57 protein-coding genes and 1 other RNA gene (1 of these 58 running past the window's edge) are annotated in these 57515 nt (G+C 44.7%); 23 read left to right on the top strand and 35 right to left on the bottom strand.

Annotation, left to right across the window (positions count from 1 at the left end; all coding sequences use genetic code 11):
- A protein-coding gene (locus OQJ75_RS12065) for a helix-turn-helix domain-containing protein (RefSeq protein WP_265973681.1) crosses the window boundary here: on the top strand, window positions 1-999 show its 3' portion. 21 nt of this gene lie to the left of the window's left edge; only the last 999 of its 1020 coding nucleotides appear in the window; its start codon lies off the left edge, out of view; it ends in the stop codon at window positions 997-999.
- Between the two features lie 634 nt (window positions 1000-1633).
- Window positions 1634-2485, top strand: a complete 852-nt coding sequence (locus OQJ75_RS12060; protein WP_265973682.1) for a hypothetical protein — start codon at window positions 1634-1636, stop codon at window positions 2483-2485.
- A 172-nt stretch (window positions 2486-2657) separates the two neighbouring features.
- Here the strand turns inward: OQJ75_RS12060 and OQJ75_RS12055 are convergent, their stop codons facing one another.
- The 4 genes from OQJ75_RS12055 to OQJ75_RS12040 form a co-directional block, all read right to left on the bottom strand.
- Window positions 2658-3671 carry a manganese-dependent inorganic pyrophosphatase gene (locus OQJ75_RS12055; RefSeq protein WP_265973683.1) on the bottom strand — a complete coding sequence of 338 codons (1014 nt, stop codon included), beginning with the start codon at window positions 3669-3671 and terminating at the stop codon, window positions 2658-2660.
- A 201-nt stretch (window positions 3672-3872) separates the two neighbouring features.
- Window positions 3873-4325 carry a septal ring lytic transglycosylase RlpA family protein gene (locus OQJ75_RS12050; RefSeq protein WP_265973684.1) on the bottom strand — a complete coding sequence of 151 codons (453 nt, stop codon included), beginning with the start codon at window positions 4323-4325 and terminating at the stop codon, window positions 3873-3875.
- A 309-nt stretch (window positions 4326-4634) separates the two neighbouring features.
- On the bottom strand, window positions 4635-5126 hold the full coding sequence (locus OQJ75_RS12045) for a VOC family protein (RefSeq protein ID WP_017629769.1): 492 nt from the start codon (window positions 5124-5126) through the stop codon (window positions 4635-4637).
- Window positions 5127-5363: 237 nt separating this feature from the next.
- The gene (locus OQJ75_RS12040; RefSeq protein ID WP_265973685.1) at window positions 5364-6740 is read right to left on the bottom strand and encodes a uracil-xanthine permease family protein; all 1377 of its coding nucleotides are present in this window, start codon (window positions 6738-6740) and stop codon (window positions 5364-5366) included.
- A 483-nt stretch (window positions 6741-7223) separates the two neighbouring features.
- Between OQJ75_RS12040 and OQJ75_RS12035 the strand changes: the two genes are divergently transcribed.
- Together OQJ75_RS12035 and OQJ75_RS12030 are read left to right on the top strand one after the other, a co-directional pair.
- Entirely contained in the window at window positions 7224-8114 is an 891-nt protein-coding gene (locus OQJ75_RS12035) for an AraC family transcriptional regulator (RefSeq protein WP_265973686.1), read from the top strand.
- Window positions 8115-8285: 171 nt separating this feature from the next.
- A complete protein-coding gene (locus OQJ75_RS12030; protein ID WP_265973687.1) occupies window positions 8286-8960 on the top strand; it encodes a fibrobacter succinogenes major paralogous domain-containing protein in 675 nt (224 codons plus the stop codon).
- A gap of 147 nt (window positions 8961-9107) precedes the next feature.
- On the opposite strand, the gene OQJ75_RS12025 is transcribed toward OQJ75_RS12030, so the two are convergent.
- Window positions 9108-9599: a VOC family protein gene (locus tag OQJ75_RS12025; protein ID WP_010439712.1), complete on the bottom strand. Its 492-nt coding sequence runs from the start codon at window positions 9597-9599 to the stop codon at window positions 9108-9110.
- Between the two features lie 489 nt (window positions 9600-10088).
- Here OQJ75_RS12025 and ahpC point away from each other — a divergent pair, with 489 nt between their 5' ends.
- Complete coding sequence (ahpC, locus tag OQJ75_RS12020; protein WP_004736364.1) at window positions 10089-10646, top strand: alkyl hydroperoxide reductase subunit C; 558 nt, start codon at window positions 10089-10091, stop codon at window positions 10644-10646.
- A gap of 199 nt (window positions 10647-10845) precedes the next feature.
- On the top strand, window positions 10846-12438 hold the full coding sequence (gene ahpF / locus OQJ75_RS12015) for an alkyl hydroperoxide reductase subunit F (protein WP_265973688.1): 1593 nt from the start codon (window positions 10846-10848) through the stop codon (window positions 12436-12438).
- A gap of 145 nt (window positions 12439-12583) precedes the next feature.
- Here the strand turns inward: ahpF and OQJ75_RS12010 are convergent, their stop codons facing one another.
- Entirely contained in the window at window positions 12584-13183 is a 600-nt protein-coding gene (locus OQJ75_RS12010; protein WP_017056995.1) for a LysE family translocator, read from the bottom strand.
- A gap of 122 nt (window positions 13184-13305) precedes the next feature.
- Here OQJ75_RS12010 and OQJ75_RS12005 point away from each other — a divergent pair, with 122 nt between their 5' ends.
- A complete protein-coding gene (locus OQJ75_RS12005) occupies window positions 13306-13791 on the top strand; it encodes an Lrp/AsnC family transcriptional regulator (RefSeq protein WP_017110015.1) in 486 nt (161 codons plus the stop codon).
- A 127-nt stretch (window positions 13792-13918) separates the two neighbouring features.
- On the opposite strand, the gene OQJ75_RS12000 is transcribed toward OQJ75_RS12005, so the two are convergent.
- Together OQJ75_RS12000 and OQJ75_RS11995 are read right to left on the bottom strand one after the other, a co-directional pair.
- The gene (locus OQJ75_RS12000; RefSeq protein ID WP_265973689.1) at window positions 13919-15289 is read right to left on the bottom strand and encodes an L-serine ammonia-lyase; all 1371 of its coding nucleotides are present in this window, start codon (window positions 15287-15289) and stop codon (window positions 13919-13921) included.
- A 44-nt stretch (window positions 15290-15333) separates the two neighbouring features.
- The gene (locus OQJ75_RS11995) at window positions 15334-16875 is read right to left on the bottom strand and encodes a sodium:solute symporter family transporter (protein ID WP_265973690.1); all 1542 of its coding nucleotides are present in this window, start codon (window positions 16873-16875) and stop codon (window positions 15334-15336) included.
- A 348-nt stretch (window positions 16876-17223) separates the two neighbouring features.
- Between OQJ75_RS11995 and OQJ75_RS11990 the strand changes: the two genes are divergently transcribed.
- From OQJ75_RS11990 to OQJ75_RS11975, 4 genes are all read left to right on the top strand, one after another.
- On the top strand, window positions 17224-18519 hold the full coding sequence (locus tag OQJ75_RS11990; RefSeq protein ID WP_017100285.1) for an MFS transporter: 1296 nt from the start codon (window positions 17224-17226) through the stop codon (window positions 18517-18519).
- Window positions 18520-18645: 126 nt separating this feature from the next.
- Window positions 18646-19662: a nuclear transport factor 2 family protein gene (locus tag OQJ75_RS11985; RefSeq protein WP_016788980.1), complete on the top strand. Its 1017-nt coding sequence runs from the start codon at window positions 18646-18648 to the stop codon at window positions 19660-19662.
- A 293-nt stretch (window positions 19663-19955) separates the two neighbouring features.
- Window positions 19956-21032 carry a porin gene (locus OQJ75_RS11980; protein WP_102344714.1) on the top strand — a complete coding sequence of 359 codons (1077 nt, stop codon included), beginning with the start codon at window positions 19956-19958 and terminating at the stop codon, window positions 21030-21032.
- 294 nt (window positions 21033-21326) lie between these two features.
- Window positions 21327-22352 (top strand): LacI family DNA-binding transcriptional regulator, encoded by a 1026-nt coding sequence (locus OQJ75_RS11975; protein ID WP_017105499.1) that lies wholly within the window; start codon window positions 21327-21329, stop codon window positions 22350-22352.
- 68 nt (window positions 22353-22420) lie between these two features.
- On the opposite strand, the gene OQJ75_RS11970 is transcribed toward OQJ75_RS11975, so the two are convergent.
- Window positions 22421-23923, bottom strand: a complete 1503-nt coding sequence (locus OQJ75_RS11970) for an arylsulfatase (protein ID WP_265973691.1) — start codon at window positions 23921-23923, stop codon at window positions 22421-22423.
- Window positions 23924-23932: 9 nt separating this feature from the next.
- Complete coding sequence (locus tag OQJ75_RS11965; protein WP_017110021.1) at window positions 23933-24322, bottom strand: DUF4345 domain-containing protein; 390 nt, start codon at window positions 24320-24322, stop codon at window positions 23933-23935.
- Between the two features lie 138 nt (window positions 24323-24460).
- Between OQJ75_RS11965 and OQJ75_RS11960 the strand changes: the two genes are divergently transcribed.
- Complete coding sequence (locus OQJ75_RS11960; RefSeq protein ID WP_265973692.1) at window positions 24461-25234, top strand: hypothetical protein; 774 nt, start codon at window positions 24461-24463, stop codon at window positions 25232-25234.
- A 96-nt stretch (window positions 25235-25330) separates the two neighbouring features.
- On the opposite strand, the gene OQJ75_RS11955 is transcribed toward OQJ75_RS11960, so the two are convergent.
- From OQJ75_RS11955 to OQJ75_RS11945, 3 genes are all read right to left on the bottom strand, one after another.
- Entirely contained in the window at window positions 25331-25750 is a 420-nt protein-coding gene (locus OQJ75_RS11955; RefSeq protein ID WP_029223433.1) for a globin, read from the bottom strand.
- A 103-nt stretch (window positions 25751-25853) separates the two neighbouring features.
- Window positions 25854-26234: a VOC family protein gene (locus OQJ75_RS11950; RefSeq protein WP_265973693.1), complete on the bottom strand. Its 381-nt coding sequence runs from the start codon at window positions 26232-26234 to the stop codon at window positions 25854-25856.
- A gap of 76 nt (window positions 26235-26310) precedes the next feature.
- On the bottom strand, window positions 26311-27195 hold the full coding sequence (locus tag OQJ75_RS11945) for a LysR substrate-binding domain-containing protein (protein WP_265973694.1): 885 nt from the start codon (window positions 27193-27195) through the stop codon (window positions 26311-26313).
- Between the two features lie 103 nt (window positions 27196-27298).
- On the opposite strand from OQJ75_RS11945, the gene OQJ75_RS11940 reads away from it, so the two are divergent.
- Together OQJ75_RS11940 and OQJ75_RS11935 are read left to right on the top strand one after the other, a co-directional pair.
- The gene (locus tag OQJ75_RS11940) at window positions 27299-28633 is read left to right on the top strand and encodes a 6-phospho-beta-glucosidase (protein WP_265973695.1); all 1335 of its coding nucleotides are present in this window, start codon (window positions 27299-27301) and stop codon (window positions 28631-28633) included.
- 102 nt (window positions 28634-28735) lie between these two features.
- Entirely contained in the window at window positions 28736-29500 is a 765-nt protein-coding gene (locus OQJ75_RS11935; RefSeq protein WP_265973696.1) for a carbohydrate deacetylase, read from the top strand.
- Window positions 29501-29517: 17 nt separating this feature from the next.
- Here the strand turns inward: OQJ75_RS11935 and soxR are convergent, their stop codons facing one another.
- The 4 genes from soxR to OQJ75_RS11915 all read right to left on the bottom strand — a co-directional run bounded on the left by soxR (window position 29518) and on the right by OQJ75_RS11915 (window position 33316).
- A complete protein-coding gene (gene soxR, locus OQJ75_RS11930) occupies window positions 29518-29958 on the bottom strand; it encodes a redox-sensitive transcriptional activator SoxR (protein WP_065103915.1) in 441 nt (146 codons plus the stop codon).
- A gap of 164 nt (window positions 29959-30122) precedes the next feature.
- Window positions 30123-30644, bottom strand: a complete 522-nt coding sequence (locus OQJ75_RS11925) for an NADPH-dependent FMN reductase (protein WP_265973697.1) — start codon at window positions 30642-30644, stop codon at window positions 30123-30125.
- Between the two features lie 325 nt (window positions 30645-30969).
- Entirely contained in the window at window positions 30970-32532 is a 1563-nt protein-coding gene (locus OQJ75_RS11920) for a glutamate synthase-related protein (protein ID WP_048614706.1), read from the bottom strand.
- 226 nt (window positions 32533-32758) lie between these two features.
- The gene (locus OQJ75_RS11915; RefSeq protein WP_265973698.1) at window positions 32759-33316 is read right to left on the bottom strand and encodes a DUF1439 domain-containing protein; all 558 of its coding nucleotides are present in this window, start codon (window positions 33314-33316) and stop codon (window positions 32759-32761) included.
- A gap of 162 nt (window positions 33317-33478) precedes the next feature.
- On the opposite strand from OQJ75_RS11915, the gene OQJ75_RS11910 reads away from it, so the two are divergent.
- From OQJ75_RS11910 to OQJ75_RS11895, 4 genes are all read left to right on the top strand, one after another.
- Complete coding sequence (locus tag OQJ75_RS11910; protein ID WP_265973699.1) at window positions 33479-33865, top strand: thiol-disulfide oxidoreductase DCC family protein; 387 nt, start codon at window positions 33479-33481, stop codon at window positions 33863-33865.
- Between the two features lie 222 nt (window positions 33866-34087).
- Window positions 34088-35407 carry an ABC1 kinase family protein gene (locus OQJ75_RS11905; RefSeq protein WP_265973700.1) on the top strand — a complete coding sequence of 440 codons (1320 nt, stop codon included), beginning with the start codon at window positions 34088-34090 and terminating at the stop codon, window positions 35405-35407.
- 104 nt (window positions 35408-35511) lie between these two features.
- The gene (locus tag OQJ75_RS11900) at window positions 35512-36057 is read left to right on the top strand and encodes a glutathione peroxidase (protein ID WP_265973701.1); all 546 of its coding nucleotides are present in this window, start codon (window positions 35512-35514) and stop codon (window positions 36055-36057) included.
- Entirely contained in the window at window positions 36054-36521 is a 468-nt protein-coding gene (locus OQJ75_RS11895) for a DUF3429 domain-containing protein (protein ID WP_265973702.1), read from the top strand. The genes OQJ75_RS11900 and OQJ75_RS11895 overlap by 4 nt, the downstream gene beginning before the upstream one ends.
- Before the next feature lie 42 nt (window positions 36522-36563).
- Here the strand turns inward: OQJ75_RS11895 and OQJ75_RS11890 are convergent, their stop codons facing one another.
- The 5 genes from OQJ75_RS11890 to OQJ75_RS11870 all read right to left on the bottom strand — a co-directional run bounded on the left by OQJ75_RS11890 (window position 36564) and on the right by OQJ75_RS11870 (window position 40619).
- The gene (locus OQJ75_RS11890; protein ID WP_265973703.1) at window positions 36564-36998 is read right to left on the bottom strand and encodes a GNAT family N-acetyltransferase; all 435 of its coding nucleotides are present in this window, start codon (window positions 36996-36998) and stop codon (window positions 36564-36566) included.
- A 47-nt stretch (window positions 36999-37045) separates the two neighbouring features.
- Window positions 37046-37660 carry a LysE family translocator gene (locus tag OQJ75_RS11885; protein ID WP_265973704.1) on the bottom strand — a complete coding sequence of 205 codons (615 nt, stop codon included), beginning with the start codon at window positions 37658-37660 and terminating at the stop codon, window positions 37046-37048.
- Window positions 37661-37769: 109 nt separating this feature from the next.
- Window positions 37770-38123 (bottom strand): hypothetical protein, encoded by a 354-nt coding sequence (locus tag OQJ75_RS11880; RefSeq protein WP_265973705.1) that lies wholly within the window; start codon window positions 38121-38123, stop codon window positions 37770-37772.
- A 116-nt stretch (window positions 38124-38239) separates the two neighbouring features.
- Entirely contained in the window at window positions 38240-39676 is a 1437-nt protein-coding gene (locus OQJ75_RS11875) for a lipopolysaccharide biosynthesis protein (RefSeq protein ID WP_265973706.1), read from the bottom strand.
- Between the two features lie 16 nt (window positions 39677-39692).
- Window positions 39693-40619 carry a glycosyltransferase family 2 protein gene (locus tag OQJ75_RS11870; protein WP_265973707.1) on the bottom strand — a complete coding sequence of 309 codons (927 nt, stop codon included), beginning with the start codon at window positions 40617-40619 and terminating at the stop codon, window positions 39693-39695.
- 315 nt (window positions 40620-40934) lie between these two features.
- On the opposite strand from OQJ75_RS11870, the gene OQJ75_RS11865 reads away from it, so the two are divergent.
- Entirely contained in the window at window positions 40935-42083 is a 1149-nt protein-coding gene (locus OQJ75_RS11865) for a glycosyltransferase family 4 protein (protein WP_265973708.1), read from the top strand.
- Between the two features lie 159 nt (window positions 42084-42242).
- Here the strand turns inward: OQJ75_RS11865 and OQJ75_RS11860 are convergent, their stop codons facing one another.
- The 5 genes from OQJ75_RS11860 to OQJ75_RS11840 all read right to left on the bottom strand — a co-directional run bounded on the left by OQJ75_RS11860 (window position 42243) and on the right by OQJ75_RS11840 (window position 46061).
- Window positions 42243-43016 (bottom strand): ribonuclease H family protein, encoded by a 774-nt coding sequence (locus OQJ75_RS11860; RefSeq protein ID WP_265973709.1) that lies wholly within the window; start codon window positions 43014-43016, stop codon window positions 42243-42245.
- Between the two features lie 192 nt (window positions 43017-43208).
- Window positions 43209-43700 (bottom strand): DUF2059 domain-containing protein, encoded by a 492-nt coding sequence (locus tag OQJ75_RS11855; protein ID WP_017065236.1) that lies wholly within the window; start codon window positions 43698-43700, stop codon window positions 43209-43211.
- Window positions 43701-44019: 319 nt separating this feature from the next.
- The gene (locus OQJ75_RS11850) at window positions 44020-44349 is read right to left on the bottom strand and encodes an AzlD domain-containing protein (protein ID WP_265973710.1); all 330 of its coding nucleotides are present in this window, start codon (window positions 44347-44349) and stop codon (window positions 44020-44022) included.
- Window positions 44350-44351: 2 nt separating this feature from the next.
- Window positions 44352-45080 (bottom strand): AzlC family ABC transporter permease, encoded by a 729-nt coding sequence (locus tag OQJ75_RS11845; RefSeq protein ID WP_265973711.1) that lies wholly within the window; start codon window positions 45078-45080, stop codon window positions 44352-44354.
- Between the two features lie 147 nt (window positions 45081-45227).
- Window positions 45228-46061: an AraC family transcriptional regulator gene (locus OQJ75_RS11840; RefSeq protein ID WP_265973712.1), complete on the bottom strand. Its 834-nt coding sequence runs from the start codon at window positions 46059-46061 to the stop codon at window positions 45228-45230.
- Window positions 46062-46311: 250 nt separating this feature from the next.
- Here OQJ75_RS11840 and OQJ75_RS11835 point away from each other — a divergent pair, with 250 nt between their 5' ends.
- The gene (locus tag OQJ75_RS11835) at window positions 46312-46650 is read left to right on the top strand and encodes a hypothetical protein (RefSeq protein ID WP_265973713.1); all 339 of its coding nucleotides are present in this window, start codon (window positions 46312-46314) and stop codon (window positions 46648-46650) included.
- 85 nt (window positions 46651-46735) lie between these two features.
- On the opposite strand, the gene ffs is transcribed toward OQJ75_RS11835, so the two are convergent.
- Together ffs and OQJ75_RS11825 are read right to left on the bottom strand one after the other, a co-directional pair.
- An RNA gene (gene ffs, locus OQJ75_RS11830) (signal recognition particle sRNA small type) lies at window positions 46736-46832 on the bottom strand.
- Between the two features lie 196 nt (window positions 46833-47028).
- Window positions 47029-47772, bottom strand: coding sequence for a hypothetical protein (locus tag OQJ75_RS11825; protein WP_248374371.1), 744 nt, complete (start codon window positions 47770-47772; stop codon window positions 47029-47031).
- 51 nt (window positions 47773-47823) lie between these two features.
- Here OQJ75_RS11825 and OQJ75_RS11820 point away from each other — a divergent pair, with 51 nt between their 5' ends.
- Window positions 47824-48126 (top strand): MGMT family protein, encoded by a 303-nt coding sequence (locus OQJ75_RS11820; RefSeq protein ID WP_265973714.1) that lies wholly within the window; start codon window positions 47824-47826, stop codon window positions 48124-48126.
- Between the two features lie 59 nt (window positions 48127-48185).
- Here the strand turns inward: OQJ75_RS11820 and OQJ75_RS11815 are convergent, their stop codons facing one another.
- A complete protein-coding gene (locus tag OQJ75_RS11815; protein ID WP_265973715.1) occupies window positions 48186-48626 on the bottom strand; it encodes a YbaY family lipoprotein in 441 nt (146 codons plus the stop codon).
- Window positions 48627-48794: 168 nt separating this feature from the next.
- On the opposite strand from OQJ75_RS11815, the gene tesB reads away from it, so the two are divergent.
- A complete protein-coding gene (gene tesB, locus OQJ75_RS11810; RefSeq protein ID WP_029405291.1) occupies window positions 48795-49655 on the top strand; it encodes an acyl-CoA thioesterase II in 861 nt (286 codons plus the stop codon).
- 124 nt (window positions 49656-49779) lie between these two features.
- Here tesB and OQJ75_RS11805 read toward each other — a convergent pair whose 3' ends face one another.
- Both OQJ75_RS11805 and OQJ75_RS11800 read right to left on the bottom strand, forming a co-directional pair.
- The gene (locus tag OQJ75_RS11805; protein ID WP_265973716.1) at window positions 49780-50445 is read right to left on the bottom strand and encodes a hypothetical protein; all 666 of its coding nucleotides are present in this window, start codon (window positions 50443-50445) and stop codon (window positions 49780-49782) included.
- Between the two features lie 72 nt (window positions 50446-50517).
- Window positions 50518-50973, bottom strand: coding sequence for an Lrp/AsnC family transcriptional regulator (locus OQJ75_RS11800; RefSeq protein ID WP_017056968.1), 456 nt, complete (start codon window positions 50971-50973; stop codon window positions 50518-50520).
- 147 nt (window positions 50974-51120) lie between these two features.
- Here OQJ75_RS11800 and OQJ75_RS11795 point away from each other — a divergent pair, with 147 nt between their 5' ends.
- Complete coding sequence (locus tag OQJ75_RS11795) at window positions 51121-52188, top strand: PLP-dependent cysteine synthase family protein (protein ID WP_265973717.1); 1068 nt, start codon at window positions 51121-51123, stop codon at window positions 52186-52188.
- A gap of 93 nt (window positions 52189-52281) precedes the next feature.
- On the opposite strand, the gene OQJ75_RS11790 is transcribed toward OQJ75_RS11795, so the two are convergent.
- From OQJ75_RS11790 to OQJ75_RS11780, 3 genes are all read right to left on the bottom strand, one after another.
- On the bottom strand, window positions 52282-52602 hold the full coding sequence (locus OQJ75_RS11790; protein WP_010439576.1) for a DUF1244 domain-containing protein: 321 nt from the start codon (window positions 52600-52602) through the stop codon (window positions 52282-52284).
- A gap of 124 nt (window positions 52603-52726) precedes the next feature.
- On the bottom strand, window positions 52727-55840 hold the full coding sequence (gene vexH / locus OQJ75_RS11785; RefSeq protein WP_265973718.1) for a vibriobactin export RND transporter permease subunit VexH: 3114 nt from the start codon (window positions 55838-55840) through the stop codon (window positions 52727-52729).
- Window positions 55840-56916, bottom strand: a complete 1077-nt coding sequence (locus tag OQJ75_RS11780) for an efflux RND transporter periplasmic adaptor subunit (RefSeq protein ID WP_265973719.1) — start codon at window positions 56914-56916, stop codon at window positions 55840-55842. Before OQJ75_RS11780 ends, vexH begins: the two co-directional genes overlap by 1 nt.
- Between the last annotated feature and the right edge of the window lie 599 nt (window positions 56917-57515).

The raw sequence follows: 57515 nt of genomic DNA, 5'->3' as shown, positions 1-57515 counted from the left end.
CAATTGCCCATATTCTGGTTTAAAACTTTAGACTCTGCTATTCAGGCTAGAATTGGAGACAGCAGCGATATCTGGTCGGGAGCAGAGGTCTATAAACAACTTTGCTCCGCCGAATCGATCTCGGCTTATCAGCTTCAAACCGCCATCACCAACATCTACCAACGCTTTGATCATGAACTGATCGACCTATTTGATGAATCCGCTCGCTACTTCGATGAGCTTGAAATGGGCGCGCCGGTAATGGCAATGCTCACCGCGCCAGATCTCACCAGCTTTTGCCAACTGCTGAGTCGCTACTCCATTCATATACATCCGCTACTGAAAATATTCAGCCGTGAAACAGAAAATGGTGAAGTCGAGCTTTGGGGCGTCACACCCGAGTACATTGATGAAACCACACTGATGACACACATCAGCTTGGGGCTCTATTTCAGTATTATGATCAAGCTCGTTCGCAAATACCTTAATGCGCCGAATCAAAAGCTCGCCATTCACATCAACAAGAACACCATCGGTGATGAGTTCTTGAGCATCTATGAGCGTGTCTTTAATGTTGAAATGAAGGAAGGCTTCCCCGCCCGCTATCTCCTTTTTCCTAACGATCTTGTCCAGGCGAAACCTCGCCAATACCAAGTCGACTTTCATACAGAGCTAGTAAGAATCGCCGACCAACAGATGGAAAAAACGTTAAAAACCAACTTAATCTACAAAGTGAATGAAACGTTCAAAGTGCTTGCGGTGAAAGATACTAACCTAGATAGCGTGGCGAACAATCTTCATATCAGCCCTCGAACCCTGAATCGTAAGCTTAAACAACAAGGTGTGAGTTTTCGTCGCTTGTTCGATAAATACCGACTTGAACTGAGCATGACGTTACTGAATCAGAACGACGGCAATATTACCTATGTAGCTCACGAACTTGGCTTTTCAGACTCGAGCGCATTCAGTCGAGCATTCAAAAATTGGACTGGGCACTCTCCTACCGGACTAAAGTCGTAGGCTTACAGTGCTGATGATGCCAATATCACTGATGGGTACGCTGGCCCTTACGCAAGAGAGCTAATGTGGGGACACCCAAGCGAGCAAGTTTAAGGTAAATCAGATACGAAAAATGGAACGCTCAGGCGTTCCATTTTTTTGGGTTAAGCGCAATGCTTTTCTGAATTGAGAGCGTTGATATCGCGTGCGTTCGGTCTGATTTCGAACACCCTCCCCCTCTAACTCCCCCTCATGTTAAGTTCATCACCCCCTCTTTAGATCTGCGACCGAGGGGGAGAATCTTCTTTGGCGCTGAACGTACAGCTGCATATGTCACGCTCGGTATTCTGTTCCTCCCTTTTCCACGAACCACAATGGATCGGAGATGCTGATTAAGGGGAGGTTAGGAGGGGATTTAGTTATGAGCTAACACGGGCTTGCCCCAGAATGTTTCTGAGCAACGTACAAGCCAATGCGGCATTTTGGTGATACCCCCTACTATAAGATTGTGGCTATGCTGTAACACAAACGCCCCATTTCGTGTTTACGCCGATTGAATGACCTTTAGTCATTAACAATATTTTTCTCATGCTTCTTCGTGATAGTGATTTTCAGGCGTATAATGCACTGATACTAAGAGCATAAAGAGTGGACTATGGCATTGAGTTGGCTAGATAAAATATTCATAAATAGACTAGCTAAGGCACTAGCAATACCGACTCCTCAGCTCATTCCCCGTAGTGGAGAAGAGGGCAAGGAGACTAATTGTTATAGTGTTTATGTAACCGATAGTGATGGGAGTTACCTTGCTGATGCCGTAATTGAGAATGGCTCCAAGCTCAAAGTAAAAGTGTGGGATGAAGCTAAGAGAACACATGAAAAAAGTAAGTTACTAAATCTACAGAATATAACGGAGCTGAACTTTACCATACATCATTATTATGGATTGATTACGCACACATATGAATCACCATTTGATTTCCTGATACATGAGTTAACTGGATTCTATAAGCTACAGTCCAAATATGCGCTCTGGAAATTCGCTGCTCCTAAGTTATTGTATTCAAAGAAGAAACATAAGAGACCTGATAGAAGCAAGGTTCTACGAGCGGTTATTGAATTATCTGAAAATAACCATACACAGACACTGGATGTGATGCGAATTCTAAGTCACATCTATGGGATGTACGCGATTTCGCATCCTCAATACCCGACGCTAAAGCAAGCAACGCTATTAATTATGAAATCATTGGCGGAATCAAAAGAGATTGAACTAGTTAATCAATATGAGTGTAGGATTAGAGGTAAAGCTCTGACAACAATGGAGCAGTTACAACTTGACGCTACTGAACGAAAAAGAACAAGCGTGATAATGTGGCTAACGATTGTATTAGCAATAACAGCGTTGTTCCAGTCTAAGTTGGTTATTACGGAGTTAGAACTGAATTTGGATAGCCTTATGAGAGGCGCATGGCTCTGGGTCAAAAGTATGGATGATTGGTTATAGAGGCTGAGTGAATTTTACCACTAAATTGAAAAGTTTCGATTCCCCGCAGTTATCCAATAATTGCTAGTTTCACAAACTCACTGACTCACTTTTATCCAACTCCAATTTAGACGCCCAAAAACAAAAAGGGATTGGTATCTCTACCAATCCCTCTTCCAAATTCTCTTTCTACTTACAAGCTCTCAATTGCCTTTTGAACTGCTGGGCCAATCTGACGCTTACGAGAAGTGACGCCTTCTAGAGTTAACATATCGCTAGTTGGTTCAGCGTTGAAAGCAGACTTGATGACTTGATAGTCACTTTCATCCACCCACAGTAGGTTCGCTTCTTTGTTCTTTGTGTCTGTGATTGAGAAGAACAGATGGTCTAAGCCATTCTCTTCTTTATAAGACTTCATTACCGCCAAAAGCTCGTCTTTACGATCAATCAGTTGTTGAGCCGTTAACGTCTCAGCGACACCGATACCCACCTGTTTGCCACCGTATTTAAAGTTTTTGTAATCCAGCGTCAGAATGGTTTCAGATGAAAGGTGGCTAAGGTCTGATTTAGCAATCAACATCTGTTGGCCGAAGTCTTCGATGTCTGAAATGCCTGCAACCTTCGCCAACTTCTCTGCGTATTTACGGTCATGATCTGTTGTAGTTGCTGATTGGAATACCACTGTGTCAGAAAGAATCGCGCCTAAGCCGACACAAGCAAGGTTCTTAGGTAAGGTCACATCGAGCTTTTCAGCGTTATCAGCCAGAATCGTTGCAGCTGACCCCCAACCTCTAATATCCATCTCAACTATTTGAGGCGTATTAATCGGTGAGCCACCAATCGCGTGGTGATCGACTACTGCCACAATGGATGATTGATCGATGGTTGGCGCTAGTTGGGTCACTTGGTTGAAATCCACCAGCCCCACTCGGTATGAAGAGTAATCTGTCTCTACACGTGGAGATTCCGCATTACAGTAGTTCAAGATAAACGTCGATTCAGGATTGATAGGCTCAGGCACTGTCGCCGTTCCACCATAAATATGAGCCGCGAGCATCGCAGACATTACCGTGTCGCTGTCTGGGCTAAGGTGCCCCGTCCATACGAGATCTTCACTGTTTTCATTGGCAGATTGTTGCAGGCTGAAAGCAAAACTTGCTGAACTGAAAGACATGATTACGGCGGCAACGACAGGTGTTAGCTTCACGGGTATTTCCTTATTTGGATTCGTTTTAGAACCCCATACGCTAGCCTTGAAAAATTTCATAACCGTGTCAGTAATATTTCAGATTTACTTCAGTAAGTAACGAAATGTAATTTAGATCTCGTTAGGTTTCCCAAAAAACAAAAAAGATCGGTATCTCTACTAATCCTTAAGTTTCACAAACCACTGCAGGCTTAGAGGCAGTTAGTGCTTGTACCTAAAGGTATTACTGTCATCAACAATCTCGATTCTGACAGGAACTGTGCCTTGCTTAACGTTGCCGATTTTTGCAAATGCTTTGTGTGAAAGATCGATCACTCGGCCTTTTACGTAAGGGCCTCGGTCATTAATTTTCACATCAACAGACTTATTATTGTTTGTATTGGTCACTCTCACGATAGTGCCGAATGGCAAGGTTTTATGAGCCGCAGTATTCGTATTCATATTATAAGTCTCACCACTTGCTGTGAGCCTTCCATGAAATTTATCGCCATACCAAGAAGCCTTACCAGCAAGAGCATGTGACTTGGCATATTCCTTTGTTTTAGAACTGCCGACAGCCGACGTTGAGGTACATCCGGCTAATATCATTAGGACAAGGGCAGTAAAGACAATATGTAATTTTTTCATGTGATTTGGGTGCGCTAATCTCTGCATGTTTCTCTATTTTCGTTGTTGTTGGTTAGCAATATAGTGCTGAGTATAGTCACTGCTCAGCCAAGGCTACCATTCGGTATGATGGCGCAATGTTTTCATGAACAACACTTTATTCCGTCATATTCATGAAAGGTTTTATCTTCAATACGTCAACTTTAACAACGCCTTAAATCTGTATCTTTCTTAATCACTTCATGTAGATAAGTCACCCAGCCAAACATCCAAATACAAAAAAAGGACTGGTATCTCTACCAATCCTCTTTAGGGGGTGTTTCGGTTTTCTACCTTATGACAGGTAGGCAGCGCCTATTACTCGTAATCAGTCGCGTATGTATCTTCGTATGTGTGCGAGTAGAATTCGAATAGGTTGCCAAACGGGTCTTCTAGGTAAACCATTTGTGCTTGTTTTAGTTCGTCTTCTGGGTGGTAACGGTGAATATCCATACGTACCTTACCGCCAAACTCTTCAACGCGCTTGATAGCTGAATGAAACTGCTCTTTTGGAAGCTGTAGACAGAAGTGGAAGATGCCTAGACGAGAAAAATCTACTTCGTGACGCTCTTCACGGTCAACCATTTCGAACAGCTCAACACCGATACCATCAGATGTAACTAGGTGTGCAATGTTGAAGCCTTTGAAGCCTTCGCCAAATACAGCGATACACATACGGCCGATTGCTGATTCGCGCTCTTCCATCACTTTGGTGTTGTTCATTACAACTCTTAGACCTAGAGCCTTAGTGTAAAACTCTACTGCTTGGTCCATGTCGCCTACCATGATGCCTACGTGATTCATTTTCATAACTTTCTCCAATTCGTTTTTTATTCTGTGCTTTTCGAAGTCTAACTTCGGTATTTCGTTTCGATGGAGAGAGTATAGGGAGATAGGTTGATTAAATGAAATTATCATAAATTATATTAATGATAATTTTAAGTTATCACCCTCAATTAAGGATCAGCTTACTTGTAGATAAAAAGAGCCACATATCAAGTAATGTGGCTCTGCTTAAACGTCCGAATTAAAACTCTAGCTAGACCACTACGCTTTACTGGTTTGTACTGAATTCGTCATCGGCTTGGTTTTGTTTTCTGGAACCAGAGACATCAACCCGGTAATCACAAGTGCAGCGATGCCCGACATCGTCACTGGCGAGCCAAATATGCTTTGCGCTAGCTTGGGTGCTTCTTTCAATAAGTCAGGTACTAGCATTACTCCAAGCCCTAAACCTAATGAGATAGCGATCGTCATGATTCTACGTCTATCCAACTTTTCATTAGCAATAATCTTGATGCCCGCTGCGGCAACCGTACCAAACATCACCAATGTCGCCCCGCCCAATACAGGTTTTGGAATCGTCATTAATACCGCGCCTAAGATGGGAAATAGACCTAACAGAAAAAGAATGGCTGCAATGAAGTAGCCAATGTAGCGACTCGCGATTCCGGTAAAATGAATCACACCATTATTCTGGCTGAAAGTCGTGTTTGGAAAAGTATTGAATACCGCTGCGATAAGCGAGTTCACGCCGTCACCTAGCACTCCAGCCTTGAGTCGATTGATGTATTTTGGACCCTTAACTGGTTGGCCTGAGAACATGCTATTGGCGGTAAGGTCACCCGTTGTTTCAATAACAGTAATCAAGTAGATAAAAGCAATAGGTAGGAAGGCTTGCCAATCAAAAGCGAAACCATATTTAAACGGGACTGGGATACTCAATAACGGTTGAGATGCAAAAGAAACCATGGGTGCTTTGCCCATCAAAATAGCAACGCCCCACCCTACAACCAAACCGACCAAAATAGACGACAGCCTAACCATAGTATTGTTGCTTAAGTTAAGTGCCACTATGGTTCCGAGAACTATTGCACCTAACATCAGGTTACTTCCAGAACCAAAGTCTTCTGCGCCAACGCCACCCGCAATATCAGTAACACCGACTTTAATCAAAGAGATACCTATCGTCGTGATAACGATTCCAGTCACAACAGGCGTGATAACCACTTTGAGTTTTTCGATAAAGCGCGAGAGGACGATTTCAACAAAAGCACCAAAGAAACAGACGCCGAAAATGGTGGCGAGCATTTCATCCGGCCCGCCTCCATTCGCTTTAACCAGAAAACCCGCGCCTAGTACTGAACCTAAGAACGCAAAACTGGTTCCTTGGACACAGATCATCCCTGCACCAACGGGCCCTATTTTTCTGGCTTGGATAAAGGTACCGACCCCAGACACCATCAATGCCATGCTGATCAGATAAGGAATGTGCTCACCCAAACCAAGGACACCGCCAATAATGAGCGTGGGTGTGATAATACCAACAAAGCTGGCTAATACATGCTGCAGCGCCGCGTAACTGGCTGCTCTGACTGATGGTCGATCGTCTAATCCGTAGATCAATTCACTGTTCTGTTCCATGTGGCTTCCTTTATGTATTTTTTATTGTATACAATTTACACAAAGGCAATAGAGCAACATATATGCCAACGGTTTAACATCATACTTATCAATCAGTTAAGTTTCATCTCTAGCCATTGCTGCACTATAGAGCAACACTGTCGGCTTGTTTTAGTGCAATGGAGAGCACAAAGCACTCCTTTGGTTTGGTTTATCCGTACCCCTTCCCTAATACCGCACAAACAAAAAACGATTGGTATCTCTATCAATCCTTTCTAGGACGTTTAAATCTCAATTAACAAGAATTTGAGCTAAAGAGTGCTTCAGCAATATCTTCGCACCCTAGATTGAGCTTTTGATAAAGCACGAAAGCAGTTTGCATGCACCTATCAGCGGTAGTATTGTTGTCTGAAGTTACTATAACTCTCACAGAGATTCATAAATAGGCGAGTTAATCTCAAAAATATGCCTATTTGTATCAGTTCGAATTTACGGTGCAGATTGATGAAGCAGAAAATTAAGCAGCTAGTAGAAAGTCGCATAACGGAAGATGGCATGCTCGAAACGGGAATAAAGGGAGTTCGCCTATTTAAGGTAACTCAAGCTATTCCGTGTGCTCCCGCCGTCTATGAACCAACGCTAATCGTGATTTTAAGCGGCAGTAAAGAAGCGATATTGGATGGCGATAAGTACATCTATGACAGCAGTCACTACCTGTGCTGCTCAGTCTCCATGCCTGTTGAGGCGGGTACACCAGCAGCAACGCCTGAAAATCCATTGTTAGGGGTAACTATCTCACTCGATACCAAAGTGATGACCGAGTTAGCCATCGTAATGGAGAGTGTCAGCGGCGCAGTCAAGATTCCTAAAGGCAGCCCACAACCTCAAGGGTTATCACTCGCCAATTGGGACGACACTTTTTCTGATGCTCTACTTCGACTGATTCAGTTAGGGGACGATAAAGTTGGAACGGCTATTCTCGGTGAGAGTCGTTTAAGAGAACTCTATTATGCTGTCTTACAAGGTGAAGCTGGTCTTTCAGTGCGAGGCGCGTTTGGCATTGGTAACGAAATTGCCCGTTCAATTGAGTATTTATCGTTGAATCTGACAAAGAACGTCACGATTGATGAGCTCGCATCACATGTGGGAATGAGCCGAGCGGTATTCCACCGAAAATTCAAACAAGCGACCCGAATGTCACCGATCCAATTTATGAAGTCGATGCGTTTGAATAATGCGGCAATGAAGATAGCTGCGGGTAAGAATGTCAATGAAGCTGCGATGGCAGTTGGGTACGTCAGCTCTTCTCAATTTAGTCGTGAGTTTAAGCGTGTATATGGCCAATCACCTAAGCAGTGGAGCCAAGCAAAGCAGCTGATTGAAAACATCGCATAGCAATAAAACAAACTGACTACCAAATCTCTCCACCATACTAAATGAGATAAATAGGCATGTTTTAGAGAGCATGTCGCCTATTTTCAGCTCAACATGAGAGTTAAAGTAACCCCATAAGATTACAACGGGTTATTCATCATGAAAAAACTAATTTCATCTATAGGAGTCAGTATGGTTATTGCTGCCACATCATCGGCTAACGACATCAACAAAGAGTTATACCAACTGACAGATACGGTTCAAGACGCGGAAGGTAACACTTATCGCACCGTTACTATCGGTGAACAGGTGTGGTTAGCGGAAAGCCTGAGAAGCACTCAGTTCCAAGATGGTAGCCCGGTAAGATCTGGCGCGATCCCAAAAGATGATCAAGAAAACCTATTAAAATACGGACGCTTATACAATTGGCATGACGTTTCAGATCAACGAAACCTTTGTCCAGTTGGCTGGCGAGTGGCCACCGATGAGGATTGGAAAAAGTTGGAGCTGGCCATCGGTATGCCTGAGGAAGAAGTACACCAAAACGGTTGGCGTGGGGGTGAGCAAAACTTAGGCTTGCAACTCAAAGAAGCTCAAGCAGACGGGCTCTTTTCCAAAGTCGACCCATCTATTGTCAATAAACAGAACTTCTTTGCTAGACCTGCAGGCGTAAAATGGAATGGTTGGTATATCACTGAAGGTGCTTACACCGAGTTTTGGACTGCGAGCAGCGCATCCGACAAAAAAGGGATTATCCGAACACTTGCTTACGCTTGGTGGAATACACATAAAGGTGAAATACGTAGAGCAACAAGTTCGAAAGACTATATGTTCTCAGTTCGATGCGTAAAAATCGAAGACCAATAAGCGGTCATTGTGGCTGTAGTGCTCCCTGCCAACACTACATCTCCCCTTCCCCAATAACGCAGACACGAAAAAAGGATTGGTATTTCTACCAATCCTTTTTAGGGGGTGTTTCAGTTTTTCTACCTTATGACAGGTAGGTAGCGCCAATTACTCGTAATCAGTCGCGTACGTATCTTCGTATGTGTGCGAGTAGAATTCAAATAGGTTGCCAAACGGGTCTTCTAGATAAACCATTTGCGCTTGTTTTAGTTCGTCTTCTGGGTGGTAACGCATGATGTCCATACGAACCTTACCGCCAAACTCTTCAACGCGCTTAATCGCTGAATGAAACTGCTCTTTTGGAAGCTGTAGACAGAAGTGGAAGATGCCTAGACGAGAGAAGTCTACTTCGTGACGCTCTTGACGATCTTTCATTTCGAACAACTCAACACCGATGCCATCAGATGTTACTAGGTGTGCAATGTTGAAGCCTTTGAAGCCTTCACCAAATACTGCGATACACATACGGCCGATTGCTGATTCGCGCTCTTCCATAACCTTAGTGTTGTTCATTACGATTCTTAGACCCAGAGCCTTAGTGTAAAACTCGACTGCTTTGTCCATGTCGCCAACCATGATGCCTACGTGATTCATTTTCATAACTTGCTCCAAATTCGTTTTTAATTCTGTGCTTTCCGAAGATTAGCTTCGGTGTTTCGTTTCGATGGAGAGAGTATATGGAGATGCGACAATTAACTGAAATTATCATAAATTATATTAATGATAATTTTTTGTTATTTGCGAATTTAGCATCAAACCCCGCTCGCTTAAAGAAACCATGCCTGCCCTGCCTACTTACCTACTTGCCTACTTGCCTACTTAGATACATAGATACATAGAGGCTTACGTGAATAGAGATAAGCCGAAATAGAGAACAACCTAAAGAGCATAGCTACCCAAATAGAACGTAGCCCTAGTTTGATAACTTTTATCGATAGCTTTTATCGATAGCTTTCTTTTATCAAAGATAGGATTTGCCTATTGAATCTATAGAAATGTCCGATTTCACTAATTTCCGGTGCGAATGCAATATAGCTCCATCGACGCGGGATAGCGTTAAACACTACAAATTAGAAAGAGAGTCGAATCATGATCAACACAGAAATCAAACCATTCAACGCAACAGCATTCAAAAACGGCGAATTCGTAGAAATCACTGAGCAAGACGTTAAAGGCAAGTGGGCTGTATTCTTCTTCTACCCAGCAGACTTCACGTTTGTATGTCCAACTGAGCTAGTTGACCTACAAGACAAATACGCAGAGCTTCAATCTCGCGGCGTAGAAGTTTTCTCAGTATCAACTGACACGCACTTCTCTCACAAAGCATGGCACGATACTTCTGACAAAATCGGCACTATCGAATACTTCATGGTAGGCGACCAAACAGGCAACATCACCAACAACTTCAACGTTATGCGTGAAGGTCAGGGCCTTGCAGACCGTGCAACTTTCCTAATCGACCCAGAAGGCGTTATCCAAGCAATGGAAATCACTGCTGAAGGCATCGGCCGTGACGCAGAAGACCTACTACGCAAGGTTAAAGCAGCACAATACGTAGCCGCTCACCCAGGTGAAGTTTGCCCAGCTAAATGGAAAGAAGGCGAAGAGACTCTAGCGCCATCTCTAGACCTAGTAGGTAAGATTTAATCTAAGCCTATCTAAAAAGAACAAATAAAACGGTTCTACAGGCGCGCTTCGGCCTCCCTCCTAAAGGGCAGTTGCGCGCCACCCTTTCAAGCCATCAACAACACAATATTTGCCGACTTGCGCCCCCTTTTTATTTTCCTTTTTCAGCAAGAAGGTATTGGTTAATACCAAGACACAGAATTTAAGAGCAGGCACGATTATGTTAGATCAAGCAATGAAGCAGCAGCTAAAAGCATACCTAGAAAACCTAAAAACCAATGTTCAGTTAGTGCTGAGCCTTGATAGCAGCGATACCGCGAACAAACTTCAAGATCTGGCGAATGATATCGCCTCTCTCACCGACAAAATTGAAGTAATTCGTGATGATAACGCAAGCACTCGCCGCCCTATCATGCAGGTCGTAAACCAAGAGAAAGGCACTGCGATCGGTTTCGCGGGTTTACCAATGGGTCACGAGTTCACATCACTGGTACTTGCACTGCTTCATAGTGGTGGTCACCCTATCAAGCTTGAAGCTGACGTAATCGAACAAATTAAAGAACTCGATCAAGAGCTTAATGTAGAGGTTTTCATCTCGCTATCATGCCAAAACTGTCCAGAAGTGGTTCAAGCATTCAACATGATGTCGGCGATTAACCCTCTAATTAAGACAACTATGATTGATGGCGCAGCATTCCAAGACGAAGTGAAGTCTCGCGACATTATGGCAGTACCAAGCGTATTCATTAACGGTGAGCTATTTGGTCAAGGCCGCATGTCACTGGCTGAGATCCTCAACAAAGTCGATTCAGGCGCAGCAGAAAAGAAAGCGGCCAACCTAAACGAACAAGCACCGTTTGATGTATTGGTTGTCGGTGGTGGCCCTGCGGGTTCTTCAGCGGCTATCTACGCGGCACGTAAAGGCATTCGTACCGGTGTGGTTGCTGACCGATTCGGTGGTCAAGTGATGGATACGATGGCGATTGAGAACTTTATCTCAGTGAAAGCGACAACAGGTCCTAAGCTAGTAGCTAGCCTTGAAGAGCACGTAAAAGAGTACGGTGTTGAGATGATGACTGAGCAGCGCGCTGCGAACATCATTGCAGCCGAAGACACAGGCGACGGTTACATCCACGTTGAGCTAGAGAGCGGCGCAACATTACGATCTCGCACGGTTATCACCAGTACCGGTGCTCGCTGGCGTGAAATGAACGTTCCGGGTGAGCAAGATTACCGCAACAAAGGTGTCGCTTACTGCCCACACTGTGACGGTCCCCTGTTCAAAGGCAAGAAAACAGCGGTTATCGGTGGTGGTAACTCAGGCATTGAAGCGGCGATTGATTTAGCGGGTATTGTTGAACACGTAACCGTACTTGAATTTGCAGACACACTGCGTGCCGACCAAGTGCTTATCGACAAAGCGAACGCAACACCAAACATCGAAATCATCAAGATGGCTCAAACAACGCAAGTGATTGGTGATGGCAACCGTGTAACCGGTCTGGAATACAAAGACCGTAACACCGACGAGCTAAAACAGATCGAACTTGCGGGTATCTTTGTTCAAATCGGCCTGATGCCAAACAGCGAATGGTTGAAAGGTTCAAAAGTTGAGCTGTCACCACGCGGTGAAATTGAAATTAACGCTCATGGCGCAACATCAATGAAAGGTGTATTTGCGGCGGGTGATGTAACGACCGTACCTTACAAACAGATCATCATAGCGATGGGTGAAGGTGCGAAAGCAAGCTTAGGTGCATTTGACCACCTAATCCGTAATTCAGCTCCAGTTAAAGAGGCTGAAACCGCTTAATCTTAAAACTTAAAAGCTTCTAGGCATAAAAGCTTTTAACTCAAGTTCCTTAAATATTTGTTAACTTAATTCTTTACTGTTAACGACTTAGTCGACATTTAGACACCACTCCTATGGATTTAGGAGTGGTTTTTTTCTTTGTGATCTATGCCGGTTGATAAAGCATGAAAGCAACAACAAGCGCGAGACTTCCACCCAAGCAACGGTTCACAAACATCATCTGTTTTGGTGATTGAAGCAATTTTTTAAGCATGGTGCCACAGTACGCCCACACCAACATGCACGGCACACCGGTAATAACCATACCCGCGATAATGGTCACCACTTGAATCAGGTAGTCCGCGTTCGGGGTGATGAACTGTGAAAACACAGTTAATGAAGCAATCCAACCTTTAGGGTTTAACACCTGCACCAGCACGCCTGACATAAAGCCCGAGCGATTGTCGGTGGTGCTTTCTTCGATTTGCATGTTCGCAATCGACCACGCCATAAACAGTAAATAAGCCGCACCCGCGTATTTCAAAATATTGTATAGCTCTGGGTAAAGGGTAAATAGGCTCACCAAACCGACACTGGAACCCGCCAGTACGATGATGATGCCAACAGCGTTTCCAGAGATAAAAGGTAAAGTCGCAGCAAACCCATAACGACTTGAAATCCCAAGTAATGCGATATTGCCTGCCCCAGGTGTAATTGCAATTGATGTTGAAAATAGCAAGAACGCCAGCATTAATTGAGAGCTCATTTCCTCTCACTCCTAATAAGTAAAGTATTTATACGGAGAGAGTTTACAGATTCGACTAGGAATTAAATTGCTATATAGGCTAATATTAATCCAAATTTGAGCAAGACTTTTCTAAAATAGCCATGAAACAGAAAGAATCCACCAAAGAAGTGTTAGATGACACAGATATCGCCATCTTAGAACATATCCAACAAGACGGACGCATGAGCAACAGTAAGCTTGCAGAGAAAGTGAACCTCAGCGAAACCCCATGCTGGCGCCGTTGGAAACGCATGGAAGAGACGGGCTATATCGATGGTTACGCCGCGAAGCTGAATCGTAAAAAGTTAGGCTTTCATGTAGCTGGTTTTACTCTTGTGACCTTGGGTAACCATGAAGTTGAAAACACGGAACCGTTTGAAGAGTTTGTCGAAGTAACCGATTGGATTCCTATGTGTCACTGTATTGCAGGCGGCGCCGACTATATGATTCAAGTGCTAGCGAAAGATTTGGAAGAGTACTTTGAGCGTATTAGCTCGATCAGACGAGTAAAAGGCGTGAGTGCGATTCAGTCCAATATCTCGGTTAAAGAGTTGAAAAACAGCTATAAGCTCCCTCTTGGAGAATAATCTTGCTCCCAGTTGATAAGCAGTCGTCTTGCAACAAAAATTGATACTTAAAAGCCCAGCCACCTTAGAGTCTTAAAATCTAACGATGCTGGGCTTTGATATTGAGCCTAATTAATCGGTTTGATGGCTACTCACATGGCGCTGCAAGGTGAATTAGAGCAAGGCCACCGAGTGAGGTTTCTCGGTATTTCTTATTCATGTCCTTACCCGTTTGATACATGGTCGCGATAACCTTATCCAATGAGATCAGGCTTTTACTGTTACGTTTGAGTGCCATTCGTGAAGCATTAATCGCTTTCATCGAGCCCATCGCATTACGCTCAATACATGGCACTTGTACCAATCCGCCAATCGGGTCACATGTCATACCCAATGAATGCTCCATCGCAATTTCTGCCGCAATGCAAATCTGCTCATTACTGCCACCACGTAAAGCGGTTAAACCCGCCGCCGCCATAGAAGACGAAACGCCTACTTCACCTTGGCACCCCACTTCGGCACCAGAAATAGAAGCGTTGGTTTTGTACAAAATACCAATCGCGCCCGATACGGCTAAGAAATCTTTTAACTGCTTAGTATCCAACTCTTTAATGAAGCGATGGTAATACATCAATACGGCTGGAATCACGCCCGCGGCACCATTAGTTGGTGATGTCACGACTTGGCCACCAGCCGCATTTTCTTCACTCACCGCAAAGGCGAACAAGTTAATCCAATCCATGATTTCCATTGGATCGTTTTCAACGGCCGCATTCGCTTCAAGCTTCTTCAACAAGTTTGGAGCACGACGAATGACGTTCAAGCCACCATCAAGAATGCCTTCAGTTTCAAAGCCACGTTCCATACAACGAGTCATTACTCGCCAGATTTGATCGGCCTTTTCTGAAATAGCATCCGCGCTTTGGAAAGCCGCTTCATTTTGTAGAATCATGCCACCCAAACTCATGCCGTTTTGATCCGCCTGAGCAAGCATTTCATCGGCACTGCTGAATGGGAAGGTGACTTCGACTGATTGGGTTTTGGTACCATTTTGCAGCTCATCCGCTGTCGCAATAAAGCCACCACCAATCGAGTAATAGGTTTCATCAACAATCACATTACCGCTTTGGTCAAACGCGGTAATCATCATGCCGTTTTCATGCAAAGGCAGATTGTCTTCATGAAATAGCATGTCGGTTTGGTCGTTAAAGCCAATGGTGTGACTGCCACTCAGCTGCATTTCACCACTGTTGATAGCAAGGCGCATCGCTTCATTAGCGCTCGTGATTTTAATGGTGTCTGGCTTATTGCCGAGTAAACCCAAGATGGTTGCTCTGTCAGTGTGATGCCCTATTCCGGTTAACGATAACGAACCATATAAATCAACTTGAACACGAACGACTTCTGCGATTCTATCGGCGATTAATTGTGTGAAATGGAAACCCGCAATCATTGGGCCGTTGGTGTGAGAGCTTGAAGGGCCAACACCAATTTTATAGATATCAAAAATGGACAGCATAGATTTACCTGTTAAAAATTAACCAGTTGAGAAAAGTTTACTCATTAAGAAAGAGCGGCATAAAGCCAATCAGGGATAACAGTACAAGCAGCAATCGTCACAACAGCAAAGACCAACAAGCCGTAATGACTCGCCGTAGGCTTAGCGAACAAATGCTTCTGCTTGGCAATAAATTCGTTTTGTTGCTCGGTAACCTCTCCCCAGAAACGACTGACGACAACACCTAACACTAAGAAAACCACAGTGCCAATCAAGGCAAACCAAGGCCAAGAGATGCCACTGTATTTGGCAATGAACACCACAGCTACGCTGCCAATACTGCCTGCAATCACCCCTTTCTCATTCGCTTGTTTGAAGAACAAACCCAGGATGAAAGAACCAAGGCGAATACCGACAAAAATAGAGGTCAGGCTGGCAATCGTTTTGAGCACAGATTCGTTAGAAACCGCCATCAAAGCCGGTACTACAACTGACGCCGCGGCAACCAAACTCATCTTTCTTGCCACCGATTCATAATGTGCATCGGAAGCTTTCTTACGGAAAAAGCGCTTATAGAAATCGAACGTTGCCACTGTCGCCATTGAGTTATAAGTGGAATCCAAGGTCGACATTGCCGCTGCCGAGAGTGCTGAAATCACCAAACCAACAACGATTGGGTTGGTATGGTTAAACACAAAATCGAGAATCACTTCGTTGCTGTTTTCAAAGCTTTGGTCTTGATAAAAGACACTCAGAAGAACGCCCATTACAGAGAAAAACAGGTAAATAAAGAACGCGCCGTAACCACAAAGCAGCATGGATTTTTGTGCAGTCTTAACGTTCTTAGTCGCCAATGTTCTTTGAATAATCAACTGATTAGTGCCATACACACTTAGATGTAAGAAGCTCACAGCCACTACACCTGCCCACAATGTGGTATCAACACCCAAGTCAAAATCGAGGTTGATGATATTCAGGTGTTCAGGAGACAACACTTCCCCTGCATCAATCTTCATCAGCAATAAGGCAAAAATCGCAATGCTGCCGATGATCAACACCGCCGACTGCAACATGTCTGTCCATATGACCGTCGAGATACCGCCCGCATAGGTATACAAAGCGGTAAATAAGCTGATGTAGATGATCGCTTCGGAGATACTCACCGGCAGCACTTGTACCAAGATCAGTGCAACCGCATATAAAATCACCCCTGCCGAAATACACTGAACAACAATAAACACGATGGAATTAATCGTGCGAGCAACAACGCCAAAGCGGTGCTCTAGGTATTCATAAATCGAAGTCAGGCCGAGTTTGTAAAACACTGGGACAAAGAAAACCACAGCGAAAAAGATCACTATTGGGTAATTCAAATGGACGCTCATCGCTTCCATGCCGGAGCTATAAACCCAGCCCGGCATGCCCACGAACGTCATCGCACTGATGTAGGTTGCAAGAATCGACACACCTGCCGTAAACCAACCAAATTGCTTTCCGCCCGTTGAGAAATCGCCACCAACGGCATAACGCTTATTCACTAAGTAACTGATAAATAGAGTAGTTAGTACATACAAAGCAATAACCACAAAACTTGAGTACGTAACCATTTTTAGATTCCGTTTATTATATTTCGCAATTCATTCGCCGCCAATAGTACTCAAAAATAGCTATTTTCCCTCAAAAACCCACAATAAGTGTGACTATTATCACTAAGATAGACGATTAAACACTCAAATCGTCCCACAAAGCACAAAAACGCAGTTAAATGAGATCAAGATCACCAAAATACACAAAATGGGTACGCACTCATTTTAAAATTGACTTTGATCACGGATCTAATAACCACAAAAATTCTATTATCTCTCCCGAAATGAAGACGGTGTGATGAAGCTAAATAATCAACACACAATAATTAAAACCAAAATCACCCTATATAAAATAAAGGTTTATCGGTCATGACCATTAAAAAACACATGAGCGAAGTTCCTATGATTCAAAGGGTAGCTGCTTATCTTGCAATTCTAGTTGGCTACTTTTTCTATTGTTATAACTTTGTAATTATTGACTACGTACGCCCATACATCGTTGATGCGTATGATGGTATTAACTTGGCGGATACCGCTCAGTTCTATACATGGCAGTCGGTTGGTGCACTTATTGGTGCTCTGAGCTGTGCATGGGTGGCATCAAACTTTGGTAAGAAATCGACTCTTATTGTCATCACTGCACTGAACGGTGGCGCAACCATCATCAACATGATGTTTACTGACTACGCGATGTGGGCAGCAATGCGTTTCATCATCGGTATTTCTTTAGGTGGCTACTTCACCGTAGCAGTAAGCCTGATGATCGGCCTATTCACACCAAGCGTTCGCGGTAAGTTAACGGCATTCGCTTCTTCTATGTTCTCGGTTGCCCTAATGGCAATGGGCGCATACGCGGCGTTCATTTCTAGCATCGATGCACCTTGGCAGAGCCTAATGTGGGTGGGTGGTATTCCTCCTCTAGTTGCTGCTGCACTGATGATCTTCATCCTGCCTAGCGACAAGAAAGTGATCGCTTACGGTGAAGAAGATCAAGCCGCGGCTGAAGCATCGAATAAACCAGCGAAGAAAGGTTCTTGGGGTGAAATGCTAAGCGCGCCTTACCGCAAGCTAACCATCACTTGTCTACTACTGGCTGGCCTTAACTTCTATGGCTACCAATTCTTCTCAGGCTTCGTGACAACGTACCTGAAAGAAGTTCGCCAATTTGACGGTTCAACTATCGGCATCATCTTCTCTATCTCAGCATTCGGTTCTCTATTCGGTGCTTGGGTATGGGGTGCAATCGCCGACAAATACGGCCGTAAAGTGAACGCGTTTGGTTTCATTCTTGCGGGTGTCATGGCTTCAGTATTCTTCGTTGCACCAAGCGACGTGATGATCGGCAGCCTAAACATGCTGGCTATCCTAGGTCTTATCTACAACTTCGGTCTGTCTGCTTCTGCGGTATGGGGTGGCTACTTCTCTGAGTTGTTCCCTGCTCACCTACGTAGCTTCGGTGCAGCGCTGTTCCACGGTGGTCGTATCATCGGCATGTGGGCTCCAATGGTGTTGGTATTCATCCAAGAGCGCAGCGACCTTGCGACAGCAATGTGGGGCTCGCCAATCGTATGGATTCTGGCTGGTCTACTGTGGCTATCTCTACCAGAAACATTGAAAGGCGGCATTTTCGACAAGAGCAAAAAAGCGGAAACAGCAAAAGCTTAATCCCCTTTAGTCGAAACCTCTAAAGACACGAAATAAACATCAATCCGGCTGATAAGTCAGCCGGTAACAAAATCCAAATCGAGTCCTGTTCCGAATGTTGACTCGACAACAAAACGAGAATTAATTATGTCTAAATATCAAGAAGCTAAACGCATTGTTCGTGACTACTTTGACGCAATGGAAAACGCTACTCACGAAAACGTTGCTGAAGTTTTGAAAGCACACACGTCTGAAGATTACTTATGGCGCGGTGTTTACCCATTCCGCGAGCAAGAAGGCGCTCAAGCTGCGGCTGACGTATTCTGGGCTCCAATGATGAAATCAATGACACGCATGCAGCGTCGTCAAGATATCTTCATCGGTGGTAACAACGAAGTTAACCCAGATGAGATTTGGGTAATGAGCATGGGTCACTTCATGGGTCTGTTCGACGCTGAATACCTTGGCATGCGCCCTACTGGCAAGATCATGAACGTTCGCTACGCAGAGTTTAACTGTGTTGTTGATGGCAAAATCACAAAGACAGGCCTGTTCCTAGATCTTCTAGGCATGATGGACCAAGCGGGTTGCTACCCACTTCCACCATCAACAGGTAAGCACTTTGTTTACCCTGGCCCACGCAATCACGATGGTCTGCTATTCGAAGACGCGGCTCCAGAAGAAGGCGTTGCGACACTTGCTCTAGTAAACAAAATGGTTGATGACCTGTCTGCTCTTAACGACAGCGGCGCAATGGGTTGTCCACCAGAAGTACTCGCGAAGAGCTGGTCAAAAGACATGATTTGGTACGGCCCATGTGGTATCGGCGCGTCTTACACAATTCCTCGCTACCAACAACAGCACCAACTTCCTTTCCGTAACAACCTGAAAGATAAGAAGTTCAACGGTCACGTTTGTCGTTTCGCTGAAGGTAACTTCTCTTGTTTCTTCGGTTGGCCAAACCTATCAAACACACCAACAGGTGGCTTCCTAGGTATGACTGGCGGCGAAGTACGCGCAAACATGCAAGTGGTTGACGTTTACTACCGCGACGGTGACAAACTGTCTGAGAACTGGGTGCTTATCGACCTTCCTTACTGGCTACAACAGCAAGGTCTAGATGTGTTCGAGCGCACTTCAACCATCATGAATCCAACGCTTTAATAAGAACGCTTTAATCATGGCGATAAAAGCCAAAATATAGAAACCAAACAGTAGCAACCTAAGTCGACATCTGATTTGGGTTGCTATGACTTGCTAGGCGTTCCTTCTCGCGCCTAGCAAGTGCTCCACCAACTAATCAATGTTCCACCAATCAATTGCTTCACCAATCAATATTGCTCCACCAATAATTGAATCAAATAGTGCCTCATGGATGGGGTACATCCTGCCAAACCAATACTAATAACGGGCTTGAAAGCACGGTGGCTTTCTACGGCCTGAATAAGAGAATAACAATGAACAAGTCGATACTTTCTGCAGTGATCCTGACGGCACTTACATCAGGTTCAGCTTTTGCTGCACACACTTTTACCAATGACGCGGGCGATAGCCTTACTTTAGATGGCCGTTTCGATGTTCGTTACCAAGACAAAGGCGGCGACCATAACGGCGAATGGAACAGTGGTAGTTCTCGTTTCGGCCTTAAAGGTCAAATGGGCTTAGATAACGGTTGGACTGGCTTTGGCCATGCCGAATGGGGTTATAACTCGGGCGCTAACGGCGATAACATTTACGACCGACTTCTATACGCAGGCGTAGAGCACGAGAAATACGGCAAAATCGCAGCAGGTACTAAGCAGTGGTCTACCTTCTACGATGTGGCTTGGTTTACCGATATGGGTCGTGTTTTTGGTTCACGTGGTTCTGGTTACTACAACCTTTCTGACTGGGGTATTGCTTCTGGTACAGGCCGCGCGGAAAACTCTATCACTTACCGCAACAACATCAGTGATAACTGGAAATACGGCTTCACTTACCAAACAACTCGTGAAGATGTTGGCCTTGCGGATGGTTTAACCGCAACACTGAAAAACGGTATGGGCGCTTCAACGCTTTACACCATCACTGACGGCCTAACCATTGGTTTGGCTTACCATCAGAATGAATTTGACGATGTCGACGCTGGCGTTCAAAACATCAAAGATGGCGACACACAACGTATCGGTTTATTAGGTTTGAACTACACCAATAATGGTCTGTTTGTTGGCTTCACCTACAGCCAAGGTTCTAACTGGGAAACCACCAGCAAAGCAGAATTCTACGACCACCGTGGTGCTGAATTCTTCACCTACTACCACTTTGAAAATGGTCTACGTCCAACCTTTAACGTTAACTACTTAACGGACACAGACGACAACGCAAATGGCTACGAGCGCCAGCTAATTATCCCTGGTCTTGAGTACCACTTTAAGAAGAACAAGTTCTTAGTGTGGACGGAATACCAATTTGATAATGGCAACGACAAGTCTGTTGGTAACCATTACGAGAATAGCGATGACCAATTCGCAGCTGGTATCCGTTACTACTTCTAATCGCTAGTGGCTTTTGGCTTTTGGCTTTTGGCTTAAAAGTCTAATGACTTAGCGGTACGTCACTCAATTTGTGGGTAAACTCGTAATCTAAAGCTCTGCTCTCACGCAGAGCTTTTGAGTCACTACCTCTGTAATCATACTTTTTTACCAACACAGAGAGTGGGTTATACCCAACATCAAATTCAAAATAGTCATTATTCCTTATTTTTCATATCATTCCTTGTTATTGCTTTATGAGTACGTACCTAATTATGGTATCCTGTGCGCAGTTAATTTGGTTCAAAAGTATGGTCTATGAGCTCTCCAAAACACTCCACGGCATCAAAGCCAACCGTCACCTCTAAAGATGTCGCTAAGCTGGCTGGCGTTTCTCAATCAACGGTATCTCGCGTATTTGTACCGGGCAGTTCGGTGTCTGAAAAGACCAAGCAGAAAGTGTTCGATGCAGCAAAATCGTTGAATTATCGTCCCAATGCCTTTGCCCGTAGTCTGACGACAAATGAATCCAAATTGATTGGCCTAGTTTTTCCTGACGCTGACTACCCTATCCACATGAAAACCCTACAGCTTATCTCCACTGAGCTACAAAAACAGGGTTACTCTGCGGTATTGATTCCTTGGCAAGTTGATGGAAACGACAACCACTCTATTCCTAATATCTTCCAATACCGAGTTGATGGCGTGATTGCGGCTTCTGCGACATTCAATAAGTCGCTTTATGAAGAGTGTGAAGAGTTCGACATTCCTATCGTCCAGTTCGCACGTGTTGTTGAAGGGACTAAGAGTAGCCATGTGGTGAGCGACAACTACGCCGCAGGCCAAGTTGCCGCTCAACACTTTCATAGTGTGGGAACGAAATCAGCGGTTTACCTGACAGGTAATGTCCCGACCTACACCAACGGCGAACGCGAGGCAGGCTTTTGCTCAGAATTCGAAGACCTAACGGGCAAACAAGCTCGTGTTATTGAAGCTGATTATGACTACCTTGATTCACTGGATACTATTCGCGCCCTATTTTCAGAACCCACACACCCGCAAGCGATTTTCTGTGCGACAGATAACCTAGCAATGGCAGTGATGGATGTGGCGCGCTTAGAGTTCAACCTGCGTATTCCAGAAGATCTGCAAGTGGTCGGTTTTGATGATATCCCGCAGACTCAGTGGTTGAACTATCAACTCACGACCTTCAAGCAAGATTTCAGACGCCTTGCACGTGAGTCTGTGAAAATTGTGGTTAGTCAGATTCAAGAGCAAGACACGAGCTTGGTTAAGTTGATGGTGCCAGTGAAGTTCATTGAACGAAACACCACGCTGAAATAGAACCAACGTTAAAACGCATTCCAATAAAAATCCCGCTCAGTGTGAGCGGGATTTTTTATGATATTTAATTAATTACCCACACCGCCGGTTTTCTCTGCCGGAGATTCAGGCGTAACGGGAGCCCACTCTTCGAAGGTTGCTAAGTGTTGCTGAATAGCCGCTTGAGCAGGACCAAACGCCCACATTTTCTGCCCCATCCACTTCAAGTACATGCCCGACTCTTCAGCTGCTCGCTCGTATGGATCACGACGTAAGTTGAACAGTAACGGAGCATTGAGTTCTTCTTTCGGACCGCTCCAACCGTGATTCTGTACCACGAAGTGCGCTTTCCAATCTCCCACTCGAACCGCTTGTAGCTTGTCTCGTTCGTAGTAGTAAATTTCTTTACGATTCGACTCACCTTTTTCGGTCAGCATATCGACTTGGTTGTAACCATCTAAGTGCGCTTTAAAGCCATCGTGACCTTTCAGCATTTTCTCTTTCAGATCTGTAGGGCCGCCCGCCGCTGCAATCAGCGTTGGTAACCAATCCATACCATCAAAGATGCCATTGCCGACACTGCCCGCTGGGATTTTGCCCGGCCAACTCACCAGTGCTGGTGCACGAACGCCACCTTCCCATGTTGTCCCTTTTTCGCCATGGAATGGGGTCATACCGCCATCTGGCCACGTCATAATTTCTGGGCCATTATCCGCCGTGAAAATGATGATGGTGTTATCTGCAATGCCGAGTTCTTCCATTTTGGCAAGCATCTCACCAACGTGATCATCGAGATCTTTCATCACCACTTCTTGCAGTCCCCAACCATTCTGACCAAGCATGGCTTCATACTCTTCAGAAAGATGCGTCCATACGTGACCTCGTGATGGGCAATACCAAGTAAAGAATGGCTTATCCGCTTCAACCGCTCTTTCAATGAAGTTAATCGTGTGTTTATTCACTTCATCATCCAGTGTACGCATACGTTCAATCGACAGTGCACCATCATCTTCAATCGTTTGACCGCCCTTACCGTCCGATTTTGCGTAGATCACGTTACGAGGCGCAAAGGCATCTAACGATCCATCTTTAGGCCAATCTGGATCTTCGGTGTATTCCATCGCATTCAAGTGATACAACCAACCCCAGTACTCATCAAAACCATGCATTGTCGGTAAGAATTCATCTCGGTCGCCTAGGTGGTTTTTACCAAACTGCCCAGTCATGTAACCCATACTCTTGAGCATTTCAGGAAGCGTTGGGGTATCTGCGCTTAAACCCACAGGGCCACCTGGTAGCCCAACAGAGTGCATCCCTGTTCGCACCGGTAACTGCCCAGTTAAGAATGCAGAACGACCCGCTGTACATGAAGGTTGAGCATAATAATCGGTAAGTAACATGCCCTTTTCGGCAATGCTGTCGATGTTCGGCGTTTCGCTACTCATCACGCCGTTATGATAGGCACTCAAGTTCGATATACCGACATCATCGGTAAAGATAACAAAGATATTTGGCTGCTCTTGAGCTGACCATGCCGATAGCGAAAAGCTACTCAACACACTCAGGATAAGAAGATGGAAAATCCTTTTCATACAATGTCCTTATACTGTTTCAGATTGCTCTTTATGAATCATTTTTAAACCGACTAAACCGAAGCCCAACTCCAAGATTAGATAGACGAAAAGTAGCCAATGAGGCATGCCATCTAATACCAAGCTAATGACTCGACCAGCAGCCAAACCCAACATGAAAACCACCAAGCTATAGAGCGCTGGTAGTCGATACTTTTTGAACAGTGCGCCAAGCACCCAAAATAACGCCAGAGCCAAATAAAGCCCCATCACAGCGCGGAAGATATGAGTCACGTTGATCGGACTCGCGTCGATTTCAAATAGGTAGTTCAGAGAAATAACCGGTGCATAACCGTAAGACAGAGCTATGGGTGTTAAGCCCACAACCGCGACTAACAAGAAAATACTTTGTGGCTTCATACCCTTCTCTCAAAATTTGGCTCTTTAAAAAAAACATAGTCTACAATCAGGGATATACAAGTTGCATATATGGAAAATGGATAGTTAGAACAGGCATTCATAATCGTGCTATTTCAAATCGAATATAGGGATATCAATATGGCTAAGTGGCATTACTTAATCGCATCAATGTTAGTTGTCAGCTCAACCGTTAATGCTCAGGAAGCGAGCTCTGAAACAAGTACAAAAAAATGGCAACACAGTATTGAAATCTATGCTCAGGCTTTGAATATTCGAGGCAACAGCACGATCGGTGGATTGCCGCCTACTGATGTAGATGTTGATCCTGAATTCATCATGGATAATATCGATATGGGTGCAATGTTGCGGTTGGAAGGCGTTTACGACAATCAATGGGGTTACTATGTAGACTACAGCTACATGAAATTGAGTGGTTCAGCTGGCTTGGTTCAAGGCGTGAGTAACGATATTCTTAAAGGCAGTATTGATATTAGACAAGGTGTTCTGGAGGTTAAAGGTTTCAAACGCTATCAATACGATCTTGGCAATATTGATTATATGGCAGGAATACGTTGGTGGGACAACGACATAGATACGAGACTCTATAAACCTGGAGGCGTTACAGACATAACTAAATCGTTAGACGAAGATTGGATCGATTATCTTATCGGTGTTCGATGGACCAAAGAACTCAACAAAAGTTGGACAGTACATACCAGCCTAGACATGGGGCTTGGCAGCGACACTGACTTTACCAGTTCTTTGCTAACAGGAGTTCGTTATCAAATTAACGACTGGTCAGATTTAAATCTCGCCTACAAATCCACTTGGGTTGATTACGAAAATAAAGGCACGTTTGAATACGATACTGCCACACAAGGCTTCTTAGTGGGTTGGGCAGCTCATTTTTGATTAGAGAGTCAGGATATTAGAAATTTAGGTAAGCCGTATTCATGGCTTACCTTTCAAATGAAGTCTACCTTTCAAGAAAAGCTGCTGGTGACTTACTTATTGATTCACAGGGTGTGGCACAACACATTCTTGTTTCATGATCTTGAGGCCAGCATCAAGCGTTTCTGCCCACGCTTGCTCAACTTGCTCGTTATAATGCGGGTCGTACTTTTTAACGGTGTTGAGCAACGAATTAAACCACTCATTTAGCTCTTGCTCTGAGATATCCATCCCCAAATCTTTGTGTCTTTTACCCAGCCTCTTAACCGAGTTTCTCACGCTTGATAAACCTGACGAGTTATAGATTAGGATAATAGAAGCTTTGAGCATCTTGGTTTGTTGCTCTAATCCAATGCTTTCAAATCGTTCTGAAAACCTAGGGTTGTGCTCACAAAAATCAGCCAAGAAGGTTTCTAAAAATTCTTGGTCGATCCTGCAGCGCTCAAAGCTCTCATAAAACAGTTCGTTTGGTGACATCTGACAGATCCTTTGCAATATTTGTGAGTCTTCAGGAAAACTTACAAGTTCAGAGCCGTGATTCACAAGCTCTGAACAATCAATACGATCTAATTATACGCCACTATGGCATAAAGTGAGTTGCACAGATCTTGTTGCCATCAGGATCTCGCAAATAGGCCATGTAAAGACGACGTTCGTCAGAGCCTCTCGCACCCGGGGCATTTTCAATGCTCGTGCCACCATTTTCTACGCCAACACGATGCCATTCGTCCACCAGCTCAGGAGAAGATGCTAGGAAGCCGATCGTCATGCCATTGCCGTGCGTTGCAGGCTGACCATCAATCGGTTTGGTTAAACCTAATACACCGGTTTGACTCACGTAAATGCAGCGACCTTTAGGGTCGACAGAACCTTCGTTGTAGCCAAGCACCTTCATGATTGGGTCATAGAAAGACTTCGCGCGTTCAATATCTTCGGTTCCAAGAAAAACATGGCTGAACATAACTAACCTCTTCTTTTATTGAAAGAGCTACCTAAACTAGACCTTCTACTCTGTTTTGTCTAGCCGTGAGATTTAGTCATAGCTGTTGCTTGATCCATTGAGAGAACACTTGGAACTTGGTTCGCTGATCCATCCCTTTCGGACACACCAAGTCATAACCTTTTCCTGATTCGATGCTCATAAATGGTGCGACCAACAGTCCTTGGTCAATCTGTGGTTGCATGAACTCTAGGCGCCCCAAAGCCACTCCCATCGACAATATTGCAGCATCCATTGCCAAGCGATTATCGCTGTAATAATCACACTGCATAGTACAGTCAACATCGCCTTGTGCTTCTTCCAACCAACGTTGCCATGCGGTGATATCACCACTGTGTATAAAGCGCGCTTGTTCTAAGCGATCAACACCCTTTTCAAGATTGAGTTTTTGCGCATATTTAGGGCTACAAACCGGCGTTCTCACGCCTGTAAATAATCGCTCACTATAATGATTCGGATAGTGGCCTTCGCTATAGAAAATTGCCACGTCATAAGGTTCAAACTGGAAATCAGATTGGTTCTGTTTGGTTTGTAATTTGATGCTTAAATTTGGATAGAGTTTTCTAAATTCAGGCAAGCGTGGCATCAGCCAAGAAGACGCGAAATAAGGCGACGTAGCGATATACAATTCGCCGCTCAGCTCTCCGGTTTTGATGTCCGTTAGCTCCGAGAATATCGACTCAAACGAGATGTTGAGCATCGACAACACACGCTGTCCCTCGGGCGTTAATTCGAGCTTACGAGTTTTACGAATGAACAAGTTGAACTTCAGCTGTTGCTCTAACTTTTTAATGCGATGGCTCACTGCCCCTTGAGTCAAACAGAGTTCATCAGCCGCCTGCGTGAAACTCAAATATTTGGCTGCAACACTAAAGGTGTGCAGCAGCGACAGCGTTTGTTGGCGATTTTCGAACAACCCCATGGATTAACCTCATTAATTCATATCTCATCATTACTGGTTTGTTGGTGCGCATAACCATCATATAGATTAAACCACGTAATCTACAAAATAAATGGTGAGCAACATGAAACAGAATCAAAAACTCAAAGTTGTCGTAATTGGTGGTGGCTCAAGTTACACCCCAGAACTCATTGAAGGTCTCCTTAATCGTCATCACGAACTGCCGATCTCTGACTTATGGTTAGTCGATATCGAAGAAGGGATGGACAAGGCAAAAGTGATTGCGGATTTAACCAAGCGTATGATCAAAAAAGCCAACTGCGACATCGCTGTTCACCTCACTACAGATAGACAATCTGCCCTAATCGACGCTGATTTCGTATGCTCACAGTTTCGAGCAGGTCGTTTGGAAGCGCGGCTGCGAGATGAGCGAATCGCATTGAAATACCGCATGATTGGCCAAGAAACGAATGGCTTAGGTGGCTTCTCAAATGCCTGTCGCACCATCCCAATTGCGCTAGAAATTGCCAAAGAAATGGAAACACTCTGCCCAGACGCTTGGCTTCTCAACTTCACCAACCCGTCAGGCATGGTGACCGAAGCCTTGATTAAACACTCAACCATCAAGACGGTTGGCCTATGCAATGTACCCGTCAACATGGAACGTGGCGCGGCTGAAATGCTAGGTGCAGAACGTGCCGACATTACCATGCAAATTGCTGGCTTAAATCACTTAGTGTGGGCGAGAAAAGTGCTTCATGAAGGCAAAGATAAACTCGGTGAGGTGATTGATCAGTTACTCGGTGGTAACGACCAAATGATGCCGAAAAACATTCCTCCCTTTGAATGGGATGGCGAGGTGATTCGATCATTGAACCTCGTGCCATGTGCCTACCTACGCTACTACTACCAATCACGAGATATTCTCGACAAAGAGTTCGCCGCTTCAGAGAACAGCACCAACCGAGCAGACCTTGTCGCTAAGGTAGAAGAACAACTGTTGGCGATCTATCAAGACCCGATGTTAGACACCAAGCCTCAGTTGTTAGAAGAGCGAGGTGGCGCGTACTACTCTGAAGCAGCTTGTGAGCTAATGAGCAGTATTCACAACAACAAACGTTCTATCATGCACGTCAACACTCGTAATAATGGTGCGATTCAAGGCCTGCCTGACGACTGTGCAGTTGAGGTGAGTTCGGTGATCACCAGCAGCGCGATCCTGCCATTGAATGTCGAACCTTTTGATAGTGATACCTTACGCCTCATCCAGCAAATGAAAGAGTTTGAAACACTCACCGTGAAAGCCGCAATGACGGGCGATATCGCCATTGCCAAGCGCGCATTGATTCTCAACCCTATTGTCGATAGTGGTTCGCACATCGATGAAGCATTACAAGAAACCATCCGTGAAAACTTAGACTTCATGCCAGCCTTTGCTCACCGATTGAAGCTAGATTGACCTGCAATTAGATAGAAAATCAACTGACATTGAGCACAAGACAACCAACCTTTGCCGCACTGATGAGTAACGCATAGAAACTAAGTAATAAGAAGGCTAGCGATGAAACTGATCTTAAATGCCGATGATTTCGGACTCACAGAAAGTGTTAACCACGGCATCGTCGATTGCTTACAAGCAGGTATGGTCAAGTCGACCACTATTATGATGAATCAGCCGGGCACACAACACGCTGTGGAGCTTTATCACCAAGGGAAAGTCCCAGAGGTTGGTTTGCACTTTACCGTTACTGCTGGAAAACCTCTGACGCCACCTGAGCTTGTTCCTAGCTTGGTGGATGCTCAAGGAAACTTCTTAGACAACGTCACTCTGTTCGATAAAGGCGATGTCGTCGAAGCGCAAGTGACACTTGAGCTCAACGCTCAATATCAAGCGGCCATCAATGCAGGACTAATGATCAATCACATCGATAGCCATCACTTTGGCGGTGTATTTAAACCACTCAAAGCCGCTTTTACTCGCACCGTCAATCAGATTGGTCTTCCGGTCAGACGAATCGATAACATTGTGAATGGGCAAGATTCACTAAAAGTCGCCACACCCGACGCTTTTGATATGCGATTTTTCGATGACGGCGTATCACTTGCTCGTTTACAAGATTTACTACTGAGCTATCAAACCGTAATGCCTAAAGGGGTTGTCGAATTGATGTGTCACCCATCGCTTTCTGTCACTGATGAGCTTAAGTCAATATCTGGTTATCGTGACAAGCGTGTTGAGGAATACCAACTTCTCACTAGCTCTGCATTAAAGCAGTGGCTAAACGACCATCAGATAGAGTGTATTGGATTCGACGATCTCAGATAGGGAACCTTGATTCAGGGCTACTCAACAATGCGTTGTGCGCCCTGCCCTTGGTCATGCAGAATATCTTCAGGGTTCAGCAATTGGCATTTCTGCATACTCAAACAACCACAACCGATACAACCGGTTAGGTTTTCTTGTAGCGATTTAATCTGCGCCATCTTGCTGTCGAGTTGCCCCTGCCATTTCTTCGCAACGCGTTCCCAATCTCGCTTAGTCGCGGTCTGGTTCATTGGTAAAGTAGACAACTCTTCGGTGATCTCTTCGAGCGTAAAGCCTATCGACTGCGCCACTTGTATCAGCGCGATTCGGCGCAGCATCGCCGACTGATAACGACGTTGATTTCCGTTAGTGCGAATCGAAGCAATCAACCCCTTGGTTTCATAAAAGCGCAGCGCTGAAGGAGCGACACCGCTTCGCTCTGACAGCTGACCAATAGTGAGGTATACGATGTTTCTCATTGTTACACTATCCTTGATATCATAAATATTTAAAGTTTACTTTAACTTTAGAATAACGGCATATTCCAGCCCTCACCAATGGTTGACCTTAAACTTTGACAGAGAGCTCAACGAAAATAAGCCACGATCATAACTGCTTTGTTGAATCAGATGTCATTCGATTTCTAAATCTGACTCATGATCGATTTCAGGCTCTCGGCCATTTCGGCATTGATGATCTCACCCGTTTCTACATTAAAGTTGTCGTAGAAACTTGGCACCGACATCGACCCCTTCACATCAGCATCAAAATAAGGTGCGGAATTTACCGCAGACGACAACACAGAGCTTGCGCCACCTGGGCCTGGTGATGTGGAGAGCATAACAACAGGCTTGCCTTGGTAAACTTTCATGTCGATTCGTGATGTCCAATCAAACACATTCTTAAAGGCTGCAGTGTATGAACCGTTGTACTCTGCGAAAGAGATGACCACAGCATCTGCTTCACCAATTTTGCTAAAAAAGCGCTGCGCGTGTTGATGAACGCCAGACTCTTTTTCTCTGTCTTCACTGTAAATGGGCATCTCGAAATCATTGAGATCGAGCAACTCTACTTGCGCGCCCTCGACTAAACTTGCGGTGTACGCTGCTAATTGTTGGTTAATCGATGCTTTACTGTTGGTCGCGCCAATCGCTAATACTTTCATTGTTGATCCTTGTTCATTTTTCTCACCTTTATGCACTCATGACTTCAATTACGGAGCTCAAAGTTCATAACTGAAGATTCGTAACTTTTGTTTGATAACATCAAAACCTGTACTAGGCGACAAGGTGATAGATGGTGTTTTTAGATTGAGAATGATGATAAAATCTCAAGTTAACTTGAGGTAAAGCGATATTTTCAAAAAATAGGAAATAATTTAAAAATACCTATAAAGCAGTTAATTACGAAAGGTTAAACATAGATTAGCATTACTCAGACAAAAATAAGCACACCCAAAATACAGTGAGTGTGCCTTATCGAAATACTATTTACTTAAGTTGGTTTAATGGACTGACCCCAGAGTAAGCGACTCCGGATAGCTCGGCCATTTCGCGATTCCATGTTGCCAGATCGTGAGGGTTAAACTGATTCAAATGATCATGACCGCACGCTCTCGCCATCACTTGCATCAACTCCGTCGAGGCTTCGAAGAAGTTCTTCAATTGGTTCGATGCCTTCTCGACATTTAACCGTTGGCGTAAATCGGCTTTTTGAGTCGCGATACCCGCTGGGCAATTATTGGTGTTACACATTCGGGCAGCAACACACCCTATCGACTGCATGGCACTGTTTGAGATAGCGACACCATCTGCACCAAGCGCCATCGCTTTTACGAAGTCCATTGGAACACGAAGCCCACCGGTAATGATTAAGGTGACTCTGTCACTTACGCCTTGCTTGTCTAGATAAGCTCTGGCACGAGCAAGCGCTGGAATGGTCGGCACACTAATATGGTCACGGAACATTTCTGGTGCCGCCCCAGTACCACCGCCTCGACCATCCAAGATGATGTAATCGGCACTGGCATCAAGCGCAAACTGAATATCCTCTTCAATATGATTGGCACTCAACTTAAAGCCAATTGGGATCCCGCCTGTCACTTCTCGAACTCGGTCGGCGAAATTTTTGAAATCCTCGACGGTTTTTAGATCAACAAAGGTGGGTGGGGAAATCGCGGCAGTACCCGCTTCAATGCCACGCACCTCTGCTATCTTGCCAATGTTCTTCGCACCCGGTAGGTGACCGCCTGTTCCGGTTTTAGCACCCTGCCCACCTTTAAAATGGAAGGCTTGGACATTTTTGAGCTTAGATTCATCGTAACCAAATTGTGCGCTGGCTAATTCATAAAAGTAGCGAGAATTGGCCGCTTGCTCTTCGGGTAACATTCCGCCCTCACCTGAGCAAATTCCCGTTCCCGCCAGCTCCGCGCCTGTCGCTAAAGAAATTTTCGCTTCTTCAGATAACGACCCAAAACTCATATCAGACACAAATAAAGAGATGTTCAATTTAAGCGGCTTTTTCGCTTTTGGCCCAATAATAAGCTCAGTACCGACGGGCACGTTTTCCAATAACGGTTTGGTCGCCATTTGTGCAACCATCACTTGAATATCATCCCAGTGAGGTAATAGATATCTTGGCACACCCATTGAAGTCATTGGTCCATGGTGACCCACTTTGGATAAGCCATCTCGTGCTAATTGATGAATGAACTCGACCGTGGGCTCTTCTTTGGTTGCAGAAGCCGCAGGTGAGAGATCGGGCGTTGCCGCTTGGATATGAACATCAGGGCCTTCTTGACCCACTTGCTCAGCCGTAAACTGTTTATGGGTGCCATCGCAAAAAGGGAGATTGTTCGAATACTTACAGCGGCACAGGTAAGCGTCGCCGGTTTCCTCGGCCACGAAACTCTTTGGTTTGAAGCCCGTTCCGGCATGAGAACCATCACAAAACGGTTGGTTTTTCGATTTGCCACAGGTACAGAAGTAATACTCCTCGCCTTCGGTTAGCTCGACCTTAACGGGTTTGTTATCCGCTATTACTGGATTCTTCATAGTTCGCTCACCTTTTCTTTTTTATGATTTGATGACTGAAGCGATGACTTGCTCACAAGAGTAAAGTAAAGGTGAGATACGCGGCGAATTCAATAAATGAGCCAGTGAAAACAAGCTTAATAGACAGCCTCAAAACAGAAATCTTGCTGATTCAACACAAACAAAAATGGCCACCAAATCGGCAGCCATTGTGTTTTAAATCTGAGTGTCAGCTAAACGGGAAGGGTTAATCAAATAACTCGATGACTAACTTGTTGTCTTTAATCACTAGATTAGGTTCCGATGACTTGATCAATGACTCTTGAACCTTGTTGCTGTCCAATTTGTATACCGGAGACTGAGACAACGCAAAGCCGATCATCGACACGGCGGGTTTGAGTAATTTCGCTATTTCAGGAGAAAGCGGCTTTCCCTTCTCCTCAAAGCGCTCTAGTCGCAGTGACTTTAAATACACCTCACCACTTTCTTTGTCGTATTCAGGGACAGCGCTGAATTCGATGTCCAAATCCAACCCCATATTAGGCATGTTGAACACCTGAACTTTTGCATTGGTATTCGCCAGTACAGAAACACGCTCGGCATCAGCTCGACCAATTTTCACCGCTAAGTCATCGACAGCAACTTGCGCATACATAACGTTTTGTACACCCACTTCCTGCTCTAACATCACCGAATCTTGCAGGTAGTTCGTCATTTCTTGTTCAGTAACGCTGTAGCTAACACAACCACTTAGCATTAGGGCTATGAAGGCTATAATGAAGCGGCTCATTGATTTCGTTGTCATTGGGGATCGACTCTTAATATGTAATTGCATGGAACGGATTTTACCTCGAGATGGTACTGTAAAATAGTCGTCACAATTACAGTGTCGGATAACTGAGTAAAATGATCCACCTAATCGGTGATTGCGTATAGTTGGGAATTGGTAAAAATAGTAAGGGAAGCAATGACTTCATTAACGATATTCTACGATGGGATGTGTCCGTTGTGCGCAAAAGAGATGGCGGCACTTGCCAAGTATGATACCGAGAATAAGATTCAAACCATCGATATCTACAGTGAAGCCTTTTCAGACTACCCTCAGATTGATGCCGACGCAGCCAACACCATTTTGCATGCACTGGATGAGAATGGAAAACTGCTGCTAGGTTTAGACGTGACCTACCAAGCGTGGCGCTTAGTAGGAAAAGGTGGGCTATACGCCCCTTTACGTTGGGCGATATTCAAGCCAGTGGCCGACTGGTGTTATCTTCGGTTTGCCAAGAACCGATATAAAGTCTCGTTCTGGTTAACCGGAAAGTCGCGCTGCGATGGTAACAGCTGCACAAAATAGTACTTGGTTAAGACATACCACTTGCCACTTTGTAATACACCACACCAAACAGCGCAGCAAAAACTAAAACGGTAACCGCGACTTTTAACCAAATAAACTTCATGTTTTGTCCTTTAAATTCTGTTTACTGTTTCGCGAGACAAGTTACCACAACAAAACATTCGGTTGGGTAATGATTTATAGAACTTTGTAGTGAGTCTTGATAACTAAGTGAGAACCTTTATGTCGGCAAAAGAAAGAAATCTACCTACCCATCGTATTTCAAGATTCAGTAAGTTCGCGTCTCTCGCCACTCGAGTAGCCGGAAGTGTCATCACTGAAGGTACGAAACAGCTCGCGCAGGGCAACAGGCCCAAAGCAAAAGACTTACTGCTAACGCCACAAAACATTGCTCGTCTGACCGATCAACTCGCACACCTGCGCGGTGCAGCAATGAAGCTCGGTCAAATGCTGTCAATGGATGCAGGTGATATTCTTGAACCCGAGTTAGCCAACATTCTTGCTCGCCTACGTTCAGACGCTGACCCACTGCCAGCCAAACAGCTCAGCCAAGTGTTAGAAAATTCACTCGGAATGAACTGGAAGGCGGAGTTTATCTCCTTCAACTTTAAGCCCATCGCCAGTGCGTCCATCGGTCAGGTTCACCAAGCGTATAGCGACTCTGGAGACAAACTTGCCATAAAAGTCCAATACCCAGGCATTCGAAAAAGCATCGACAGTGATGTGGACAACGTTGGTACATTGCTGAACATCATTGGTTTGATTCCCAAGTCTGTCGATTACAAAGGCTTATTAGAAGAGGCAAAAAAACAACTACATGATGAAGCCGACTATGCTCGCGAGGCTGACTATGCGACTCGTTATCACAATGCATTAAAAGAACACTCTCACTTCGTTGTACCTAAAATTCACCCTCAAATGTCTTCAGAATCAGTGCTCGCAATGGACTTCATTGAAGGCGTCTCGATAGAGCAAATAGAAGGTTACGATCAAAGCACCCGTGATTTTGTGATGCACAGCTTGCTCGAGCTTCTGTTCAGAGAGTTATTCGACTTCAAGATGGTGCAAACCGATCCCAACTTCGCCAACTACCTTTACGTTGAAAACACGCGTCAGATTGGGCTGTTAGATTTTGGGGCAACCCGAGAATACAGCGACCGTTTCAGTGATGGCTATCGTTTGGCTTTTACCTCTGTGATTACTCACGATGAACAAGGACTCAACAAGGCGTTAGAGCAGATTGGATTTTTTAGCGAGACCATCCTCCCAGACCAACGCCAAGCGATTCTCAACTTAGTGAAAATGGCCTGTGAACCCATGCTTGTCGATGAAGATTACGACTTCAAAGCCAGTGGTTTAGCACAAAGGCTTCGTGAAGCAGGAACCATTCTCAGCATGGAGCAAGAGTATTGGCACACTCCACCAGCCGATGCCCTATTCCTCCACCGAAAAATTGGAGGCATGTACCTGCTGGCATCTCGCCTTGGAGCCAAGGTGAATATCAGGCGCTTGGTGGCGCCCTATTTGCTAAGCGACAATTGACACTTAAGCGATAGCTGATATTTAAGCGATTCTGGCCTTTAAAGTGATCATTTTAAGTCGTTGAACAGTAATAACAGTTACGCCAACTAAAATGAGTCAGACTTATGAAACATTCACTGCTGTGCTCCACCGCCCTAATCGCAAGCCTAACAAGTTCATTCGCTTTTTCAGCTAGCTGCCCAGAAATACTTAACGGTAAACAAAGGTTGTTAAATTCAAACGAAGAGATTGAGCTGTGTGAAGAGTTTCAAGGTAAGACTTTATTGATCGTAAATACGGCAAGCCAATGTGGTTTCACTCCTCAATTCGAACAACTCGAGCAATTGCATCAAACCTATAAAGATCAAGGATTCACGGTTGTTGGTTTCCCGAGCAATGATTTTCGCCAAGACAGAGGAAGCGAGAAGCAATCCGCCAAAATCTGCTACCTAGATTATGGCGTCACCTTTCCAATGATGGCGCGCGCGTCACTCTCTGGGCCAAACGCAAATCCAGTCTTTGCCGAAATCCAACAACAAGCCGGTATCAAACCGAAATGGAATTTCTACAAGTTCTTGGTCAGCAAAGAAGGCAAAGTGATAGCAACCTTCCCGAGTTCTACATCGCCAACCAGTAGTACCCTCAAAAATGCAATAGAGCAGCAGTTATGAGGTCAGATTACTTGGAGATAACTCAAACACGCAACACCATGGCCAAGCTCGGTTATATGGGTTTAATCCCATTTCTGTTCGGTCTACTTTTATCACTCACCGACAGCCAATTCTTTAGCTTGAGCGGCGAAACACTCTTCATTACCTACAGCGTGGTTATCTTGAGCTTTTTGTCGGGCATCTTGTGGGGTAATGGGATAGAGAACTTCGAAAGCCAATCCAGCAACAAGGCTCTGATTCTTAGCAATGTTATTGTGTTGGTAGCGTGGCTAGCGGTTCTACTTGGGGAACAAAAAGAGTTCATCACAAGCCTAGTTCTTATCATCGGCTATATTGCGGTTTGGCGAGCGGAAAGGTCAATGAGAGAAGAGAACCAAAGTGAAGGCCCCGACGGCTATTTTGATATGCGAACCCGATTAACCTCTAGTGTAGTGTTGATGCACGGTATCGTAATGTTGACCTAAGGGTGCGATGTCTGCACCTAGATAGACACAATGAAGCGGGAGCTAGACGATGAGCTGCAAGACCAAGCGAGGCTCATCGTCACCGAAATAATTGCTCTCTTCCTTGATGGTCACGAACCCCATCGACAAGTACAGCTCACAAGCCGAGTTGTTGTTTGGATCAACAGTAAGCAACAGCTTGGAATCTTGTGGCAATGTTTCTATCGCCTGCTGCATCAATGAACGGCCAATCCCCATGCCTCGGTAAGCAGTATCAACAGCCAGTGACAACACCCAATACTCTTGTTGTTTATCGGTTGGCGTCATTAACACATAGCCCGCAACCTGCGAATCCTGTTTCGCCACCAACAAGCCCTTCCCCCAGCAATCAAATGCCTGACGAAAGAAAAACAACGGATAGGCGTGATCGCCAAACAAAGCATGTTCCAACTGGTAAATATTAGCGAGCTCTTGTTTTTCCGCAAAAACAACATTCATAGATAGACCTTAATAGATTAACGGTAAACCAAACAGCAGAACGAACCCTACTGACGGCTTACCAACAAATTCGCACCAGATAAGGCAAGAAACACAGAACATGCTTTATTGAAGCGCTTGGCCATTTGAGGTTTTGAAAACCAATTTCGTAGATATAAACCAAAGGCCGCATAGATAGAAATCGCGAGCATTTCTAATACTAAGAATGTGCTTCCTAAAACAAAGAATTGAGTATTTATGTTCGCTGAAACATCAACAAATTGAGGAAGGAATGCAGTGAAAATGAGTATCGCTTTTGGATTGCCAGCAGCGAGTGCAAATTCTTGTTTAACCAGACCAAACCAATTCTTATTTCGTTCGATATCCGCGACCGGGCTAGCTTGTGAGCGCCATAGGTTGAATGCGATCCACAACAGATACATCGCGCCAAATAGTTTGATCAGGAAAAACAACGTTTCAGAGGTGTAAAGCACAACCGCTAAGCCGGATGCAGCCAAAGCAATCATGCCAGAAAAAGCAAGGATTTTTCCTAGGTCTGCGACAAAGGCGGCCTGAAACCCGTAACAACGGGCGTTGTTCATTGATAACAAATTGTTTGGGCCCGGGGTCATGTTGAGCGCAAAACAAGCGGGGATAAACAGCAGCAACTTCCATATTTCCATTGGTATTTCCTAGTCTCAATATGCCAAGGTTGTCGTATCATTAAATGAGATATGACCTTTTATAGCAGCTATTAAAACCAGTACCAATCCTAGTGTCGTATCCTTTCAACTAATTCTCAAAAAATTTCTCATATTCTGGCGTAGACAAATTTTCCGCGACGCCAATTTCACCGACAATATAGATAGCACTCGCAAGGGTTTCGATGGTTTGATTAAGCTCTCTATCAGGCACTTCACCAACAACAGGAACCGACTGGCGTGCAGACGTTGATTTGCAGACCACGCTTTCACAAACGATATTGTTTTGTTCCTGTCGAGAAACTTCAGGCGGCTTGAAATCCGGTGAATTGAAGTCGGGAGCAGTAATACCCTCGCTTGAAAAATTAGAGGCGCTGTATGAGACAGCTGAAAACAGAGAAAGGAGCAGCATCCACTTATTCATATATCTTTCCATCGTTAGCATTCGTTATATTTATAAATACTATCTAATCAAAATAATTATGAACAGTGTTTTATTATTAATAATTCATATATCTCTAGACGCTTATCAGGATTTCCCGCGATCTAGATGAAGTGAGTTCAACTTACATGTGATTGCTTACCTAGCGTAAACTTATCAAGCAGCGCTTGCGGAACAGGAATAACAGAGTATCGAACAAAGACGACTAACGTCACTATTGCCACAAAACTGCCTAAAACAAAGTCATGAACATCAATCAACACCCAACCAAGAAGCCTGTCACTGGTAATCGCAAGTATGGCGATACTCAACGCTGCCATCCATTTACGGTGATCATAAGGTAAATATTCCATTTTTTGGCTCACGATATAGAGCAGTGACAGTCTCACAGCATAAGTACCACAAAGCACCACCACCACTCCCCACACGCCATAAATCGGTGTCACAACAAAATAACCAATGGTTGCTAAGATCGCACAACCACCCTGTATCCACATTTGCGACTGACTTGAGTGACCACTGAAACAACCAAGGTTTAGGTAATCCCCAGCGTTTTTAATCACACTAATCGCCAAGAGTGCTACGACAATAGTACCTGCATATTGATAACTGCTTGGCAGAATCAAAGCAATAAAACCCGGCACGGTGAGGATCATCAAACACCCCAACACTATGGCCAGATTCACGCCGACCAGCGCTCTGTCCGCACAGACTTTTTTACCGCCAGATTGTTGCAGCATGGCCACCCGATTTGGAAACCACCACAGAGCATAAGGCTGCAGTAACAAGCCAAGCAGCAACGCAAACTTGCCACTGACCGCATAGATTGCAAGTTCTTCAACACCAACAAAGCTTGCCATCACCCAACGGTCTAGCCCTGTGATCATGTAAATAGAAGCACCACCGACTAACGTGGGCAATCCAAATTTTAGGATCTTAGCGGAGTATTTGAGGCTGCCAAATGAGCCCATCTCCTGCCATTGATAACGCAATAAACACAGCATCAATAACACACTCGAAACAGCGGCAGATATTAGTACACCATCAATGCCATAACCCGCTTCAAGCAATGCAAACGTCATAGCAGCTTGCACACTCGCCTTCATTACATTGAGCATGCAAAAGCGCTTAGCCATCGCATTCATTCGCATCAATGTTAACGGGATAGAAATCGCACCATCTAACATGGTCGGTATTAACAGAAGTAGGATCTGATAGGGTTGGAACTCGACGGGAAGCATCAGCAACAACAACGGCATACTAAGAGCAATTAAAGCCGCTCCTAGCACACAGACCAAGACACTCAACGTGAAACAGTTCGAGACAAGCTTTCTTTTTTCTTCACCCTCAGCGACGCCAACATACCGATACATGGCCTCAACAATACCGAAACTAAATAAGATCGTCCCGATGTCAGCCAACAAAACAATGGCTTCTAAAGAACCGTATTCAGCCAACGTCATCTTATGGGTAATATAGGGGATCATCACGAGCGAGATCCCTTTCATCATCACAATGCCGATAGCGTAATAGGCAGACTGTTTTAGTGACCCCATAGCAAACACCTATTCCTTACAGTGCAGGTATTAGGAAACTCTTACAGTCTCCAAGAAGATGTCGTAACGTTCGTTTTTGCGGAGCCAAAGCTAACGAGCGGATACTGTATGAAATGGCCAATCGGTTTTGTTGTAAGCCTCGATAATAGTCAGCGTAACCTTCCAGTATTCTCGCCTTTGCGATTTTGAAACTTGAAGTGGGTAGATTCCATCGTTGACTGTCATTTTGGTAATGTTGAAGAATAGTCTCTATAGACTGCAAATTTCTCAATTTAAGACTTTCAGTTTGGGTTACTGAACTCGCTCTCATCAAGTAACCAACCTGTACCGAGTTCAACACACCAATCTGATGGTTTTCACTCATTCGAAGCCACAGTTCCCAATCTTCCCCATACTTGATGTCAGCATTGAAACTGTCTGTTTCAGAAAACACATCCGCTTTTACCATGACAGTCGAAGTTCCAATCACATTGTTTTCAATGATGAACTCCAACGGGTTCTCGATATTGATGAACAGCTCGTCTTGATCTTGAAACTGCGACCAGTAACTAAAGCAATCGACTATCACTTGGTAGTCTTCAGTAAGGTGCTCGTAGTTAGTAAAGCTCATCGCAAGATCAGGGTAACGTTGATGAAATTCGAGTTGGCGCTCAATTTTTTCAGGAAACCAAAAATCGTCTGCGTCTAAAAAAGCGATGTATTCACCTGAAGCTTGCTCTATACCAAGGTTTCTCGCTTGAGGCGCACCAACACCCAAAGTGGATAAAGTAATAATGCGATCATCGTCTATCGATGCGAGATACGTCGACGTTCCATCGTTACTGTTATCGTCAATAACAATGAGCTCAACATCTTGATGAGTCTGCTTAAGTACACTGCCAATTGCCTTCGGCAGGTAATCCAAACAGTTGTAGGTAGGAATAACAACACTTACTTTAGCCATAATGACGCCCTCAGATTTATACGTTATATGGCTGACGTTGCATGTTCTATGCCGAGAGTATCTTGCTACAAAATCACATATAAATCAGTCTCCTACGCAATATTCTCAAAATGACGATAAAACACAACGGGGCGAAAATCCTACAACTTCAATTTGATTATCAATTTGAGAAAACGGGCGACTTCTAGAGGGGTAACCTTAGGAAAGCAATCGAAAAGCCCTCCAAAGCTACAATTTGATCTTGGTTCGTATCTTGCTTTATTGGTTATTAACTTGGCTTGATAGCTTTAGTCACATGGATTTGAGGAGTAAGGAATGAAGAAAGTAGCATTTATAGCACCAACTTATCCTGTACTCAGTGAAACCTTCATCCAAACAGAAGTCGACTCGGTGAAAGCTTGTGGACACGATGTTTGCGTGATGGCATTTGAGATAGAAGAGAGTGAAAAGTCATTTGACTATGACATTGTTAAAATTGGTCGAGATGTTCGAATTGGTAAGATCACAAACATCAATTGGTTTGGCTTTGTCAGAGCGATATCCTTTGTTTCCAAGCAAACCAGTATGCCTAAAAAGTCATTGTTTGCTTATGGATTCAAACTGGCGCTGCAACTCGCGGAAAATGACGTCGAACACGTTCATGCGCATTTCTGTCAGCACACCACAGCTCACGCCATCGTCGCGGCAAAACTGTTGAACATCACTTGTTCATTCGTGGCTCACGGTCATGATGTTTACGAATTCGCTTATGACATTGAACAGAAAATTTCTTCGAGTGATTTTGTGGTCGCAGTGTGCAAAGACATGCTCACCGACTTCAATACCATGGCTAAAGGCAACATTAAACTCCTGCACTGTGGGGTAAATACCAAACAATTTCAACTACACCCAAAAACCGAAGCTAAGCAACTTCGTCTCGTTTTTCTTGGCCGATTAGTGGAGCAAAAAGGCATCCACCATCTTATTGATGCATTAGCGCCGATTGCCGAACCTCTCGATATTCATCTCGATATCATCGGTACTGGCGATTTAGAGCAACAATTAAAATTGCAGGTCAAAGAGCAAGGGCTCACTCGAAACGTGGCCTTTCTTGGCGCTAAACCTCACGAGTGGGTGAAAGAGAAACTATCGAACTATGACAGCCTAATCGCGCCCTTCTGTTTTTCCGAAACTGGGTGCGTGGATACAGGGCCACTGGTTTTAAAAGAAGCGATGGCCGTGGGCACACCCGTCATTACCACCAACATCATGGGATGCAAAGAGATCGTCTCACCAGAGACAGGTTTTGTGGTTAGCGAAAAGAACGTGGAAGAATTAAGAGCAGCGATTGAGCGTTTCGCGCAGCTAAGCAGTAACGATAAAGCATCGATGGGGTTAAAGGCACGTGAGAGAGTGAAAGACAGTTTTAATTCGATCAAACAAGCTCAGCAATTATCTCGTTGGATAGAGAACCCAGCTCAATAAGGATTAACTCAGACAGCTATGCCTCACAAAAACGACTGAGCACCACAAGATCAAAAGAGCGCTACATCCATTTGAAATGTAGCGCTCAACTTAGCACTGCTTAATGATAGCAACTTATGCTTTCAGTAACTTTCATTAGCTTTTCATTAAGAAGCCTAGCTAGCCGGCTCGCAGCGCCAAAATAGACTCAAGATCTTCGATGTCACGATATTGAGCTAGCTCATGCTCTTTCGATGAAATAGCCACAATCGACATTCTATCGGCCAATTCGTTACCTTCAATACCAACGTGACCATTCACATGGTAGATGGTGATTTTTGAAGCCAGTTCTTGGTAGAGAGCATACGCAGGCTTAATAATATCGAGGTTTTTGATTTCGCCGCCCGACTTGGTCCAGCCCTTTTTCTCCCAACCCGTTGCCCACTTAGTAATACAATCTATCGAGTACTTAGAGTCACAATAAATCGCAACAGAGAGGCCTGCGTTTAACTTCTCTTTCGCGAGAATAAACGCTTGCTTAAGCCCATGTAGCTCGGCGGTATTATTGGTACCAACAGGTTGATACAAGCCATACCACAATTCGGTTAATTGGTTGTTTTGGTATACCGCTAAACCCGTCCCTGCTTCACCAGGATTTGGTTCACATGCACCATCGGTAAAGATCTTGATATCAAAAGGCATATCAGTGATTTGCTGCTCCGAAAGAGGCGGTACCTTAGCTTTCGTCGCCTTCCCCGCAGAGCTTGGCTTTGTCGCTGTAGAACCTGACGCAGGCGACGTTTTACCACCGAAAGCAGACTCAGCCTCGCCTAGTGTTAGAAACGATTTATATCTTGCCCCTGCAAAGCCATCGACTTGCGATTTACACTCGTTCCAAGTGGTAAAAATACCCGGTGTACGACCTTTCCAAACCACATAATATTTCTTAGCCAAACTAACTCCTTACCAAAACCTAAATACACAATACCCACACCTAAAATGATTCAGCTATGGGGTAGTAATTATGCCTGATTACGCTTGAAACACATAAATCATTGCATGAAATGCAGCGTGTGTTTCAAGAATATCTACGTTATCGACCAAGTATAGAGCGTTATTTCTAATCACAAACCTAACGGCTTCTGATCAAGAACCTCTATGCGCTTCAAGGTCTTGTTTTAGTTTGGTCGTTAACTTTTGAACTTTTGGGAGAACTTGTTGCATTAACGACTGAGTCATGATCATTGACTCTGTTGTCACGGTTGGCATTTTTTTCAGAATGCTTTTTCCATGTTCTGTTTTGTAGAAATCGATCATTGCACTGAGCTCTTCTTCAGTGAATTGATTGCTGTAAATCGTTACAATTCCTGGCTCTAGCTTTTGCCAGCTAACCTCCTCTTTCATTAAGTCGTTCATGCCCTGATAGTAATCATCAAAAATAGCTTGTTCTGACTCTGAAACCCCTAGGTCTTTAGACATATTAGCCATCATGCTATCCATTTGAACGTATACCGCGTCCAACGTGGAATCGACATCCATAATCTGAAGAAGCTCTTTTATCAGAGCTTGCCTATCATCTTGTGCCGCTGATAATTGCAGCGGTACGAGTAGAAATAAAATTGCGAAAAATCTATACATTTTGAGGTCCCTTTAGCTTTGTAAAACAGCTGAAATATCTTTCCAAACATCTCAACACATTGAATTATTTGCAAATTTACTCACTTTTTATCCATAAGTAAAACGAATTAAACAGTACAAAATAATATAAAATCAATTGCATTTGAATGTAAGGAATTTATTGGACAGATATGAGGAAGGCGAAGAGAGGAACAGAGCGCTTTTGAATACAGAACCACAAGAGAACTAGAGCCTAAAAGCACTCGTTTCAAGTAATGAGTCATACACTTGAAACGAGGATAACTAATGGCGTGACACGACGTATCAATTGAGCTACGTATCAATGAAAAAGGTAATCAACCGCGACAAGGTTATAGAATAAAAACACCGCCATGCTGACGCCAATCGTTAGCAGCACATTGCCTGTTTTCCAAATCAACAGACCTGTGACCACCGCGCCTATCAAGTATGGGTTTTCAAGGCTTGGCCAAAATGTTTGTTCAGGAGCAAATACAATTGGCCCCCAAATCGCAGTCAGCACCGCTGGGCTTGAATAGCGCAATAGGCGCCTTGCGGTTTGATTGAGTCGAAGCGGGATTGCAGGCTCTAGAAACAGATACCGACTAAAGAAAACAATCGCTGTCATAAGGAATATCGTTAACCAAATCATCTCTATTTCCCCTCCACTGCTGGCTTGTTGCCATTGTTTCGCTCTTGCAACGACTCACTAAAAAAGCCTGCTAACATGCCAGCAATCGCTGCAATCATGAGTCCACCTTCAACATTATTCACCGACATGGCAACCGAAGTGACCAATGAAACCACCACACACACCACGACGGGTAGAGTTCGGATTAATGGGAACACCAAGGCGATAAAGGTTGCTGCGACCGCGAAATCGAGACCAATTTCATTGAGTGAAGGAATTTGGCTTCCCGCGACAATGCCAACAAAGCTCGCAATATTCCAAACGAGATAAAAACCGCCGCCTACACCCGCAGCATACCAGCGATTAAATTCTTGCTGAGACTGCCCACTACAAATCGCGAACAGCTCATCGGTGAGCCAAAATCCGAGTAATAGACGCCAACGCGCAGGAAGATGGCTGATTTTGTCACGCATCGATACGCTATACAGAAAGTGTCTAGACGTGATGAATAAGGTGGTCAACAACATGGTGCCTAGACCAATACCCGCTTTAAACATACCCGCAGCGACAAGTTGTGCTGAGCCAGCAAATAGAATAGCCGACATCGCTTGCGCTTGAAGCTGACTCAATCCTGCATCTATCGCATATGAACCCGCTAGAATTCCCCAAGGGATTACCGCAATGCTCAAAGGCATTCCCGCTAAAACGCCCTTCCATAACTGTGTTCGTCTATCCATTCTTTCACTATCCATATAGTTCTTTTCTCTCTTCACATTAGCTATTCAATGTAAGAGGAGTTGAGTCGGTTCGATTGTACAAACTTGCTCGATTTCATGCCCCTCTGTTTTCCACACTTAACCGCACTTAACACAAGTTAGCCATGCCTTAGCCAAGCAAGTTTAGAGCATTTTGATGTATTGCCCCGGCGTGTAGCCATTGGCCTTTTTGAAGTGTCGATGAAAATGGCTTTGGTCGTGAAAGCCACACTCTTGCGCTGTGTCTGAAATGGTATGTCCTTGTTTCAATAACTTACGCGAAAGCCTTAACCGAGATTGGATTTGATACGCATGCGGCGGAAGACCAAATTCTTTCTGAAAAGAACGCACTAAGTGAAACGGGCTCAATGCCGCTAGCTTAGATAGCTCTTCTAGGGACACACCGGCTTGTGGAAAATCATCTAAGAACTCTTTCACCAAGACAAGCTGGCGCTGAGTTTTCCCGTCGAGTTGAGGGTTAAGCGGCGATTTCCCGTGTCGGCTAATCAGTTTAACCAACATCCCGTACATCAAGGTTTCTCTTAACAAGCGATTGTCAGATTCATCAATCGTGTTAAAGACTAATCTCAATTGATTAGCGAGTTCAGGGTCTTCAACAACCGCTCTTGGGAAGTAAGGCGCGCCGTAGTTCGGTAGGTTAAGCTCTTGAGTGATCTTGGCAAGTTGCTCTGGGAGAGGATACATGGCTCGATATGCCCAACCACCTTCAGTGGCAGAGTGACCGCTATGAACTTCGTCGGCATTGACCAGAATGATCGCATCTTGTGGTGCTATATGATGCCCGCCCGTTCGATAGAAACGCTGAGCGCCCTGCTCAATAACACCAAGTGTGTAGCCCTCGTGGCTATGGCGCGAGAAGTTCTGCTTTTCGTATTCAGCATTAAGGGTTTCAAGGCCACCGAGCTCTTCTGTGATCTTATATTCGGCCTTTTCTTTAGAGCGTTTCTTGTTCTCCATAACAATTCCCAAGCCTGTTAATTATCGAGCGACTTATCAGTCTACTCTATAGGCTCTTTCAGCTTTTGTACAAAATTGCGCATTTGGCGGTTAATGCACTTTTTGACCGAAGAATTAAACGGCTCAATAACGTGTTCTAGTTGCGAGCAAGATCGTGCTCTTTAAGCAGTTGGCGAAGAATTGACAAATCAGTGACTTAATCATGCTCATAATCCCCGCCAACTATTGGTAACTGTTCAGAGGTATGATGATGAAGAAAGCCTTAGCATTGATCTTTTTCTTGAGCCTTACAGGCTGCACACACAATCAATCCAAAGCACTAAGCATGAACTCTTCGTCGGTTAATACATACCCACAATCAATGTCGAACCTGCAACTGTGCGACACCTTGTATTACGGGCGCGCGAGCAATCAAACATTGGCGGCCATTGGCAGTGAGTTTAATCGAAGAGGATTATCAAAGAGTTGGTGTGATACCGAAACCAACAAGCTTTATCTAACAAAGACAATTGATTGGGTAGCTGAACAAGTCGAAGACAAGGAAGATTCAGAGGAAGAAGCATCAGCTGTTGTGCTGCCTGCGAATTAAGAAAACTTAAACGTTTTTGAACAAGAAAAAGGCAAACTGCAGATAGCAAAAAGCCGCTCGTTAAGAGCGGCTTTTTATATGGGTGGGAACCCAGCCACATCCCGGCACACAAGTCACTCGCTGCGGCTGCTCCCTTCCAGGCCTGACCGAGTTCACGAGCTATTGTTGCGGGAGGACCAGGCCCCCATAGATTCGTTTTCTAAGAGGCTTGCCTCAAAGAGTGATTGGATTATTAAGCATCACAGCAACCATTGCAAGCCCTTCCCCCCTATTTTTGAACAATTGCGGTCTAAGTGCTTATCCTTTATTCAAACCAATAGAAAATCGCAGGTAAATTCACCATTTACCTGCCTTTAGAAGGTTTGAATTACTGTAATACTAGATATCTATATCTTCGTTATCTTCTGTGCGAATGATGTAGTCTGTCATCCACGCGGTACCCAATAGGCATAACCACACCACAAACACCGGGCTTGGCACTTCAATGCTTGGCGTGATCACCAGAGCCGCAAAACCAACCGTGGGCAGAGTCCAACACAAGAGCTTGTTCCAACGGAAAGTTTTTAAGCGAGTGAGTGTTTCCATCGATGCCATGATACCCGTTATACACAAGGCCAACAAAGCAGCATAAGGTAAATCGGCTATCCATAATGGAAGTATTAAGCCTAGTGACCACCAGCTGTGTCGGCTAGCAGGCTTAAGATGATTTGCCGCCCACCAAATCACGATAATTGATAAGGTTTGAAGTGTGGTAACCCACGGGACGCCTTCAAGCTTGCCTGCTGATTGCGTGACCATGATCCCGACCTGCAAAGTAGTCACAATCAGACCGGAAATAATCACGACCGACAAACTACTGCGTCTTGAGAAGACCACCATCAATAGCGGGAATAAAACCCACGCACTGACAGACAGCGTGATGGGCTGTAGGGGCAGCGTTAAGCCGTAAGTCGTCATGGAAACAAGCAAAGCTAACCCTGCTATGCCCCCCTGCGGTAAAATCCATAAGGCAGGAATTACCATTGCAAGCACTGGGATATCTCCCTCACTTAAACTGATTGCTCTCGCGCAAACAACCGCTAATAATGTGGTTATCAAGAACTGAAACGTTGTAAATACCATAGCCCTCTCCTTCTACCGATCCGTGGTATTAATGAACTAGGAACATTTAGTATGGACCAATTTTTGAGCCAAATCTTTGCTGTGATTCACCAAATTCCATATGGAAAAGTAACAACTTATGGAGACATAGCACGTTTTTCAGGATTTCCGGGCTATGCGCGTCATGTTGGTAAAGCGCTGGGTAACCTGCCCGAGGGTAGCAAACTACCTTGGTATCGAGTGATCAACAGTAAGGGTGAAATATCTTTAAAGGATGATTCGTTCGACCGACAAAAGCAGCATTTGATTAAAGAAGGGATTGAAGTGAGTGATGCAGGAAAGGTCAAGCTCAGAATATACAAATGGCAGCCCTAGAGCTGCCATCTATCGAAAGACGTTAATTAAGATGCCTTAACTGTGGCATCCATTTCTAATTAACGAACACCAACCAAGCGTAGGTCTGCTTGTTGCGTGTTTTCTACGTCGGTAATCACTGACTTAATCGTGTCAGTTGTGAAACGCAGTTTGCCGTCAACATGAATCGATGCGCGCATGTTGTAACGGTGGTTAGGTTGAATTTTGTTGTTGTCGTAGCTCAGCTCGAATGCGAACGGTACTTGCTTACCGTCTGTGGTGAACTCTTGAGTTGCGATAACCGTCGATGGTGCGTCAGCCAGTGAGATATCTTCTAGCGTAACGGTAACTACTGCATTCTCTGGCAATGCAATTCTTTCACGGTAGCTTACTGTTCCTGAAATCACTTGAGTGTTCTCTGCAACCACTTCTTGAGAAGCGCTCGTTTCTGATGTTGCTTGGCAACCAACAAGTAGGCCAAACGATACTAAAGACGTAATAAGAATTAGAGCCTTTTTCATATTCAATTTCTCTCAACATGTTTGCCGGACTCGGCAAATCTACTCATCAATTATAAGAGAGCTTTCATATTCTGTCTTGAAACCCTATGATTTATTGACAGATATCTGACTAAGCTAAATGATTAACACAATAATCTGACATCCATTTTACCAAGAGGCATGCTGGCGATGAGTCAACCTTTACAAGAATTATTAAGTTTACTTCAGCTAGAGAAGCTGGAAGAAGGTCTGTTCCGCGGGCAAAGTGAGAACCTCGGCCTACCACAGGTTTATGGTGGTCAAGTATTAGGGCAAGCGCTATCTGCGGCTCGTTATACCGTTCAAGACGACCGCAGTGTTCACTCGTTCCACAGTTATTTTCTATTTCCTGGTGACCCTGAAAAGCCAATCATTTACGATGTTGAGAACCTAAGAGATGGACGTAGCTTCAGCACGCGCCGTGTTAAAGCGATTCAAAATGGCCGCCCTATTTTCTATCTCACGGCTTCTTACCATGGTGATGCTCCAGGTTTTGAACATCAGAATGAAATGCCAAACATCCCTGGCCCAGAGAACTTTGCCTCTGAAACTGAGCTAGCGAGCCATATTGCTGAGTTCTTACCAGAGAAACTGCGTAAGACTTTTTGTGGCGAAAAGCCGATTGAGATGCGCCCTGTTACTGTCGTTAATCCGCTGAAGCCTAAGAAGACAGAAGCAAAGCAGTATCTTTGGGTGAGAGCGAACGGTGCGTTACCAGATAACCAACTCATTCACCAATACCTGCTTGCTTACGCGTCGGATTGGGGCTTCTTGGTAACGGCACTTCACCCACATGAAGTTTCAATCATGACGCCAAACTTCCAAGTGGCGACGATTGACCACTCAATCTGGTTCCACCGCCCATTCAAGATGGACGAATGGTTGCTTTATGCGATTGAAAGCCCAACGGCAGCGAACACTCGCGGCCTAGTTCGTGGCGAGATATTCAACCAAAAAGGTGAACTAGTAGCGACAGCCGTTCAAGAAGGTGTGATGCGCTTTACTAAGTAATGAGTAGGCGTTTTTACAAACACAACACATGCACCACCAAATAATAAGGGGCTAGGTATGATACCTAGCCCCTTTTCTTTTCCATAACGCCAAGCAAAGGCTGCTACTCAATAGTCAACAAACTCTATTCAGTCTCTAACGTAGGCTCAAATTCACCTTGCACTCGCGTTTTAATGCCATCGCCCGCATCTCTAAGCAAGTTAAACGGGGATAGCACTACGCCTTTCACCGCGCCCTCTGCGGCCCCTTGAGCGAGCTCTTTGCTCTTATCAGCTAACAAATTGGCTTGTGCCAAAATACCCGGTACTTCTGCTCGTAGCATTTCAGACTCAGTGACGATGACAGGAATAGTCTGTTCGCGGTAAGACTTACTTTCAGCAAGCATTGGCGGCATAACGTCAACACGATAGCGCTTAAGTTCAGTCAATGTTGGTGGGATGACGTCCGTTCTTACCTGCTCAACTTCCGTTCGAACATTTTTCACTTCGTCTAGGATAGACGGGATTTTACTGTCGACCGATGCAACCGTTTTGTTCACCTTCTCAACCGTCTTTCGAACATCTTCTACGGTATCGAGCATCTGTGGCGCCAACTCGTCGATGTGCTCCGCCAGTATCAAAAACTCTTCGACTTTTAGCTCTTTAGTTAGCACAGAAAGATCCTCAATAACCTGAGGATAGGTATCGACAATTTCACCGACTTTATTAGTAAATGAATAGATGGTGTAGCCCAAATAAAAAATGGCGACGGCTAACACCAATTGGATCGCGGTAGAGATTTTTGCAAACATGAATAATCCTTTTCTTTATCGCAGAGGCGATGTCTAAACTGAGACAAGATGTAACGTTAGGCTAGGTATAGCTTAAAGCGGTAGAGCTGTCGTGTACTTCAATGGCTCCATCGCAAACGTCGAGGTCACATTAGAGATACCATCAATGCTATTCACCAAGCGCTTATAGAAATCATCAAAGCACTTCATGTCTTTAACTTGAACCTTCATCATATAATCATATTCGCCAGCCATGCGATAGAACTCCATCACTTCTGGAAATTCCGATACAGTATTCACAAAACGACCATACCACTCATGAGAATGATCACTGGTTTTTACCAATACGAACGCGGTAAAGGAAAGATCCAATTTTTCCGGATTCAGCAGTGCAACTCTTTTCTCAATAATACCGTTCTCTTCGAGGCGCTTAAGCCTTTTCCAGCAAGGTGTTGTGGTGAGATTGACCGCTTCAGAAATATCATTCAATGACAGGGTGCTGTCTTCTTGCAGTAACCCTAATATTTTTTTATCTACGGCATCTATCACACTTTCACCAAATTGCACTTAAAGAGAATAATTTTCTACAATTTAAGCAAAACAAAGCAAATATGGCAAAGTTTTTCTCTCCGTTTATGGATAAATTAGAACCATACCAATTACAAAGAATTCCTACACAAGATCAGGAGAACGCTTATGTGCACTGACCATCAATGGATTAACAACGCGATTCGTAAAATTGAAGCAGACTACCAACGCTCAGCGGATACGCACCTTATCAAGCTCGATCTACCAAGTATCGAAGGCATTGATGTTTACCTTAAAGATGAAAGCACACACCCTACCGGCTCTTTAAAGCACCGTTTAGCGCGTTCTCTGTTCTTATACGCTATCTGTAACGGTTGGGTTGGCCCAGAAACAACGATCATTGAATCTTCATCGGGCAGCACTGCGGTATCTGAAGCGTACTTTGCTCGCCTACTTGGTCTTCCGTTTATTGCGGTAATGCCAAAATGCACAGCGAAGAAAAAGATTGAGCAGATTGAATTCTACGGCGGCCAAGCGCATCTTGTTGACCGCTCAGATGAAATTTACGATGAGTCTCGCCGCTTGGCAGAAGAGTTGAATGGTCACTATATGGACCAATTTACTTACGCTGAGCGCGCAACCGACTGGCGTGGTAACAACAACATCGCGAACTCGATTTTCAATCAAATGCAGATGGAAGATCACCCAATTCCAACTTGGGTAGTAATGAGCCCAGGCACTGGTGGTACTTCAGCAACAATCGGCCGTTTCATTCGCTACCAACAACATGAAACCAAGCTATGTGTTGTTGACCCTGAAAACTCGGTATTCCACGAATACTTCCAAACAGGCAATGCGAACGTGAAAGGCAACACATTCAGCAAGATTGAAGGCATTGGTCGTCCACGAGCAGAACCAAGCTTTATTCCTGGTGTGGTTGACGAAATGCGTAAAATCCCAGATGCAGCAAGTATTGCAACAACGCATTGGTTATCTGACATTCTTGGTCGCAAGGTGGGCGCATCAACCGGTACAAACATGTACGGTGTGCTTCAGCTAGCCAGTGAGATGAAAGCGCGTGGAGAGAAAGGTTCTATCGTGACTTTGCTATGTGACAGCGGTGAGCGTTACCTAGACACTTACTTCAATGATGAGTGGGTAAATCTGAATATCGGTGACCTACAACCTTATGCAGCGAAGTTAGAAGCTTTCTCGCAGACGGGTGAGCTGGCTTAAGTTCATATAAACCGATAGTTCGAAATAGAAAAGAGCCCTTGATGGGCTCTTTTTGTTTATTCATTCTATTAATCAACCACCAACGAGAACAAATTACTCTGGCTTCTGCTTAGCTTCAAATGCCGCGAGTTGTTCAGGCGTCGCTTTTGGTTGATGGTTTTGTTTCCACTCATCGTAAGTCATGCCATAAACGCGCTCACGAGCGTCATCGATATCCAAATCTAGGCCTTGTTGCTCAGCTTCGGCTTTGTACCATTTACTGAAACAGTTGCGGCAGAAGCCCGCCAAGATCATCAGGTCGATATTTTGCACATCTTTGTTGCTATCTAAATGTGCTAGCAGACGACGAAAGGTTGCTGCATCCAGCTTATCTTGTTCTTCTTGAGAAAGATCTTTGTATTTAAATTCAGCCACTTTACTTTCCTTCATTCGATTTATTGTATTAATTCGTTGAGCTCTGTTTGTTATACAAAAAAAGCCTGCAATTCGCTAGGAGCAAACGCAGGCTTTTCAACATTGTTACATTATTCCGTGCTCATTAACCGTGCGAGCTTCTTCCCACGTTATCGTGGCTCAGCTCTTTATTTAGAACCGCTTCCACATGACCTGGAGAACGTGTTGAGCCAGAAATCAGTCGATACATCGCAGGGATTACGAACAGAGTAACCAAAGTTGCAAAGCCCATACCGAAGAAGATAACCGTACCCACTGCCACTCGGCTTTCATAGCCTGCGCCCGTTGAAGTAATCAATGGGATTGCACCGGCTAGTGTGGTGAACGCCGTCATCAAGATTGGACGTAAACGTCGAGCCGAAGCATCAATGATCGCCTTTTCAAACTCAATGCCACGGTCACGAAGTTGGTTAGCAAACTCTACGATCAAGATACCGTTTTTGGTCACCATACCGATCAACATGATCATACCAATCTGGCTGTAGACATTGAGCCCTTGATTCATCAACACCAAACCTAAGAAGCCACCAAAGATACCCATAGGTACGGTGAACATCACCACCAGCGGGTTAATGAAGCTTTCAAACTGCGCGGCCAGTACCAAGTACGCGACCAGCATCGCTAGCGCAAATACCACTAAGATACTCGATTGGTTCTCTTTAAAGTCTTTTGACTCGCCAGAGTAACTCACTGAAATATCGCCCGGTAGCTGTTCAATCGCTTGTTCATCAAGGAAATCGAGTGCGTCACCCAGCGTGTAGCCTTCCATTAGGTTCGCTTTGATGGTCACCGATTTTTGCTTGTTGTAGTGCGACAAACGAATCGATGAAGCCACTTCTTCAATGTGCGTCAACGTATCGAGTGTAACCAGCTCACCAGACTGAGTTCGCATGTAGATTTGGCTCAAGTCATTAGCATTATTAAAGCTGTTCTCATCACCACGCAGATACACGTCGTACTCTTCACCACGGTCAACGAAGGTCGTTTCACTGCGGCCGCCAAGCATGATTTCTAACGTATCTGAAATGTCTGAAACGCTAACTCCTAGCTCTGCGGCACGCTGCTTATCTACGGTTACCAATAGCTCTGGTGTTTTCTCAGAGTAATCGATGTCCGCGCCTTCCATCATTGGAGAGTCTTCAGCCGCTTGCTTTAAGAGCTCTGCCCACTTCTGAAGTTCAGAGTAATCAGAACCACCAAGTACGAATTGAACAGGCTCACTTGAACCACCTTTGAAGCCCGGCATGAACGGGAATACACGCACATCTGGAATGCCGTTCAACGATTTACGAACTTCGTTCAACGCTTCTTGTGCGGTAACGTCACGCTCATCCCAATCTTCTAGGATCATGATGACAAAGCCCGTTTGGTCGCCCGCATTACCACCAAACGCTGGTGATTGAATACTGAATGACTTCAAGAAGCCTTGACCAAGCAATGGCATTAAGCGCTCTTCAACGATGTCCATGTTGGCAGACATACGGTTGTAACTGGTTGCATCGGCACCACGAACAAACGCAAAGATAACACCACGGTCTTCTTGTGGCGTCAGTTGCGACGGTACTTGTTGCATCAAGCCATAACTACCGCCCATACAGGCGATAATGATGATTGGAGCCGCCCAACGCCAGTTTAGAGCACGGCGCAATACCGATCGGTATCCAGATTCAAGTTTGCCAAATACGCGCTCGACAAACAGGTTAAAGCGGTTTGGTTTAACGTTCGCTTTTAGGATTTTACTGCCTAGCACTGGCGTTAACGTTAATGCGACTAGCGACGAGAAGATCACCGACATCGCGAGCAATACAGAAAACTCGGTAAACAACAGGCCAACCATGCCGTCCATGAACGAGATTGGTAGGAATACCATTACCAATACAAGCGTTGTTGCGATTACCGCGAAGCCTACTTCACGAGTACCTTTATAGGCAGCAAGCAGCGGTGACTCACCACGTTCAATGTGGTGGAAAATGTTCTCAACCACCACGATCGCATCATCTACCACCAAACCAATCGACAGGATAAGTGCCATCAGGGTAATCAGGTTGATAGAGAAACCGAAGTAGTACGCCGCAATAAACGACGAGATCAGAGATACAGGTACGGTTACCGCAGGAATAAGTGTTGCACGTGCTTGACCAATAAAGATGTAAAGCACAAGGATAACCAAGCCACCCGTGATAAAGAGTGTGCTGTAAACTTCTGAGATTGAACGGTCGATGAAGACTGTTGAGTCATAATCGACAGCCAAACGAGTACCATCTGGCAAGAACTTTTGAATTGCTTCGACTTCTTTATGGACTAAGTCAGCAACCTCAAGTGGGTTCGCATCTGACTGGGGCACAATACCCATACTTACGTTAACAATGCCGTCACTTTTAAAGGTCGAGTTCTCGTTTTCTGCGCCAATGTAAACATCCGCTACGTCTTTCAAGTAGATAGGTGTGTTATCAGAGGCACGTTTAACGACTAGGTATTCGAAATCTTCCGCTTCAGTATAAGAACGAGCGGTACGAACTGACATCACAATCGCATCGTTACGTACTTCACCACCTGGGCTTTCAATGTTCTCACTGTTCAGAGCAGAAGTGATGTCCGAGGTAGTAACACCACGACCAGCCATCTGAGCAGGTTTCAGCTTGACATACATTACTTTGTACAAGCCACCAGAGATGTCCACTGAGCTCACACCAGAAATCAAACTAAAGCGGTCAATCAACACACGCTCGGTGTAATCGGTTAACTGCGTTCGGTCCATCTCTGTCGAACTTAGGTTGATGTATACCGAGGCTTCACCACTACCGTTATTCTTATAAACGATTGGGTCGTCAGCTTCATCGGGCAATGAGCGTTGAGCACGTGCTACTGCATCACGGACATCACTCACACCTGTATTGAGATCGTAACCAAGCTCAAAGGTAATCGTGATACGCGACATACCGTTACGCGTTGTGGATTCGATCTCATCGATACCACTAATACCGGATAACTGGTCTTCAAGATTGGAGGTTATTTGGCTTTCAATGATGGTGGCAGACGCACCCTCATAACGAGTACTGATCGATACTACCGGGCTTTCAATATCTGGCATCTCACGAACCGCAAGCTTATTGAAAGAGACAATACCAAACACAACCAATAGTAGGCTCAATACGACGGCCGCTACTGGTCTCTTTACAGAAACATCAGATAACAACATTAGTTAGCGCCTTCTTGTGCTTTTTTATCACTTGCTGCATCAGCTGGGCGATTAACGGCAAGCTCTTGAACCAACACACCATCACGCATATTCACGATGCCTTGCACCACGATCTTCTGACCAATCTCGATGCCTTTATCAATCACGACTTCGTTATCGATACGCGCACCCAAGAACACTTCTGTTCGAGTTGCCTTGTTATCTTCGCCAATCACATAAACAAAACGCTTCGTACCCGAGTACTCCAACGCTTGAACAGGGATAATCGGTGCTTCGACTGGTGGGAAATCCATATCCGCGGCCACTAACATGCCCGGCTTCAAGTAATCATTGTTGTTATCAAAGTGGATTCGAACTCGTAAGTTCAAGGTTTCAGCGTTGATACGTGAATCGATACCAACCACAGTACCCGTGAACTGAGTCTCACCCCACGCACTGGTGCGAGCCGTTACTGTCATGCCTTTAGACAGTTTAGAAAGGTAACGCTCAGGAATTTGAAGATCTAACTGCATCACTGACAAATCATCTAAGGTCACGAGTTCAGTGCCTGCTGTGACCATTTTACCGCGACTAAAATCAATAAAACCAACGGTGCCAGAGAATGGCGCGCTGATGTGAAGATCTTTCAGATTGGCATTTGCAGCCGCCAATCGAGCATTGGCGATTTCAACATTGGTTTTCTGAGCGTCAATTTCAGTTTGCGTAATCGCATTACGTTTCACTAGTCGTTGGAATTCCGCGAGCTTACGTTTCTCATCTTTTAGGTACGCTTGCGCTTCTGCAACCGCGGCCTTGGCTTTGTCGTCATCTAGTTGAACCAGCATCTGCCCTTTAGTGACATCTTGATTGGCTTTGATGTTGATAGAGTCAACTCTGCCCGCTACTTCAGAAGTAATGATCACAGATTGCTCGGCTTCTAACTTACCAACCAAAGAAAGAGATTGGCTAACTTGGTGAATATCAACCTGCTCAGTAACAACCGTTACAGTGCTAGGCCCCTGACGTTTTGCAAGTGCGGCTGGAGACGCCATAAGGATAGACAAGCTAAGCAGGGTTATAACAGATTTATGCTTCATAATAATGGTCTGCAAGTAAGGTTATACCAATCACAGTGAGCAAGTGGTCAGAAATAGCGTAGGAAAAAGGCTTGAGAACAAGACAGGATTTTCGATAAGTAGTTATTCTACAATCAAAAATTCTAACGCCGTTATCGAGCATTTTAACAAGCTAGGGTGACACCTTGATTTACTACGATTGGTATTATTATCTATAAATGAAATTAACCGTATTCTATCAACTAATGAATACTGTAACGTCAAGAAGTGTAAATCTAGATTAAATTCCATTTACGTTTCATCACGTCTTAGACACATTGAACACAATACAGAAAGCCAATCACCTCAAGGTGTTACCTATTGATACGTAAACCTTAGTACAGATGTTCACTTCACGAGCAATATGCGTACTTTTCGCCATCTTTGCCCAAAAAGGCAGCATTTAACACAAAACCATAAGAAAAACCCTTTACACGTTTAACGTGTTTGCTATGATGCGCTCCGCACTTGAGAGATGCGTTGGGAAAAACATCTCTTTAGCCTATCCATTATGAGTTAGGAAAAAACACCCTGGAGGGGTTCCCGAGTGGCCAAAGGGAGCAGACTGTAAATCTGCCGGC

This window comes from Vibrio sp. 14G-20, from assembly GCF_026241515.1.
Lineage (GTDB): Bacteria > Pseudomonadota > Gammaproteobacteria > Enterobacterales > Vibrionaceae > Vibrio.
This window is presented reverse-complemented; position numbering and strand designations above follow the sequence as displayed.

Excerpts from the sequence above, each read along its gene's own strand:
- OQJ75_RS12060 (WP_265973682.1), top strand. The coding sequence starts at position 1,634 with ATGGCATTGAGTTGGCTAGATAAAATATTCATAAATAGACTAGCTAAG.
- OQJ75_RS12050 (WP_265973684.1), bottom strand. The coding sequence starts at position 4,325 with ATGCAGAGATTAGCGCACCCAAATCACATGAAAAAATTACATATTGTC.
- OQJ75_RS12045 (WP_017629769.1), bottom strand. The coding sequence starts at position 5,126 with ATGAAAATGAATCACGTAGGCATCATGGTAGGCGACATGGACCAAGCA.
- OQJ75_RS12040 (WP_265973685.1), bottom strand. The coding sequence starts at position 6,740 with ATGGAACAGAACAGTGAATTGATCTACGGATTAGACGATCGACCATCA.
- OQJ75_RS12035 (WP_265973686.1), top strand. The coding sequence starts at position 7,224 with ATGAAGCAGAAAATTAAGCAGCTAGTAGAAAGTCGCATAACGGAAGAT.
- OQJ75_RS12030 (WP_265973687.1), top strand. The coding sequence starts at position 8,286 with ATGGTTATTGCTGCCACATCATCGGCTAACGACATCAACAAAGAGTTA.
- OQJ75_RS12025 (WP_010439712.1), bottom strand. The coding sequence starts at position 9,599 with ATGAAAATGAATCACGTAGGCATCATGGTTGGCGACATGGACAAAGCA.
- ahpC (WP_004736364.1), top strand. The coding sequence starts at position 10,089 with ATGATCAACACAGAAATCAAACCATTCAACGCAACAGCATTCAAAAAC.
- ahpF (WP_265973688.1), top strand. The coding sequence starts at position 10,846 with ATGTTAGATCAAGCAATGAAGCAGCAGCTAAAAGCATACCTAGAAAAC.
- OQJ75_RS12010 (WP_017056995.1), bottom strand. The coding sequence starts at position 13,183 with ATGAGCTCTCAATTAATGCTGGCGTTCTTGCTATTTTCAACATCAATT.
- OQJ75_RS12005 (WP_017110015.1), top strand. The coding sequence starts at position 13,306 with ATGAAACAGAAAGAATCCACCAAAGAAGTGTTAGATGACACAGATATC.
- OQJ75_RS12000 (WP_265973689.1), bottom strand. The coding sequence starts at position 15,289 with ATGCTGTCCATTTTTGATATCTATAAAATTGGTGTTGGCCCTTCAAGC.
- OQJ75_RS11995 (WP_265973690.1), bottom strand. The coding sequence starts at position 16,875 with ATGGTTACGTACTCAAGTTTTGTGGTTATTGCTTTGTATGTACTAACT.
- OQJ75_RS11990 (WP_017100285.1), top strand. The coding sequence starts at position 17,224 with ATGACCATTAAAAAACACATGAGCGAAGTTCCTATGATTCAAAGGGTA.
- OQJ75_RS11985 (WP_016788980.1), top strand. The coding sequence starts at position 18,646 with ATGTCTAAATATCAAGAAGCTAAACGCATTGTTCGTGACTACTTTGAC.
- OQJ75_RS11980 (WP_102344714.1), top strand. The coding sequence starts at position 19,956 with ATGAACAAGTCGATACTTTCTGCAGTGATCCTGACGGCACTTACATCA.
- OQJ75_RS11975 (WP_017105499.1), top strand. The coding sequence starts at position 21,327 with ATGAGCTCTCCAAAACACTCCACGGCATCAAAGCCAACCGTCACCTCT.
- OQJ75_RS11970 (WP_265973691.1), bottom strand. The coding sequence starts at position 23,923 with ATGAAAAGGATTTTCCATCTTCTTATCCTGAGTGTGTTGAGTAGCTTT.
- OQJ75_RS11965 (WP_017110021.1), bottom strand. The coding sequence starts at position 24,322 with ATGAAGCCACAAAGTATTTTCTTGTTAGTCGCGGTTGTGGGCTTAACA.
- OQJ75_RS11960 (WP_265973692.1), top strand. The coding sequence starts at position 24,461 with ATGGCTAAGTGGCATTACTTAATCGCATCAATGTTAGTTGTCAGCTCA.
- OQJ75_RS11955 (WP_029223433.1), bottom strand. The coding sequence starts at position 25,750 with ATGTCACCAAACGAACTGTTTTATGAGAGCTTTGAGCGCTGCAGGATC.
- OQJ75_RS11950 (WP_265973693.1), bottom strand. The coding sequence starts at position 26,234 with ATGTTCAGCCATGTTTTTCTTGGAACCGAAGATATTGAACGCGCGAAG.
- OQJ75_RS11945 (WP_265973694.1), bottom strand. The coding sequence starts at position 27,195 with ATGGGGTTGTTCGAAAATCGCCAACAAACGCTGTCGCTGCTGCACACC.
- OQJ75_RS11940 (WP_265973695.1), top strand. The coding sequence starts at position 27,299 with ATGAAACAGAATCAAAAACTCAAAGTTGTCGTAATTGGTGGTGGCTCA.
- OQJ75_RS11935 (WP_265973696.1), top strand. The coding sequence starts at position 28,736 with ATGAAACTGATCTTAAATGCCGATGATTTCGGACTCACAGAAAGTGTT.
- soxR (WP_065103915.1), bottom strand. The coding sequence starts at position 29,958 with ATGAGAAACATCGTATACCTCACTATTGGTCAGCTGTCAGAGCGAAGC.
- OQJ75_RS11925 (WP_265973697.1), bottom strand. The coding sequence starts at position 30,644 with ATGAAAGTATTAGCGATTGGCGCGACCAACAGTAAAGCATCGATTAAC.
- OQJ75_RS11920 (WP_048614706.1), bottom strand. The coding sequence starts at position 32,532 with ATGAAGAATCCAGTAATAGCGGATAACAAACCCGTTAAGGTCGAGCTA.
- OQJ75_RS11915 (WP_265973698.1), bottom strand. The coding sequence starts at position 33,316 with ATGACAACGAAATCAATGAGCCGCTTCATTATAGCCTTCATAGCCCTA.
- OQJ75_RS11910 (WP_265973699.1), top strand. The coding sequence starts at position 33,479 with ATGACTTCATTAACGATATTCTACGATGGGATGTGTCCGTTGTGCGCA.
- OQJ75_RS11905 (WP_265973700.1), top strand. The coding sequence starts at position 34,088 with ATGTCGGCAAAAGAAAGAAATCTACCTACCCATCGTATTTCAAGATTC.
- OQJ75_RS11900 (WP_265973701.1), top strand. The coding sequence starts at position 35,512 with ATGAAACATTCACTGCTGTGCTCCACCGCCCTAATCGCAAGCCTAACA.
- OQJ75_RS11895 (WP_265973702.1), top strand. The coding sequence starts at position 36,054 with ATGAGGTCAGATTACTTGGAGATAACTCAAACACGCAACACCATGGCC.
- OQJ75_RS11890 (WP_265973703.1), bottom strand. The coding sequence starts at position 36,998 with ATGAATGTTGTTTTTGCGGAAAAACAAGAGCTCGCTAATATTTACCAG.
- OQJ75_RS11885 (WP_265973704.1), bottom strand. The coding sequence starts at position 37,660 with ATGGAAATATGGAAGTTGCTGCTGTTTATCCCCGCTTGTTTTGCGCTC.
- OQJ75_RS11880 (WP_265973705.1), bottom strand. The coding sequence starts at position 38,123 with ATGCTAACGATGGAAAGATATATGAATAAGTGGATGCTGCTCCTTTCT.
- OQJ75_RS11875 (WP_265973706.1), bottom strand. The coding sequence starts at position 39,676 with ATGGGGTCACTAAAACAGTCTGCCTATTACGCTATCGGCATTGTGATG.
- OQJ75_RS11870 (WP_265973707.1), bottom strand. The coding sequence starts at position 40,619 with ATGGCTAAAGTAAGTGTTGTTATTCCTACCTACAACTGTTTGGATTAC.
- OQJ75_RS11865 (WP_265973708.1), top strand. The coding sequence starts at position 40,935 with ATGAAGAAAGTAGCATTTATAGCACCAACTTATCCTGTACTCAGTGAA.
- OQJ75_RS11855 (WP_017065236.1), bottom strand. The coding sequence starts at position 43,700 with ATGTATAGATTTTTCGCAATTTTATTTCTACTCGTACCGCTGCAATTA.
- OQJ75_RS11850 (WP_265973710.1), bottom strand. The coding sequence starts at position 44,349 with ATGATTTGGTTAACGATATTCCTTATGACAGCGATTGTTTTCTTTAGT.
- OQJ75_RS11845 (WP_265973711.1), bottom strand. The coding sequence starts at position 45,080 with ATGGATAGTGAAAGAATGGATAGACGAACACAGTTATGGAAGGGCGTT.
- OQJ75_RS11840 (WP_265973712.1), bottom strand. The coding sequence starts at position 46,061 with ATGGAGAACAAGAAACGCTCTAAAGAAAAGGCCGAATATAAGATCACA.
- OQJ75_RS11835 (WP_265973713.1), top strand. The coding sequence starts at position 46,312 with ATGAAGAAAGCCTTAGCATTGATCTTTTTCTTGAGCCTTACAGGCTGC.
- OQJ75_RS11825 (WP_248374371.1), bottom strand. The coding sequence starts at position 47,772 with ATGGTATTTACAACGTTTCAGTTCTTGATAACCACATTATTAGCGGTT.
- OQJ75_RS11820 (WP_265973714.1), top strand. The coding sequence starts at position 47,824 with ATGGACCAATTTTTGAGCCAAATCTTTGCTGTGATTCACCAAATTCCA.
- OQJ75_RS11815 (WP_265973715.1), bottom strand. The coding sequence starts at position 48,626 with ATGAAAAAGGCTCTAATTCTTATTACGTCTTTAGTATCGTTTGGCCTA.
- tesB (WP_029405291.1), top strand. The coding sequence starts at position 48,795 with ATGAGTCAACCTTTACAAGAATTATTAAGTTTACTTCAGCTAGAGAAG.
- OQJ75_RS11805 (WP_265973716.1), bottom strand. The coding sequence starts at position 50,445 with ATGTTTGCAAAAATCTCTACCGCGATCCAATTGGTGTTAGCCGTCGCC.
- OQJ75_RS11795 (WP_265973717.1), top strand. The coding sequence starts at position 51,121 with ATGTGCACTGACCATCAATGGATTAACAACGCGATTCGTAAAATTGAA.
- vexH (WP_265973718.1), bottom strand. The coding sequence starts at position 55,840 with ATGTTGTTATCTGATGTTTCTGTAAAGAGACCAGTAGCGGCCGTCGTA.
- OQJ75_RS11780 (WP_265973719.1), bottom strand. The coding sequence starts at position 56,916 with ATGAAGCATAAATCTGTTATAACCCTGCTTAGCTTGTCTATCCTTATG.